We start from the raw sequence: 57,671 nt of genomic DNA, 5'->3' as shown, positions 1-57,671 counted from the left end.
CAGCGAGACCCGGCCGCGCAGCACCGACTCCGGGTCGGCGGCGATCCGGCCGAGCAGCCGGTGGTAGATCCCGGCCATCGCGGCGGTGCAGGCGCGGCTGCGGCGGTCGAGCATCGGCAGCAGCCGCAGGCCCTCCTCGAAGGCGGCCTGGGCGCGGGCGGCCTCGAAGGCCACCAGGCCGGTGAAGTCCGCGCCGACCGGCGGCGCGGACAGGGCGAAGCCCTGCTCGCAGCCGAACCGGACCAGGTCCTCGGCGGGCAGGTAGGTGCGGCCGGTCAGGGCGTCCTCGCGCAGGTCGCGCAGGATGTTGGTGAGCTGCAGCGCCAGGCCCAGGGTGTCCGCGTGGCGCGCCCCGAGCTCCGGGTCGTCGCAGCCGTAGACGCCCAGCGAGAGCCGGCCGATCGCGCCGGCCACGCAGCGGCAGTAGACCTTCAGTTCCTCGTAGGTCTGGTACTCGGCGCCCTTGAGGTCCATCTCGACGCCGTCGATCAGCTCGTCGAAGCCGCCGAGCGGGATCGGGAAGCGGCGGGCCGCGTCGGCCAGGGCGACCTTGATCGGGTCGGTGTCGTCCTCGGCGACCACCCCGGAGCGGACCTCGTCCACCAGTTCCCGGGTGCGCAGCAGCGCCTCGGCCTTGCGGTCGTCCGGGAGGTCGCCGTCGCCGATGTCGTCCACCCGGCGGGCCAGGGCGTACAGGGCCGACATGGCCAGCCGCTTGGGTTCGGGCAGCAGGCGGATGCCGTAGCTGAAGTTGCGCGCCTGCAGTCCGGTGACTGCCTCGCAGTACCGGTACGCCGCCATGACCTGGGCCGACGCCAGTGGTGATGCCGCCACTCGGGCGTTCACCTTCCCTTCGCGAAGATGGCCGCCGCCTTCGCTGCGAGGCGGCGCTTGTCCGGCTTCGCCTGCCGGGCGAGCACGTCGTACCCGGCGTCCTCGACGGCCGCCAGGGCCGCGTAGCCGCCTGCGGTGAATCCCGCCAGGAGCAGTCGAAGCCTCCCCCGAACCGTACCTACCAATGGTGCGCCGCGATCGAGCAGGGTGCGGGCCCGCTCGACCTCGAAGGCGATCAGCTCGCGGACGGCGCCGTCGGCGCAGGGGGCGGCCAGGTCGGCCTCGGTGACGCCGAAGCGGGCCATGTCCTCGGCGGGCAGGTAGATCCGGCCGTGGGCCAGGTCCTCGGCCACGTCCTGGAGGTGTTCGACCACCTGGAGGCCGGTGCAGACGGCGTCCGAGAGCTCGATCCGCTCGGGGGTGGAGACGCCCGCGATGGCCAGCACCAGCCGGCCGACCGGGTCGGCGGAGAGGGTGCAGTAGCCGACCAGGTCGTCGAAGGTGGCGTAGCGGGCGGTGGTCTGGTCCACCCGGTTGGCCTCGATCAGACGGCGGAACGGCTCGGGCGTCAGGCCGCGGCGGTCGACCAGCGGGACGAGCGCGCCCATCAGCGGGTGGCGGGGGCGGTCGGCGCCGGCGCCGGACCCGCCGGCGGCGCGCAGGGCGGTCTCGAAGACCCGGTCGAGGTCCCGCTCCAGTGCGTCGAGCAGGACGAGCCGGAAGGCGGTCTCCTCGGCGGTCGGCGGGCCGGACCGGTCCGTCGGGGTGGCGGGGGGCGCCTGCTCGACCCCGAGCAGGCGGGCGGTGGCGGCCGGGTCGGCCAGGTCGCCGTCGCCGGTGTCGTCGACCAGGCGGGCGAAGCCGTACACCGCCATCAGGTCGTCGCGCCAGGCCGCGGGCAGGAAGAACGGGGCGACGGGGAAGTTCTCCGCGCCCGCCTTGTCCAGCGTCTGTCCTGCGGAACTGTTCACCGGCGTATCTCTGGGCTGGGCCGAAGCCGACACTGCTGTCACTCCCCCGTTCTACACCGCTTGGCACGACCGGCCGGCCTCGGACACGCGTCCGAGCGCGGGCGTCACGCACGGCACACCGCCCCCGGGACCACCAGGCTGACACGCCCGGGCCCGCCGGAGAAGAGCGCCCCGCCCGGGACACCGGGCGCTCACCCCCGCGGCGGCGGGCCGGGCGGGCGCCGGCCCGGGATCCCGGGCCGCGGGAAGGACCAGGGGCCGGCCCCGGAAGCTCCGGGACCGGCCCCTCGTGAGTGTGACGGAGGCTACGGTCGCTCGCCGCGCTCGTAGCGGCTCACGACCTCCTCGGTGGGGCCGTCCATGACCAGCTCGCCGGCCTCGATCCATATGGTCCGCTCGCAGACCTCGCGGATCGAGTTGTTGTCGTGGCTGACCAGGAAGACCGTGCCGGCGGACTTGCGCAGCTCGTCGATCCGGCGCTTGCTGCGCTGCTGGAAGGCCTGGTCGCCGGTGGCGAGGGCCTCGTCGATCAGCAGCACGTCGTGGGTCTTCGCGGCCGCGATCGAGAAGCGCAGCCGGGCGCCCATGCCGGAGGAGTAGGTGCGCATCGGCAGGGAGATGAAGTCGCCCTTGTCGTTGATGCCCGAGAAGTCGACGATGTCCTGGTAGCGCGCCCTCACCTGGGCCGGGGTCATGCCCATCGCCAGGCAGCCGAGGATGACGTTGCGCTCACCGGTGAGCTCGTTCATCAGCGCGGCGTTGACGCCCAGCAGCGAGGGCTGGCCGTTGGTGTAGATGCCGCCCTTCTCGGTCGGCAGCAGGCCGGCGATGGCGGCCAGCATGGTCGACTTGCCGGAGCCGTTGGAGCCGATCAGGCCGATCGCCTCACCCTTGTACGCGGTGAAGCTGACGCCCTTGACCGCGTGCACCTCGCGCACGCCGGCGGCGCGCTTGCGGCTGATGATGCGGCTCAGCGCCGAGGTGGCGCTGCCCTTGCCGGAGCCGGCGCCGTGCACCTTGTAGACGATGTGCACGTCGTCGACGACGACGGTGGGCTCGCGGGCCACGTCCGCGTCCTGGACGAGGTCGCTCTTGCTCAGTTCGAGGTCAGCCACGGCCGTACTCCTCCTCGGCCTTCCAGAAGAAGACGTATCCGACGACGAACATGCCCACGCCCCAGGCGATGCCGTACTCCCACAGGTGCGACGGCAGGGTCTGGTGGACCGGCTGGTGCGGGTTGTAGATGACCGGCGCGAAGGCGTGCCGCAGCAGGTCCATGTAGACCGACGCCGGGTTGGCCGCCATCAGGGTCTGGATGAACTGCGGCCAGTGCGAGATCTTGTCCTGGATGCTGAACATCACGCCGGACAGGAACATCCAGGCGCGCATCACGAACGGGATCAGCTGGGAGATGTCACTGGTCCTGGAACCGATCCGGGCCATCACCAGCGAGATGCCGGTGTTGAAGAGCGTCTGCAGCAGCAGCGCCGGGATGATCAGCAGCCAGGTCCGGCCCGGGGTGATGCCGGCCGCGATCACGGTGATGACGAGGACCACCATCGAGATCAGCAGCTGCTGGAGCTGGATCACGGTGAAGGCGATCGGGAGGCTGGCCCGGGGGAAGTGCAGCGCCCGGATCAGCCCGAGGTTGTCGGAGATCGCCCGGGTGCCGGCCTGCACCGCGTTCTGGGTGAACTGGAAGACGAAGACGCCGATGCACAGCCACGCGATGTACGTGTGGTCCGGGAAGCCCTGCTTGCTCGCCAGGATCACACCGAAGACCAGGTAGAACACCGCGCAGTTGAGCAGCGGGGTCACCACCTGCCACAGCTGGCCGAGCTTGGCGTTGGTGTACTGGGCCACCAGTCGGGCGGTGGCGAAGGCCCAGATGAAGTGGCGCCGGGCCCAGAGCTGCTTGGAGTAGGCGAACAGGCCGGGACGGGCACCGCTCACCGCCAGACCGTACTTGTCCGCCAGCTGCTTGGGGGTCAGGCCCGCGTCCGCCCCCCTGGGGGCCGAGAGGCTGACGGGTTCACTCACTGTCGACACATTCGTCCTTCACGCGGGATCGGTCGGGGCGGCCGGTCGGCGGGGTCCGCCGGTCGCGCACCGATGGGGATCCACTGGGATCTCGGGGGAGCCGGCCGGTGTGTGGGCACCGGCCGCAGCGATCGGTCATCCGATGCGATGCCATCGGATGCGATCAGATGATCGGTGGTCGGCCCAGCCTGGTCAGTCGCCAGACGGTACGCCACCGCATGGGCCGCCGCGGACCGCAGGGTTCGCGCCAACCCGCCCGGAATCCGCCCCACCAGGCCTTCAGCGCCTCCGGGGAGGGGCGGCGGGCCAGGGTCAGCAGGAACCAGGTTCCCAGATAGAGAGGCACCAACAGGGCCGGAAGGTTCCGCCTCGCGAGCCAGACCCGGTTGCGGGCCACGTTGTGGAAGTAGGTCGCATGGCGGGCCGGCGAGGTCGTGGGGTGGTGCAGCACCACGTCCGCCCGGTAGTCGATGGCCCAGCCGGCGTCCAGCGCGCGCCACGCGAGGTCGGTCTCCTCGTGGGCGTAGAAGAACTCGGCGGGCAGCTGCCCGGCCTGCTCGAACACCTTGCAGCGCACCGCGCTCGCGCCGCCGAGGAAGGTGGTCACCCGGGACGAGCGCAGCGGGTCGCTGGCGCGCAGCCGGGGGACGTGCCGGCGCTGGGTGACACCGGTGTCCGGGTCGGCGATCCGGAAGGAGACGATGCCCAGCTCCGGGTCGGCGGTGAAGGCCTCGCGCAGCAGCCGGGCCGAGTCGGTGCGCGGCAGGTTGCCGTCGTCGTCCAGGAAGAGGATGGCGTCGACCTCCGCCCCGTCCCGGCCGAACAGCTCGATGCCGACGTTGCGCCCGCCCGGGATGCCGAGGTTCTCCGGCAGCTCGACGCTGCGCACGCCCTCCGGCAGCGGGGGCAGCTTCGCGCCCTGGCCGACCACGGCCAGCTCGACCGCCCGGCCCTCCTGGGCGCGGACGGCCTCGATCAGCGCGTTGAGCTCGGCGGGCCGGTTGCCCATGGTGATGATCACGGCACCGAGGCGGAAGTCCTCCGCGTTCGCCGCCGCACTCATCGCAGCCTGCTGGACAGGACGATGCTCAGCAGGTGGAGCACGGTCTGGAGCATCGCGATCGCCGCCAGGACGACCACCGCGAGCCGGGTGAACAGGAGTCCGCCGTGCACGGCGTCGGCGACGCCCGCGGCCAGGATCAGCAGCGAGGCCTCGACCGCGCCGACCAGCCGGTGGAACTTCAGGAAGGCGGCCGCCCGGCGGGCCTTGGCCACGGACGCCGAGCGCGGCACCGAGGCGCTGTCCTCGACGGCCGTCAGGCCGCTGCGGGCCCGGGCCACGTCCACCAGGTCGGTCTCGGACTTGATCAGGATCGCGCCGAGCGCGGCCAGGGTGCCGAGGAAGGCCCACTCCCAGTGCGAGCCGCCGCCCTCGCGGTGCAGCAGGTCGGTGGCGCGCAGGCCGAGGCCGGTCAGCAGCGCCGCCTCGGACATGTAGTGGCCGACCCGGTCCAGGTAGACGCCGGTGAGCGAGGTCTGCCGGCGCCAGCGGGCCACCTCGCCGTCCACGCAGTCCAGCAGCAGGTAGACCTGGATCAGCAGGGCGCCCAGGACGGCGCCCGCGATGCCCGGCACGACCAGCGCGGCACCGGCCAGGATGCCGGTGAGCATCATCAGGTACGTCAGGCCGTTGGGCGTGATCGCCGTCATGGTGGAGAGCACGCGGGTGATCCGCAGCGAGATCTTCCGCATGTACAGGCGTCCGGCCCAGTGCTCGGCGCTGCGGCGCTGGAGCATGCCCTCCGGGTGGATCACCGCGCGCAGTTCCTCGATCGAGGGCCGGCGGGTCAGGTCCACCGGGGGCCGCTGGGCGCCCGCGGTGGAGGGGTCAGCTGTTGACGGCTTGGACATAGTCGGCGTACGCGTCCCTGATTGCGGAAGGGGAGAGGTCGAGGTGTTCGAGGATGGTGAAGCGCCCCGGTCGGGTGTTCGGAGCGTAGTGCACCGCTTCGGTGAACTCCGCCTCGGTGAAGCCGATCTGAGCCGCGGTCACCGGCAGTCCGTGGCTCGCCAGGCGCTCCACGATCAGACCGGTCAGCTCACGCTCGCCCCGCAGGAAGCTGGCGAAGGCGGCGCCGAGGCCGACCTGCTCGCCGTGCTGGGCGGACCGCTTGGGGTACAGCACGTCCAGGGCATGCGAGATCTCGTGGCAGGCACCCGACGAGGGCCGGGTGCTGCCCGCGATGTTCATCGCGATGCCGGACAGTACCAGGGCCTCGGCCAGCGCAGTCAGGAGGTCCTGGTCCTGTGTGCTTCCCGGGTGCCGCAGCAGGTTCTCGCCCGCCGAGCGGGCCATCGCCACGGCCAGCCCGTCCACCGGCTCGCCGGTCACCGCGTGCGACAGCTCCCAGTCCGCGCACGCGGAGATGTTGGAGACGACGTCGCCCACGCCGGCCGCCACGAAGCGCTGCGGGGCCTGCCGGATCACGTCCAGGTCGACCACGATGCCGATCGGGCTGGGCACCCCGTAGGAGCCGCGGCCGGCGTCGTTGTCCAGGGTGGAGACCGGCGAGCAGATGCCGTCGTGGGCCAGGTTGGTGGCGACCGCGACCAGCGGCAGGCCGACCCGGGCCGCGGCGTACTTGGCCGCGTCGATGATCTTGCCGCCGCCGAGGCCGACGATCGCGTCGTAGTGCCCGCCGCGCATCGCGTCGGCCAGCCGCACGGCGCTGTCCAGGCTGCCGTCGTCCACGTTGTACCAGTCGGCGCCGGGCAGGGCCGGCTCCAGGCGGCGGCGCATGGCCGAGCCGGAGCCGTTGCTGATCGCGACGGCGATCCGGCCCGAGGCCGACAGCCGCTGGTCCGCCAGGATGCCGCCGAGCGCGTCCAGCGCGCCCGGGCGGATCTCGACGAACAGCGGCGACGGGACCAGTCGGGTCAGTACCGGCACGCGATCTCCCGGGCCTTCGCCAGGTCGTCGTGGTTGTCGACCTCGACCCAGGAGACCTCGCCGATCGGCTGCACGTCGATCCGCAGGCCGCGGTTGACCATCTCCTGGTAGCCGTCCTCGTAGTACAGCTGCGGGTCGCGCTCGTAGGTGGCGCGCAGCGCGTCGGTGAGGTCGGCCGCGGCGGACGGGTTGATCACGGTGACCCCGATGTACTCGCCGGTCGCCTCGGCCGGCTCCATCAGCTTGGTGATGCGGCGCATGCCGGTGGCCGGGTCGACGACGACCTTCATCTCCTCGTCGGCGAGCTTCTTCACCGTGTCGAGGGCGAGCAGGATGCCGGGGGCGGTGCCGGCCTCGGTCAGCCGCTGGTTGCCCTCCAGCATGGTGCGCTGGACGGAGGCCGGGTGGACGGTGTCGCCGTTGGCGAGCAGCAGGCCCTCGGCGAACAGCTCGCGGGCGCACCAGAGCGAGTAGGCGTTGTTCCACTCCTCGGCCTTGTCGTTCTCGACTAGGTGGAGCTTGACGCCGTACTTGCTCTCCAGGGCGTCCTTGCGGTCGTACACCGCCTCCTTGCGGTAGCCCACGACTATCGCGGCCTCGCGCAGTCCGACCTCGGCGAAGTTGCCGAGGGTGAGGTCCAGGACGGTCCGTTCCCCGTCGACCGGCACCAGCGCCTTGGGCAGGGTGTCGGTGTACGGGCGCAGCCGGCGGCCGGCGCCGGCTGCCAGAACGAGGCCGATCATGCGGGTCTCCTGATCCGTCGTGCTGTGCGCGGGGCCGCGCCGGAGGTTCGGCGGCGCCACTGGTTCGCTCGGACCGGTGTTCGGCCGGGCCGGGCGGCGGCGCGCCGGTGCCGGCACAGATCCGGGCACCGTGTCGTATGTGATGGTAGGCGACCAGGGCGACCGGCCAGAACGCGCCCGCAGGCCCGGCGGCGGGAGGGCGCACCGGAGGCGTCGAACGGACCCCGAACGTCCGCCGAACGGTTCTGCGAATTCTGCGACTCTTTCGAGGGGTTCCCGGACCCTTCTGCGGCCGGTTTCCGACTCCTCCGAGCCATGATCCGCCCGGTTGTGCGTGGGACCCCTGCCGAGTGCCACCCATACGGCAGACTGGAGCCCGACGCCGGCGCCGGTGCCCCCGCCGTGTCCGCCGCACTGCACCCGGTGCGTCGGAGGCACCCGATGCTCCCGTTGCTCCCGTTCCCGAAAGAGGCCCCATGCCCCAGAGTCTGCCGACCGACCCGACGCACTTCGCCGCCGAGATCGACACCGGTCTCGACGTGGAGACCGATGTCACGGTCGCCCCCCGGGCCACCGGGTCCGCCCCCGCCGGAGCCGAGATCCTGCTGGAACTGGTCGACGACGAGGGCGTCACCATCGGCACCGGCGAGAAGCTCTGGGCCCACCAGCAGCCGGGCCGGCTGCACCGGGCCTTCTCGGTCTTCCTGTTCGACCGCCAGGGCCGGCTGCTGCTCCAGCGCCGGGCCCTCGGCAAGTACCACTCCCCCGGTGTCTGGTCGAACACCTGCTGCGGCCACCCGTACCCGGACGAGCCGCCGTTCGTCGCCGCCGCCCGGCGCACCGCCGAGGAACTGGGCGTCGCACCGGCGCTGCTCTGCGAGGCGGGCACCGTCCGCTACGACCTCCCGGACGAGACGTCCGGACTGATCGAGCGGGAGTGGAACCACCTGTTCGTGGGACTGGTCACCGCCCCGGTCGAGCCGGACCCTGAGGAGGTGGACGACTTCGCCTTCGTGACCGCGCAGGAGCTGCGGGAGCTGCGGGCGGAGCGGCCGTTCTCGGTCTGGTTCGAGACGGTCTTCGAGGCCGCGCTGCCGGGCATCCGGGAGATCGCCGGGCGGGACTGGTAGTCCGGCTCCGCCGGTTCACCGTCCCGTGCCGTCGGTTCACCGTCCGGCCGCTCCGGTGCCGGGCCCGGCCGGTCAGTGGCCGGACTCCGGGGGGACGGGCAGCGAGGCCCAGATGACCTTGCCGCCCTCCCCCGTGTGTTCGACGTCGCACACCCCGCCGGCCTGCAGGGTGACGCTCTTCACCAGCAGCAGGCCGCGCCCGCCGGTGCGTCCGGTGTCGTTCTCCAGCGCCTTCGGCCGGTACGGGTCGCCGTCCTCGACCGACACCCGCACCCAGGACCGGCGCACCGACAGCTCGGTGACCACCTCGGGCGACAGCTCGGCGGCGTGCGTCACCGCGTTGCTCACCAGCTCCGAGACGATCAGCAGCAGGTCGTCCACCAGCTCCTGGTAGCGCACCCCGGTCATCCCCTGGGCGAGCAGGCGGTCGCGCACCGCGTGCCTGGTGACCGGAACCGAGGCCTCGGTGGCGGGCACCGGGAAGCGCCACACGCCCTCCGCGGGGCCTCCGGAGGCCGGGGCCCCGCCCGGGCCGCCCTGCCGCCCGCCGCGTCTCGGTTCGGCCTTCGCCGCTCCGCTGATCTGCTCCACGTCCAGCCGCCCTTCGTCCGCGACCCGGGAATCAGGCGATCCGCTCATGGCGCCCTCGGTCCACAGAGGCTAGGAGAGCCGTCGTGGCGGCCGTGGCACCGTCGACAAGTTGCCCGTGTCGGACCGGTTCCGGCCGGAACCGACCGCGGGAGGCACGGAAGTCGACCGGTTCCTTCGCGGACGCCACCGGTTCGGTCCGGATTCGAGCGCGTTCACAGGCCGTACCAACCTGTGCGGACGAGGTGCGGAAGGGGTGCGGGCGAGGGAAGCCGGCGCGGGCGCGGGCGCCGTACGGGCCCGCCGCCACGGCCCCCGGGGGTCACCGGGGGCCACGGGGGCGCGGACCGCCCCGACCAGGATGTCCGGTGGCGCGGCCCCGAGGAAGCGCAGGTGAGAAGCACTCCAGAACCCTGGTAATGTTCTCTCTGTCGCCGAGGGGGCGAGGAAAAACCCCCGAAGCACACACCCCGTCCGGGTGGCGGAATGGCAGACGCGCTAGCTTGAGGTGCTAGTGCCCTTTATCGGGCGTGGGGGTTCAAGTCCCCCCTCGGACACAGCCGAATTCCCCGTGGGAGCCGAAAGGCTCCCACGGGGAATTTCGTTTTTCGGGCCGCCCTTTCCCCGGGCCGACTCCGGTCGCCGTCCCGGTCGCCGCCGCCTTCCCGGCCACCGCCCGTGCCAGACGCTGTGGCGCCGGTCTCCTCGCCGGTCCGTACCGGCCCGGAAGCCGGACACGAGATGGCAACAATCGGACGGTTTGAGCTTCCTCTGAGGTATTCGCCCCTTTTCGGAACATAGGCTGCTTTCCGTTTGCCCGAAATAGCGGCTCAAAATCACAAAAACGCCTACACCATCCGATGAACCACGAGCGAGAGGACCGATACGTTGAGTGAGCCCGACTCGTCGACGCCATCACACCAGAACTACCGCCGATCGCTCGGCACGATCAGCCTGACCGCGGTCGGGCTGGGGTCGATCATCGGCTCCGGGTGGCTGTTCGGTGCCGAGCGCGCCGCCAAGCTCGCCGGCCCCGCCTCGATCCTCGCCTGGGTGATCGGTGCCGCGGTGGCGCTGACCATCGCGCTCACCTACAGCGAGCTGGGCTCGATGTTCCCCAAGGCCGGCGGCATGGTCCGGTACGGCCAGTACTCGCACGGCTCGCTGGCCGGCTACCTGGCCGCCTGGGCGAACTGGATCGCCATCGTCTCGGTCATCCCGGGTGAGGCCACCGCCTCCGTGCAGTACATGAGCTCCTGGCACTTCGGCTGGGCGCAGGGGTTGTACGACGGCAAGGAGCTGACCCTCAGCGGCGTGGCGCTCGCCAGCGTGCTGCTGGTCGTCTACTTCGTCCTCAACTGGTTCGCGATCACGCTGTTCGCCAAGACCAACACCGCGATCACCGTCTTCAAGGTCATCGTCCCGACGGTGACCGCCGGTGCGCTGCTCTTCGCGCACTTCGACTCGGCGCACTTCACCGACCACGGCGGCTTCGCGCCGAACGGCTGGAGCGCGGTGTTCACCGCCGTCGCGGTCTCCGGCATCGTCTGGGCCTTCAACGGCTTCCAGTCCCCGCTCAACCTGGCCGGCGAGGCCCGCAACCCCGGCAAGTCGCTGCCGAAGGCCGTCATCGGCTCGATCCTGATCGCCCTGGTGATCTACGTCGCGCTGCAGATCGCCTTCCTCGGCGCCATCCCGAGCGGCGACCTGGCGAACGGCTGGAGCAACCTCTCCTACACCTCGCCGCTGGCCGACCTGGCCATCGCCTGGGGCCTCAACTGGCTGGCGATCCTGCTCTACGCGGACGCGTTCATCTCGCCGTCCGGTACCGGCATGATCTACGCCGCCACCACCTCGCGCATGATCCACGGCGTGCAGGAGAACGGCCACCTGCCGAAGGTCTTCGGCAAGGTCGACGCCAAGACCGGCATCCCGCGCCCGGCGCTGCTGCTCAACCTGGTGGTCGCCTTCCTCTTCCTCGCGGTCTTCCGCGGCTGGGGCTCGCTGGCCGAGATCGTCTCGGTGGCCACCGTGATCTCGTACATCACCGGCCCGGTCGCCGTGATGGCGCTGCGCCGCCTGGCCCCCGACCTGCCCCGGCCGGTCCGCCTGCGCGCCATGCCGGTGATCGCCCCGGTCGCGATGGTCTTCGGCTCCCTGGTGCTCTACTGGGCCCGCTGGCCGCTCACCGGCAAGGTCATCCTGCTGATGGCCGCCGGTCTGCCGATCTGGGCCTGGTACGAGCTGCGCAAGCCGTTCGCCGAGCTGAAGCCGCACCTCAAGGCCGGCGCCTGGATGGTCGCGTACCTGTTCGTGATGGCCGGCGTCTCCTGGGCGGGCAGCGCCGACTTCGGCGGGAACGGCTACCTGCCGGAGGGCTGGGACCTGCTGATCGTCGCCGCGATCGGGCTGGCGTTCTACCGCTGGGGCGTCGCCAGCGCATGGGCCAACCCCTCGCTGGCCGAGGTCCGCAGGGAGATGGCGGAGGCCGAGGGCGCCGAGCCGGTGGACGCCGGGGAGCCCTCGCGGGTCTGAGGTGTGGACGAGCGGGGCCTCATGAGCCCGTGAATCCCGTGGATCCCATGGACCCATGAGCTCACGGGCTCACGAGCTCACGGTGAAGGGCCGGTCGGAGGAATCCGACCGGCCCTTCGGCGTCCGTGGGGAGCGGGCGCGGTGCGTTCCGTTCCCGGTGTACGTCCATTCTGCCGTGGACGGCACCCCCGGGTCACCGTCTTCGGGGATGATCTTCGTCGCGGTTTCCGCCCCTAGCGTGGTGCCGGGCGGGCCTCGGCAGGAGGGCCCGGACACGGAGGAGCGGATCGGCATGGCGGACGTGCAGGAGCAGGACGGCGGGCCCGGATCGGAACGGGGCGAGGGGCCGGGCGGGAAGCCGGCCGACCGACTGGTGGCAGAACTGGCCGAGGAACTGGTCGCGATGATGGCCGAGGACGGCGCGGCCGCCCGGCTGGCGCACAGCCCGGACCTGGCCGAGCAGGCGGCCTGGCGGCGGCTCACCGCCCGGCACGGGGACCGGCTCGCGGAGATCATGGCGGCGCACGGCTGGCCGACCGGGCGCACCGTCGGACCCGAGGCGGCCCGGGCGGCATGGCTGGTGGCGCAGCACGCGGACCGGCAGCTCGACGTCCAGCGGCGGGCGGCGGAGCTGATGGGCGAGGCGGTCGCCCGGGGTGAGGCGAGCGCCCGCGACCTGGCCTTCCTCCAGGACCGACTGGCCGTCAACGAGGGCCGGGAGCAGCGCTACGGGACCCAGATCGGCGCGGTGGTGGACGGCCGGCCGGTGCCGTGGCCGTGCGAGGAGCCGGAGCGGCTGGACGAGCGGCGCGCGGCGGTGGGCATCGAGCCGTTCGACGAGTACACCGCACGGTTCGCCCCGAAGTAACCGCCACGTCCGCCGATCGGGATTGACTCTTGCGCGCGGCCGCCCGTGCCGCGTTGACTGACCCTCGACTAGCGCTGCTAGTTAAACGGTCGAGTGGATGAGGGGACGATCGGGTGCGGCAGTACGCGGAACACGGCGACCAGTACATCGACGGCGAGTGGCGGCCCTCCGGGGACACCGGGTCGATCACCGTGCTGAACCCGGCGACCGAGCAGGTGCTGGCCACCGTGCCGGCCGGCGGCGTGACCGACGTCGACGCGGCGGCGACGGCGGCCCGCCGGGCGGCCCGCGGCTGGGGGGCGACCACCCGCGAGGAGCGGCTGGCGCTGCTGACCCGGCTGCGGGACGGGATCGCCGCCGCGCAGAACGAGATCACCGAGACGGTCGTCGCCGAGCTGGGCTCGCCGGTCGGCTTCGCCGGGGCCGTGCACGCCGGGCTGCCGCTCGCCGTGGCGACCTCCTACCTGAGCCTGCTCGCCGAGCACCCCTTCGAGGAGCGGATCGGCAACTCGGTGGTGCACGCCGAGCCGGTCGGGGTGGTCGCGGCGATCACGCCGTGGAACTACCCGCTGCACCAGATCGTGGCCAAGGCCGTCCCGGCGCTGGCCGCCGGCTGCCCCGTGGTCCTCAAGCCGGCCGAGGACACTCCGCTGGTGGCCCGGCTGTTCGCCCGGCTGGTGCACGAGGCCGGGTTCCCGGCGGGCGCGTTCAACCTGGTCACCGGTACCGGCGCGGTGGCGGGCGCGGCGCTCGTCGGGCACCGGGAGGTGGACCTGGTCTCCTTCACCGGCTCCACCGCCGTCGGCCGGCAGGTCGCCGAGACGGCCGGCCGGGGGCTGAAGCGGGTCTCCCTGGAGCTGGGCGGCAAGTCGGCCAACGTGGTGCTGCCGGGCGCCGACCTGGCCCGCGCGGTCAAGGCGAACGTGGCCAACGTGTTCGCCAACTCGGGCCAGACCTGCAGCGCGCTGACCCGGCTGCTGGTGCACGAGGACCAGTACGACGAGGCGGTCGCCCGGGCCGAGGAGGTCGCCGCCCAGTACCGGCCGGGCGATCCGACCGACCCGCAGACCCGGATCGGCCCCGTGGTCAACGCCCGGCAGCTGGACCGGGTGCGCGGCTACATCGACGGCGCGCTGGCCGAGGGCGCCCGGCTGGTGGTCGGCGGCTCGGAGCCGATCGCCGAACTGCCCACCGGGTACTACGTCCGCCCGACCGTGCTCGCCGACGTCACCCCGGAGATGACGGTGGCCCAGGAGGAGGTCTTCGGCCCGGTCCTGGCGATCCTCCGCTACCGCGACGAGGACCACGCCGCCGAACTCGCCAACGGCACTCCGTACGGCCTGTCCGGCGGCGTATGGGCCCGCGACACCGACACCGCCGCCGCCTTCGCCCGCCGCCTCGACACCGGCCAGGTCGACCTCAACGGCGGCCGCTTCAACCCGCTCGCACCCTTCGGCGGCTACAAGAGCTCGGGCCTCGGCCGGGAGTTGGGACGCCACGGGCTGGAGGAGTTCCTCCAGTACAAGTCCCTGCAGTACTAGAGCGACGGACGGGGACGGCTGACGACTGACGGCTGACAGGTTTCAGCGAACAGATAACAGATTTCAAACTCTGTTATCTGTTCGCTGAATTCTGTTCGCTGTCGGCTGTTCGCTGTCCGGCGCCCGCGGCGCCACACCCCGCCAGTGGCCGGCCGGCCGTCAGGCCAGGTCGACGCCCGGGTAGAGGGGGTACGGGGTGAGCAGGTCGGCGGCGCGCTTGGCGGTGGCGTCGCGGAGGGCGGCGTCCAGGGTGTAGGCGGCCTTGGACGGGGCGCCCTTGGCGGTGGTGGTGGGGTTGGTGGCGCCCAGGACGGTGTGGATCAGGTCGGCGATCTCGTCCATCTCGGCGGTGCCGAGGCCACGGGTGGTGAGGGCCGGGGTGCCGAGGCGGATGCCGGAGGTGTACCAGGCGCCGTTCGGGTCCTGCGGGACGGAGTTGCGGTTGGTGACGATGCCCGAGTCGAGCAGGGCCGCCTCGGCCTGGCGGCCGGTCAGGCCGTAGCCGGAGACGTCGGCGAGGACCAGGTGGTTGTCGGTGCCGCCGGTGACCAGCTTGCCGCCGCGGCGCAGCAGGCCCTCGGCGAGCGCCTGGGCGTTGGCGACGACGGCGCGGGCGTAGGCCTGGAACTCGGGACGGCGGGCCTCGGCGAGGGCGACCGCCTTGGCGGCCATGACGTGCGAGAGCGGGCCGCCGAGCACCAGCGGGCAGCCGCGGTCGACGTGCTCGGCCAGTTCGGACTGGCACAGCACCATGCCGCCGCGCGGGCCGCGCAGGGACTTGTGGGTGGTGGTGGTGACGATGTGGGCGTGCGGGACCGGGTCGTGGTCGCCGGTCAGCACCTTGCCCGCGACCAGGCCGGCGAAGTGCGCCATGTCGACCATGAGGGTCGCGCCGACCTCGTCGGCGATCTCGCGCATCCTGCGGAAGTCCACCAGGCGCGGGTAGGCGGAGTAGCCGGCCACGATGATCAGCGGTCGGAACTCGCGGGCGGTCTCGCGCAGCGCGTCGTAGTCGATCAGGCCGGTGGCCGGGTCGGTGCCGTAGCTGCGCTGCTCGAACATCTTGCCCGAGATGTTGGGCCGGAAGCCGTGGGTGAGGTGGCCGCCGGTGTCCAGGGACATGCCGAGCATCCGCTGGTTGCCGAGTTCCTGGCGCAGCCGCGCCCAGTCCTCCTCGGTGAGGTCGTTGACGTTGCGCACCGCGGCGCGCTCCAGCGCCGGGCTCTCGACCCGCTGGGAGAGGACGGCCCAGAACGCGGTCAGGTTGGCGTCGATGCCGGAGTGCGGCTGGACGTAGGCGTGGTCGGCGCCGAACAGTTCGCGGGCGTGCTCGGCGGCGATGCTCTCGACGGTGTCGACGTTGCGGCAGCCCGCGTAGAAGCGGCGGCCGACGGTGCCCTCGGCGTACTTGTCGCTGAGCCAGTTGCCCATGGTGAGCAGGACGGCCGGGGAGGCGTAGTTCTCGCTGGCGATCAGCTTGAGCGAAGCGCGCTGGTCCGCCAGCTCCTGGCCGATGGCGGCGGCGATCCGCGGCTCGACGCCGGCGACCACGTCGAGGGCGCTGCGGAAGGCGGTGTCGGCCGCGAGGGAGGCGGCGGTGTGGGGCTGCTGGGCCATGGCGGTCTCCTGGTGGGGATGCGGGGGCCCAGGCGCTCGGCGGACGTGCACGTGAGGATTCACGGGGCCGCTTCCCGATGGTTGATTCCATCCCTACGCGCCAGTCGCGGCCCGCCGGAATCGTACCAACACCGGAGGGACTGTGGCGGAGGTCTCAGAATGCGGAACGGCCCGCCCGCCATGTCCGCTTATGTCCGCTCTTCTGCAACGCGGGTGTTTCAGCGAAATGAAGCCGCCACATTTCCCGAAACAGTTCGGCAGGAATTACCCGAACGGCTGCCGGAGGTGATTTGCGGAACCTCGGACGCATCCGATCCAATGACGCTCGAACGGCCGCCGGGAAACCCCCGGAGGCCGCACCGGAAATGCACACCAGCGCACCCTCACCATGGGCGGCGGAGAATTCGGGGGTTACGCCTCATGGCAGTGCTCGACACCGTCCCGGGCAGCGCGGCCGGGCCCGCGCCCGCCGCGAACCCCGGACTGCTGCGGCGGATCCTGCGCGACCGGGTCGGCGCCGCCGCCCTGGCGGTGGTGGTGCTGTTCCTGCTGCTCGCCCTCGGCGCCCCGCTGATCGCCGCGCTGTACGGGAGGAACCCGGTCGACCACTACGGCCAGAACATCCCCGGCCTGCTCAGCGACGGCGGACTGCCGATGCTGCCGAACGGCGGGATCTCCGGGGACTTCTGGTTCGGCCTGGAGCCCGGCCTCGGCCGGGACGTGTTCACCCAGCTGCTGTACGGCATCCGCACCTCGCTGCTGATCGCCTTCGCGGCCGCCGCGGTGACCACCACCCTGGGCGTGCTGGCCGGCGTCGCGGTCGGCTATCTGGGCGGGATCACGGACCGGTTGTTCGGATTCCTCGCGAACGTGCTGCTGGCCTTTCCCACCCTGCTCCTGCTGCTCGCGCTCAGTCCGGTGATCCAGTCCCGGCTGGTCGACCCGGGCACCGCGGAACCGGAGTGGATGCAGTTCCTGGTGCTGGTCGTGGTTTTCTCGGCATTCGGCTGGATTCCGCTCGCGCTTTCCCTGCGGGCCACCGTCCGCTCGCTCCGGGAAAGGGATTTCGTGCAGTCCGCACGGGCCCAGGGCGCGAGCCGGTTCCATGTCGTCGTCCACGAACTCCTGCCGAATGTCCGCTCGCAGCTGCTGGTGCACGCCACCATGGCGGTGCCGACCTTCGTCGCCTCCGAGGCCGCGCTGTCCTTCCTCGGCGTCGGCATCACCGAGCCGGTCCCGGACTGGGGTCGGATGATCGCGCGCGGCTCCGAGGTCTTCCAGGCCGACCCCACCTACATGGTGTTTCCCGGCGTGGCGCTGCTGCTGTTCGTCATCGCCTTCAACCTGCTCGGCGACGCCGTCCGGGACGCGCTGGACCCGCGTGCCGGCACTGCCCGCTGAAACCTTTCACCTTCTCCGCTCCACCACCCGGGCTCGTGCACCAACCCGAGCCCGTCCACCAACCCGAGCCCGCCCCGGCACGACCCGCCGGGACAAGGAGAGATTCGCCATGCGCTGGACCAGACCGTCCCTCGCCGTCGTCGCCACCGCCCTGCTCGCGACCTCCTGCTCGGCCGGCGCGGGCGGCACCACCGGCTCCGGCGGCGCCGCCGGGGCCTCCGCCAAGGAGACCTCCCCGCTGACCGCCGTGCTCGGCAGCGAGCAGGAGAGCGCCGGCCCGGCCCCGGCCGTCCCCGGTGCCCGGGCGGGCGGCACCGTGAACGTGTACAACAGCGTCGAGTTCCGCCACCTCGACCCGCAGAAGGTCTACGCCGGCGCCACCTACAACGCCTCGCTGCTCTGGGGCCGCCAGCTGACCCAGTACCAGGTCGTGGACGGCAAGGCCAAGCTGGTCGGCGACCTGGCCACCGACACCGGCACCCCGGCCGACGGCGGACGCACCTGGACGTACCGGCTCAAGCAGGGCGTCGCCTGGGAGGACGGCCGGCCGATCACCGCCCAGGACGTCAAGTACGGCATCGAGCGCACCTTCGGCAAGGGCTACGAGGTCGGCCCGCCGTACTGGCCCCAGTGGCTCACCGGCGAGGCCAGCTACGAGGCGGCGCGCGCCAAGTACGCGGGCCCGCAGGCCGGCGACCTGGACGCGATCGAGACGCCGGACGAGCGCACCGTCGTCTTCCACTTCCCGCAGCCGCAGGCCGACGTCCCGTACATGGCCGCCGAGTCCTCCTCCTCGCCGGTGCGCCGGGACAAGGACACCGGCACGGACTACGACCGCCTGCCGTTCGCGACCGGGCCGTACCGGATCGTCGAGCACGTCCAGAACACCCGGATGGTGCTGGAGCGCAACCCGGCCTGGAAGCCCGAGACCGACCCGATCCGCAGCCAGTACCCGGAGAAGTTCGTCTTCACGTACGGCAAGGAGTCGCTCAACATCAACCAGGAGATCCTCTCCGGCCGGGACGGCGGCGCCAACGCCACCACCGCCGCCGACACCCTCTCCGCCGAGCTGTACCAGACCACCGACACCGACCCGAAGGCCAGGGAGCTGGTCGTCTCCGGCCGGCAGGGCGCCTTCGTCACCCAGCTGGTGATCAACAACGAGCGGGTGCCGGACGTCCAGGTCCGCACGGCGCTGCACCTGGCCTACCCGCGCCAGCAGGCCCGCCAGGTCCAGGGCGGCGCCCGGACCGGCGAGCTGGCCACCACGCTCAGCTCCCCCGCGCTGATCGACTGGCAGAAGTACGACCTCCACCCGGTCAGGCCCGAGGGCGACCCGGAGGCCGCCAAGGCCGCGCTCGCCAAGGCCGGGCAGGCACCCGGAAGCCTGACCTACGCGTACCGGAACACCCCGACCGGGCAGCGCGTGGCGCAGGTGCTGGTCGAGGGCTTCGGCAGGGCCGGGATCACCGTCGTGCCCAAGCCGGTCGACCCCAAGGCCTTCCTGGACGAGGTGCACCGCGCCGACTCCCCGTACGACCTGTTCGAGGAGACCAGCTCGGTCGACTGGCCGACCCCGTCCACCCTCGTCCCGTTCTCCTTCGACGGCCGGGCCGGCAGCGACCTCAACTCCGCGCGCTACCGCAACCCGGAGGTCGACAAGGAGATCGACCGGATCAACCAGATCGGCGAGCCGCGCGCCAAGGCCAGGGAGCTGTACGCGCTGGAGCAGACCGTGATGAAGGACGTTCCGGTGCTGCCGTTCGCCTACCCGACGGTCAACCAGCTGCGCGGCGGCAACGTCGGCGGGGCGTTCATCCACCCGATCTACGGGACCGTCTCGCTGGCCTGGCTGTACCTGAAGTCCTGAGTGCCGGGGCCGCCCCTCGCTCCCCGTCGGGACGACGGGCGGCCCCTCCCTCCGCGCTCCTCCGCGCTCCTCCGCGCTCCTCCGCCTCCCCCGTCCCGTCGACCCCGGATCGGCCATGCTCTCCTTCGTCCTGCGGCGGACCACCCAGGCCCTCGCGGTCCTGGTCGCGGTCTCCGCCGCCGCCTTCGCCCTCTTCTTCGCCGCGCCCGCCGACCCGGCCCGCGCCGCCTGCGGCCCGCGCTGCGACAGCGGGCAGGTCGCGGCGGTGCGCCAGAGCATGGGCCTGGACCAGCCGCTGCTCACCCAGTACACCGACTACCTGGTCGGGGTCGTCGCCGGGCGGGACATCGGCGACGTCGACGGCTCGACCATCCACTGCGAGGCCCCCTGCCTCGGCTACTCCTACCGGCTGCACCAGCCGGTCAGCGAGGCGCTGGCCGACCACCTGCCCGTCACCCTCTCGCTGACCGCCGGGGCGCTCGCCGTCCTGCTGGTGTTCGGGCTCGGCGCCGGGTTCGTCTCCGCGCTGCGGCACGGGCGGCGGACCGACCGGCTGCTGTCCGGCTTCACCCTGGTCGGCGCCAGCGTGCAGATCTACTTCCTCGGGTACGTCGCGCAGTGGCTGCTGGTGTACTCCACCGGCGTGCTGCCGCTCCCCTCCTACACCTCGCCGGCCGACGACCCGGCCGCCTGGGCGGGCGGGCTGCTGCTCCCCTGGATCGTTCTCGGCTTCGTCAACTCGGCGGTTTTCGCCCGGCTTTCACGCTCGCAGCTGCTGGAGACGATGAACGAGGAGTACGTCCGCACGGCCCGTGGCAAGGGCCTGGGACGGCTGCGCGCCCACCTCAAATACACCTCGCGCGGCGCCGCCGGGCCGCTGGTGCAGCTGATCGGGCTGGAGGCCGGGGTGCTGCTCGGCGGAGCCGTGATCACCGAGACGGTGTTCGGGCTGAACGGGGTCGGGCGTTTCGCCACGGAGGCCGTCGCCGGGCAGGACCTGCCCGCCGTGGTCGGCGCGGTGCTGCTGGCCGCCTGCTTCATGGTGCTGTTCGTCGCGCTGGCCGACCTCGCGGTCGCCTGGCTCGACCCGCGTGTGCGGCTGAGCTGATGGGGAGTCCTTCGATGAAGTCCACTGTGCCGGGAGCGGGTGTGCGGGCCGCGGTAGCCGATACCGCCGATGCACGAGGCGTGACGGCGAAGGCTGACGAGCCGGTGCTGAGCGTCCGCGACCTGACCGTCACCTTCGCCGACCCGCGCGGCGGGGCGCCGGTGACCGCCGTCCGTGGCCTCTCCTTCGACCTCGGGCCGGGTGAAGTCCTCGGCCTGGTCGGCGAGTCGGGCTCCGGCAAGTCGACCGTCGGGCTCGCCGTCCTCGGCCTGCACGACCCGCGCACCACCACCGTCACCGGCTCGATCCGGCTGGACGGGCAGGAGGTGGTCGGCGCCGAGGAGTCCGCGCTGCGCGGGGTGCGGGGCGGACGGGCGGCGCTGGTCTTCCAGGACGCGCTCACCTCGCTCAGCCCCTTCCACGGCGTGGGCGCCCAGCTCGCCGAGATGTACCGGCTGCACCACCCGGGCGCGGGCCGGGCCGAGGCCGGCCGGCGGGCGGCCGAGATGCTCGACCGGGTCGGCATCCCCGCGGCCCGGACCCGCGACTACCCGCACCAGTTCTCCGGCGGCATGCGCCAGCGCGTGATGATCGCGATGACGCTGATGAACGACCCGCGGCTGCTCGTCGCGGACGAGCCGACCACCGCCCTGGACGCCCGTGTCCAGCGGCAGGTCCTCGACCTGCTCGGCGAGTTGCAGCGCGAGCACGGGACGGCGGTGCTGCTGGTCAGCCACGACCTGGGCGTGGTCGCCGGGACGACGGACCGCACGCTGGTGCTGCGCGGCGGGGTCGGGATCGAGTCCGCGCCGACCGCCGAGCTGCTGTCCGCGCCGCGCGAGCCGTACACCCGGGCGCTGGTGGGCGCGGCGCTCCGGCTGGACTCGGTACCGGGGGCCGCCCTGCCGACGGTCGACGAGCCGGCGCCGTCGCGGACGTTCCGGCCGCGGACGGTCGAGCGTCCCGAGCGGTGGCTGGTCGAGGTGGACGAGCTGTCCGTGCACTTCCCCGGGCGCGGCCGCTTCCCCGGTCTGCGGGCGGAACCGGTCCGGGCGGTCGAGGGCCTCGGCCTGCGGATCGCACCCGGCGAGACGCTGGGGCTGGTCGGCGAGTCCGGCTCCGGCAAGTCCACCACCGCACGGGTCCTGGCCGGGCTGCAACGGCCCACCGGCGGAACGGTGTTGTACGACGGCCAGGACGTCACCCGGCCGGACCGGGAGCTGCGGAAGCGGCTCAGCCGGGAGATCCAGCTGGTCTTCCAGGACCCGTACGCCTCGCTCAACCCGCGCCGGACCATCGCCCGCACCCTGGACACCCCGCTGCGCCTGCACACCACGCTGGGCCCGGCCGAACGGCGGGAGCGCGCCGCCGAACTGCTGGAGCAGGTCGGGCTGGAGGCCGGGCACCTGGACCGCTACCCGCACGAGTTCTCCGGCGGGCAGCGCCAGCGGATCGGCATCGCCCGGGCGCTGGCCCCGCAGCCGCGCCTGATCATCGCCGACGAGCCGGTCTCCGCGCTCGACGTGTCGGTGCAGGCCCAGGTGCTCAACCTGCTGATGGAGCTGCGCGAACGGCTCGGCGTCGCCTTCCTGTTCGTCTCCCACGACCTCGCGGTGGTCCGGCACTTCTGCGACCGGGTGGCGGTGATGCACCGGGGCCGGCTGGTCGAGTCCACCGACCGGGACCAGCCGTTCGAGGCGCCGCACACCGAGTACACGAGGGAGCTGCTGGCGGCGGTGCGTTGAATGGCGCGGCCGGGTGACGCGGCCGGTGGCGCGGCGGGCCCCGCGGGAGTGAAACAGCAGGTCGTTCGCCGTTCGTTCGGCTGCGCCGGTCGGGTTCGAGGCGCTAGCGTGCAGGCGATGTGACGTAGGAGACCCGGGCAAGGAATCACCAACCGAGGGGGAACATTTGTCGGACGACCTGCTCATCGCAAAGATCAACCACGGCTTCGATCACCTCGACGCCGACGGCGACGGCCTGCTCACCGAGCGGGACCACGTCCTGATGGGCCTCTCGGTGGCCCGATCGCTCGGCCACCAGGAGGGCTCCGACGCCGAGGCCCTGATCGTCCGCGCCTACCTGACGACCTGGCACGACCTGCACCTCACCCGGCTGCCCGCCGGCACCCAGGCGATCACCCGTGAGCAGTTCGTCGGCTCGACCGGCTCGCTCGCCGACGACCCGAAGGCCGCACACGAGATCCTCGGCGCGCTCGCCGAAGCCTTCCTCGCCGTCGCCGACGCCGACCGCAGCGGGACGGTGGACGCCGGCGAGTTCTTCGTCTTCCAGCGCGGCCACTTCGCCGGCCTCTCCCGCGACGACGCCGACGAGGCCTTCCGTCACCTGGACACCGACGGCGACGGCGTGCTCTCCGCGGCCGAGTTCACCAGCGCGATCATCGAGTTCTGGACCAGCCGCGACCCGGACGCGCCCGGCAACTGGTGGACGGGCAAGCCGCCGCACAGCTTCTGAGCCGTACGTCCGGCGGCCCGCCCAACGTGCGTTGGGCGGGCCGCGGCGTGCTGCCGGCCGCAGCGCGCTCATCTACGAGCGGACGGCCCCTTCGCCGGGCCGGCCGCGCCCCCGGCGCGGGACGAGCGGCCCGGACGCCGGCTGACACTCACCACCAGGCAGACGCCCGCCACCACGATCGCGCCGCCCGCGAGGGTCGGGCCGGTCAGCGGCTCGGCCAGGATCAGCCAGCCCAGCAGCACCGCGACCACCGGATTCACGTACGCGTAGGTGGCCACCAGGGTCAGCGGGGCGGCGCGCAGCAGCCAGGCGTACGCGGTGAAGGCGAGCAGCGAGCCGAACAGCACCAGGTAGGCGAGGGCCAGCCAGGACCGGCCGGAGATCGCCCCGAGGTCCAGACCGTGCTGCTCGCCGCGGCCCAGCCCGACCAGCAGGTTGCCGAGGCCGCCGGCCAGCATCTGGTAGGCGCTCGCGGCGAGCACGTTGCCGGGCATCGGGATCTTCTTGCTCACGAAGGAGCCGGTCGCCCAGAGCAGGGTGGCGCCGATGATCAGGATCACGCCGCCCGGCTCGATCGACCCGCCGATCGCGGGGGCCGACAGGACGCCGAGGCCGACCAGTCCGAGCAGCACCCCGGCCAGCTCGGCCGGCTTCGGGCGGTCGCCGCCGAACGCCGTCAGCACCACCATCCACAGCGGGACCGCGGCCACCAGCAGGGCGGCCAGGCCTGAGGGGACGGAGGTCTCGCCCAGGACCACCATGCCGTTGCCGCCGGTCAGCAGCAGCAGGCCGACCAGGGCGGAGGAGGCCAGCTGCCGCCGGGTCACCTTCAGACCGGCCGGGCCCTGGCGCACCAGGAGGAAGCCGGCCAGCAGCAGGCCGGCGGTGATGAAGCGGGCGCTCGCGGAGAGGAAGGAGGGCATCGTCTCCACGGCGATCCGGATCGCCAGGTAGGTCGAGCCCCAGACGACGTAGACCACGAGGAGGGCCAGCCAGACCGCGCCGCCGAGGCGGGAGGTGGGGAGGGCGTCGGCGAGCGGGGGCGGGGTGGCGGCCGCCTTGGCCCTGGCCTTGCCCGCGGCTTCCGCTCCGGCTCGGGCCCCGGCTCCGGCTCCGGCTTTGCCTCCGGGTGTGAGGGTGGGGGCGGGAGTCGGGGCGGGAGTGTCAGGGGCTGAGCCGGGGATCTCGGCCGGTTGGGAGGGTGAAGCGGGCGATGTCATGTGTGTCCCCCTTGGACGGTGCTGGCCGAACATCCGACATGACAGCGCATGGACGGCCCGGCGCGCCAGTCGGTATCAGGAATCGGACCGCAGGACGTACGGTGGGCGCTCCCCAGCGAGGAGGTCGAACCCTTGTCCGCACCCGAGGAGGCCCTGCCGTTCTTCGTGTACGGCACGCTGCGCAGCGGCGGCCGCAATCACGCCGTCCACCTGGCCGGGCGCTGCGCCGACGTCCGGCCGGCGGTGCTGGAGGGTGCGGCGCTGCACGAGGGGCCCGGCTTCCCGTACGCGGTGCCGGACCCGGCGCCGGGGCGCCGGGTCCTGGGCGAGCTCGTCACCGTACGCCCGGGCGCGTACGCCGGAGCCCTGGAGGCCCTGGACCGGCTGGAGGACTGCCGAGCGGACGGGACCGGGCTGTACGTGCGGCGGCGGGCGGCGGTGCGGACGGCGGCGGACGAGTTGCGGGAGGCCTGGGTCTACTTCGCCGGGCCGAGGGCCGAGGCGCGGTTGCGGGAGCGGCCGGCGCTGATCGAGTCAGGGAACTGGGCAGGTGAGGCCGCCAGGTAGGCTGCCCCGCTAGTTGGATTTTCCTACCCATTGGTCTGTTCGAATGACGAGGAGCCACCCGGTGCCCGAGCTGCCACCCCCGATCACCGTCGTCGGGATCGGGGCCGACGGCTGGCCCGGCCTCGCCGCCGGCTCCCGGGCCGCGCTGCGGGAGGCCGAGGTCGTCGTCGGCGGCCCCCGCCAGCTGGACCTGCTCCCCGACGAGGAGGTCACCGCCGAGCGGGTCCCCTGGCCGTCCCCGCTGCGCCCGGCCGTCCGCGGACTGCTCGCCGCCCACGCCGGCCGCCGCACCGTCGTCCTGGCCAGCGGCGACCCGATGTTCTACGGCATCGGCCGCACCCTCGCCGAGACCGTCGGTGCCGAGCGCCTGCGCGTCCTGCCGCACCCCTCCTCCGTCTCCTACGCCTGCGCCCGGCTCGGCTGGCCGCTGGAGGCCACCGAGGTGGTCAGCCTGGTCGGCCGGCCACTGGACACCCTCTCGCTCGCCCTCCACCCCGGCCGCCGCCTGCTGGTGCTCAGCGCCGACGCGGCCACCCCCGCCGCCGTCGCCGCGCTGCTCACCGCCCGCGGCTACGGCACCGCCCGCCTGCGGGTGCTCGAACAGCTCGGCGCCCCCGCCGAACGCCACCTGGACGGCCCCGCCGACGGCTGGCCGCACCCGTCCGGCGACCCGCTGAACGTCATCGCCGTCGAACTCGGCGACGGCCCCCGCACCTCCCTCGTCCCCGGCCTGCCCGACACCGCGTACGAGAGCGACGGCCAGCTCACCAAGCGCCACGTCCGCGCCGCGACCCTCGCCACGCTGGCCCCCTCCCCCGGCGAACTGCTCTGGGACGTCGGCGGCGGGTCCGGGTCGATCGCCATCGAGTGGCTGCGCGCCCACCGGGACTGCCGGGCCGTCAGCGTCGAGCGCGACCCGGTGCGGGCCGAGCGGATTACCCGCAACGCGGCCGCCCTCGGCGTGCCCCGGCTCCGCGTGGTGACCGGCCCCGCCCCCGCCGCGCTCGCCGAACTCCCCACTCCCGACGCCGTGTTCATCGGCGGCGGCCTCACCGCGCCCGGCCTGCTGGACGGTTGCTGGGCCGCGCTGCGCCCCGGCGGCCGGATCGTCGCCAACACCGTGACGCTGGAGTCCGAGGCGCTGCTCACCGAGTGGTACCGGCGCCACGGCGGGGAGCTGGTCAAACTCGCCGTCGCCCACGCCGTCCCGGTGGGCGGCTTCACCGGGTGGCGCCAGGCCATGCCCGTCACCCAGTGGTCCGCCGTCAAGCCCGACGGCGGCACGCCCGACGGCGGCGGCACCCGAACTCCCGCCGGCGTCAAGCCCGTCGGCGGCACGCACGTCGGCGGCACGCCCTACGCCGTCCAGTCCGAGACCCCCCAGGAGAACGCCTCGTGACCGTCCACTTCATCGGAGCCGGCCCGGGCGCCGCCGACCTGATCACCCTGCGCGGCCAGCGCATCCTGGCCCGCGCCGAGGTCTGCCTGTACGCGGGCAGCCTGGTCCCGCGCGAGCTGCTGGACGAGTGCCCGCCCGGCGCCCGGCTGATCGACACCGCGCAGCTCAACCTGGACCAGATCACCGCCGAGCTGGTCGCCGCGCACGAGGCCGGTCAGGACGTGGCCCGGCTGCACTCCGGCGACCCGTCCGTCTTCTCCGCCGTCGCCGAGCAGATGCGCCGCCTGGACGCGGCCGGCGTGCCGTACGAGGTGGTGCCCGGCGTACCCGCCTTCGCCGCCGCCGCGGCCGCGCTGAAGCGGGAGTTGACCGTCCCGACCGTCGGCCAGACCGTCATCCTCACCAGGATCGCCAAGCGCGCCACCCCGATGCCCGAGGGCGAGGACCTCGCCACCCTCGGCCGCAGCGGCGCCCTGCTGGTGCTGCACCTGGCCGCCGGGTACGTGGACGACGTGGTCGAGCAGTTGCTCCCGCACTACGGCGCCGACTGCCCGGCCGCCGTGGTCGCGATGGCCAGCCGCCCCGACGAGCTGGTGCTGCGCGGCACCGTCGGCGACATCGCCGAGCAGGTCAAGGCGGCGGGTGTGGTCCGCACCGCCGTCATCCTCGTCGGCCGCACGCTGGCCGCCGAGCAGTTCCGCGACAGCCACCTCTACTCGGCGGACCGCGAGCGCCCGCACGAGCCCTGCGGGGCGTGATGCGGCACGTCCTGATCCTCGGCGGGACCACCGAGGGGCGGGCGCTGGCCGCCGAACTCGTCCCGACCGCCCACCGGGTCACCAGTTCGCTGGCCGGCCGGGTCGCCCGACCCCGGCTGCCCGCCGGGGAGGTGCGGATCGGCGGCTTCGGCGGGCCGGAGGGCTTGGCCGACTGGCTGCGCGCGGAAGGCGTGGACGCGGTGGTGGACGCCACCCACCCGTTCGCCGCCGGCATCTCGCGGAACGCCGCCCTCGCGGCCGCCGCCACCGGGGTCCCCCTGCTGGTGCTGCGCCGCCCCGGCTTCACCCGGGTGGACGGGGACCGCTGGCTCCCCGTCCCCTCGCTCGCCGCGGCCGCCGACCTGCTGCCCCGGCGCGGGGAGCGGGTCCTCCTCACCACCGGCCGGCAGAGCGTCGCCGCCTTCGCCCACCTGGACGGCGTCCACTTCGTCGCCCGCTCGGTGGACCCGCCCGAGCCTCCGCTCCCGCCTTCCTTCGAAGTCCTCCTGGACCGCGGCCCGTTCACGGTCGAGGGCGAGGAGGCACTGCTGCGCAGGTACGGGATCGACATCGTGGTCACCAAGGACAGCGGCGGCGCCGCGACCGCCCCCAAGCTGACCGCCGCCCGCGCACTCCGCCTGCCCGTCATCATCGTGGAGCGCCCGCCGGCCCCGGACGGCGTACCGGTCGTACCCGATGTCCCGGGCGCGCTTCGCTGGCTGGAGCGACTGCGGTAGGCAGGTCTTTCCCCCGACGTCGCGGGGAGGAGCGTACGGCCCGAACCGGGCGCCGACGGACGACCGTTGACACCGTCCGTCCGTCCGGCCTGCGCCCGGCCGGGTACCGGGGAAAGAGCGGGCGGACCTGCCGACGACCGGGCAGGATGGCCCGATGACCGATGACCAGCGAACCCAGACCCCCCGTACCGCCGACGAACGCGCCACCCTGGCGGGCTTCCTGGACTACCAGCGCGACACCCTCGCGATGAAGTGCGCGGGGCTCACCACGGAGCAGCTCCGCGCTCGGGTGCTGGAACCCTCCGGACTCTCCCTGCTCGGGCTGGTCCGCCACCTCGCCGAGGTGGAGCGCGGCTGGTTCCGCAACGTCCTCAACGGCGAGGACGTGCGCGGCTTCTGGGGCCGCCTCCCGGACGGCTCCTTCGCCGAGTTCGACGTCGAGTCCGCCGACCCGGACGAGGCCTTCGCGATCTGGCGCCGCGAGTGCGACCACGCGAGGGAACTCGTGGCCGCCGCGGAGTCGTTGGACGTCCTGGGCCACCACGGCGAGGAGGTCTTCTCGCTCCGCTGGATCCTCACCCACATGATCGAGGAGTACGCCCGCCACAACGGCCACGCCGACCTGCTCCGCGAGCACCTCGACGGCACCACCGGCGAGTAGCGGCGGCGAGTCGCACCGGACGACACCGGACCGGGCGGACCGGACGGACCGGGCCGAGACGAGGCCGGAACGCCATCGGCAGCGAGGGAGCGAGCAGGACGTGCGGACGCGCCGGAAGGAACCCGAGACCCCCGGGCCGTCCGACCCCTGGAACGAGATCGTCCCCGGGCTCTGGATGGGCGGGCACTACTTCACCCCGCCCGGCGGCGAGCTGGAACTCGCGATCGTCGACACCGGGTTCGACCTGGTGGTCAGCCTGTTCACGCTCCCCGGGCACGGCCCGGCACCGGGGGTGGAGCACGTCGTCCGGGAGGTGCCCGACGCCCCGCTCTCCCCCGGTCAGCTGCTCGCCGTCCAGGAGGCGGCCGAACTCACCGTGGCCGCCGTCCGGCAGGGGCGGCGGACGCTGGTGCGCTGCCACTCCGGGTACAACCGCTCGGGTCTGGTGGTGGCCCAGGCGCTGGTCGGGCTCGGGTACGGCAGCGGCGAGGCGGTCCGGCTGGTCCGGGAGCGGCGTTCGCCCTGGGCACTGAACAACCCGGTGTTCGTGGACTACCTGGACACCGGGTTGGACGTCGCCGTGCTGCTGACCGGCCTCAACGGGTGAGGCGGGCCAGCAGCATGACGGTGCATCAGATGTCGCGGAAGGTCTCGATCTGGGCGCCGATCGAGTTGAGGCGCTCGGCCAGGTCCTCGTAACCGCGGTTGATGACGTAGACGTTGCGCAGGACGGAGGTGCCCTGGGCGGCGAGCATGGCGAGCAGGATGACCACGGCGGGGCGCAGGGCCGGCGGGCACATCATCTCGGCGGCGCGCCAGCGGGTGGGACCCTGGACCAGCACGCGGTGCGGGTCGAGGAGCTTGACGTCGGCGCCGAGGCGGGTCAGCTCGGTCAGGTAGATCGCGCGGTTGTCGTACACCCAGTCGTGGATCATCGTGGTCCCGTGCGCGGCCGCGGCGATGGCGGCGAAGAACGGCACGTTGTCGATGTTGATGCCGGGGAACGGCATCGGGTGGATGGTGTCGATCGGCGCGGTCAGCTTGGAGGGGCGCACGGTGAGGTCGACCAGCCGGGTGTGGCCGTTGTGGGCCGGGTACTCGGGGGTGCGGTCGTAGTCGAGGCCCATGCCCTCCAGCACCGCGAGCTCGATCTCCAGGAACTCGATCGGCACCCGGCGGATGGTCAGCTCGGAGGAGGTGACGACGGCGGCGGCCAGCAGGCTCATCGCCTCCACCGGGTCCTCGGCCGGGGTGTAGTCGACGTCGCAGGTGATCTCCGGGACGCCGTGCACGGTGAGGGTGGTGGTGCCGATGCCCTCGATCCTCACGCCCAGCTTCTCCAGGAAGAAGCAGAGGTCCTGGACCATGTAGTTGGGCGAGGCGTTGCGGATGACGCTGACGCCGTCGTGCCGGGCGGCGGCCAGCAGGGCGTTCTCGGTGACGGTGTCCCCGCGCTCGGTCAGCACGATCGGCCGGTCCAGCGGGGTGCCCGGCTCGACCGAGGCGTGGTAGGCGCCGCCGGTGGTGGCGACCTCCAGACCGAAGCGGCGCAGCGCGGTCAGGTGCGGCTGCACGGTGCGGGTGCCGAGGTCGCAGCCACCCGCGTACGGGATGGCGAAGCGCTGGGCGCGGTGCATCAGCGGGCCGAGGAACATCAGCACGCTGCGGGTGCGGCGGGCCGCCTCGACGTCCATCGCCGCGAGGTCCAGCTCGACCGGCGGGGTGAGTTCGAGGTCGCGGCCCTCGTTGATCCAGCGGCTCTTGACGCCGATGCTGGTGAGCACCTCGAGGATGCGGTAGACCTCCTCGATCCGGGCGACGCTGCGGATCGTGGTGCGTCCGGTGGTCAGCAGCGAGGCGCAGAGGATCGCCACGCAGGCGTTCTTGCTGCTGCGGACGTCGATCGCGCCGGAGAGCCGGGTGCCGCCGGCGACGCGCAGGTGCATCGGGCCGGAGTACCCGAGGGAGACGATCTCGCTGTCGAGGGCTTCCCCGATGCGGGCGATCATCTCAAGGCTGACGTTCTGCTTGCCCTGTTCGATGCGGTTGACCGCGCTCTGGCTGGTTCCGAGGGCCTCTCCGAGCTGCGCCTGGGACCAGCCGCGGTGCTGGCGCGCGGTACGGATGAGGGTGCCGATACGGGTGAGATAGTCGCCTGTCACTCGCCAGACGATATCTCATGGTTGAGATGACGACAGAACGGAGGCCCGGCGTGGTGCTCTATTTGTCCGATTCTCACCCCGTATGGACGTCAGTTCTCCACATCACCAGGTGATGTTGTCACGCCGTCGTGACACTCGTGACAATGTCACGGCCCCAGCGGCTCCGCCCGGCCGACGACCGTGCCCGCCCGGTCGATGCAGATGACGTCCACCGCGACCGGCGAGCCCAGCAGCACGCCGAGCGCCGTCGCCCGGGCCGCCTCGGCGACCAGGTCCCCGAGCGGCACTCCGGCCGCCCGGCACAACTGCACCGCCTCCAGTGCGGTGTTGGCGCCCGCGACCGCTTCGACCAGCGCCTCGTCCGCACCGCCCCGCCGGGCCAGTCCGGCCAGGTACCCCTTGTCCACCTGGGAGCGCGCCGAGTGGAGGTCGAGGTGGCCGGCCGCGAGCTTGGACAGCTTGGCGAAGCCGCCGGCGATGGTCAGCCGGGGCACCGGGTGGCGCTTGAGGTACTTGAGCACGGCGCCGGCGAAGTCGCCCATGTCCAGCAGCGCGTCCTCGGGCAGCCCGTGCTCCGCGACCGCGACCTTCTCCGAGGTCGAACCGGTGCAACCGGCCACGTGGGTGCGCCCCGCCGCCCGGGCCACGTCCACCCCGCGGCGGATCGAGTCGATCCAGGCCGAGCAGGAGTAGGGGACGACCACCCCGGTCGTGCCGAGGATGGACAGACCGCCGAGGATGCCGAGCCGGGGGTTCCAGGTGGAACGGGCGATCTCCTCGCCGTGGTCGACCGAGATCTCGACCACCACGTCCCCGCTGCCCCCGTGCGCGGCAGCCACCTCGGCGACGGCGTCCCGGATCATCTGCCGGGGCACCGGGTTGATCGCGGGCTCGCCGACGGGCAACGGCAGACCGGCCTTGGTGACCGTCCCCACCCCGGGCCCTGCCCGGAACACCACCCCCGTGCCGGGCTCGCCGGGCCGCACGGTCGAGCGGATCAGCGCGCCGTGGGTGACGTCGGGGTCGTCGCCCGCGTCCTTGACCACCCCGGCCATGGCGGCAGCCGGCCGGGGCTCCGTGCCGGTCGGGTCCACGACATGAGCCGGGTCCGCAGCGTGGCTCGACTCCCCGGCCCCGGTCGGCGCCTCGGCCCCGGCCGGCTCCCCGGCCCCGGTCAGCTCCTCGGCGGCGAGGGCGAAGGCGGGCTGCTGGCCCTTGGGCAGGGTGATGACCACCGGGTCCGGGAACTCCCCGGTGAGCAGCGCGGTGTACGCGGCCTTGGTGGCGGCGGTGGCGCAGGCGCCCGTCGTCCAGCCGGGCCGCAGGCCGCTGCTCTTCAGCTGGCCGGCCCGGCCTCCCGCTCCCGCCTCGGCTCCCGCTGCGGCCACCTGCGCCCCGTTTCCGACGGCGTCCCGCGCCGTCCTGCTCCGCTCCGGCGGCCGGACCGGCCGCCGTTCGCCGATTTTCCCCCACCCGGCCCGGCGGAGCCCGACCGGGGTAGCGGCGGCCGCGTCGGGCGCGGGTCGGCGGATCCCGTGGCGCGAGGTGCGAAGGGCCGCCGCCCCGTGTTCCCGAAGAGTTCTCCGCACGGGCCTCGCCCACCATGCCTACCAGTGAGTAATCTGGCGGTCCGCCAGAAAGCGGGTTCATGACACACGTGGGCCCGGCCGGGGAGACTGCCCCGCCGGGCCATCAGTATGTGGGGGTTTTTGTGGCAGGGATGAGTCGGCGTACGTTCCTCACGGGTACGTCGGTGGCCGCGGCCTGGTCGGCCTTGTCGCTGGGCGGCGCGCAGTTCGCCTCGGCCGCGGCGCGCGACCAGGCGCTGGCGACGACGGCCGCGCGGGCGGTCCGGATCGGCGGGACCACGCTGGAGCAGGTGGCCACGCCGGTCGGCACCGACGGCTACAAGCGGCTGACGGCCGGACCGGGCTGGCCGCTGGTGGTGCGCGGCGACCTGGCGTCGGCAACCGCCGGGCGGGACGACCGCCGGACCGGCCTCGCCAGCTTCGTCCAGTTCAGCGACCTGCACCTGGTGGACACCGAGTCCCCGGTGCGCTTCGAGTACCTGGCCAAGCTCAACGGCAGCGCCTACCGGCCGCAGGAGGCCCTGAACGCCCGCGGTGTCTCGGCCCTCGTCGAGCGGGTCAACTCGCTCGCCGGCGGCCCCTACACCGGGATGCCGTTCAGCATGGTGATGGCCACCGGTGACAACACCGACAACCACGAGCTCGCCGAACTCGACTGGTACCTCAAGGTCATGGGCGGCGGCCGGCTGGCCCAGAACACCGGTGACCCCAGCCGCTACGAGGGCGTGCAGAACTCCGGCAACGCCGCCTACTGGAACCCCGAACTCGCCTACAACGACGGCTACAAGGCGAAGGGCTTCCCACAGATACCCGGTTTCCTGTCCGCCGCCGGACGCCCCTTCGACGCGCCGGGCCTGCGCACGCCCTGGTACACGACGGTCGGCAACCACGACGACAGCATCGAGGGCTCGCTGCCGGACTTCGGACTGCTGAACGACCTGTACACCGGCCAGTACAAGCTGGAGGGCTGCGACGACGCCACGGCCGCCCAGCTGGCGGATTCGCTGCGCCGCGACCCGGCGGGCGCCGTGCTGCTGCTGGCGAAGCTGCTCGCCGACGGCGACCTGGTGCGCACGGTCACCCCGGACGAGCGCCGCCGGCCGTTCACACTCAAGGAGTTCGCCAAGGCCCACCTGGACCCGGCGGTCACCGGAGCCGGCCCGTACGGGCACGGCTTCACCTCGGACATGGTGAACAGCGGCAAGCTCTACTACACCTTCCGCATCTCGGAGAAGGTGGTCGGCATCAGCCTGGACACCACCAACCAGGCCGGGTTCGCCGACGGTTCGCTGGGCACCGCGCAACTGCGCTGGCTGGAGCAGCAGTTGAAGGCGCACAGCGGGCACTGGTACGACGCCGACGGGCGCCGGGTGACGGGCGGGAGCACGGACGAGCTGATCCTCGTCTTCAGCCACCACACCAGCGGCACGATGGGCAACCTGCTGCCGGACCCGCGCAACATCTTCGAGGGACGGCACGACGGCAACGAGCTGGTGGCACTGCTCCAGCGCTACCCGAACGTGGTCGCATGGGTGAACGGGCACACCCACATGAACAAGATCACGCCGCACGGGCACACGGTGCCGGAGCGGGCGTTCTGGGAGATCAACACCGCCTCGCACATCGACTACCCGCAGCACGGGCGGATCATCGAGATCGCGGACAACGGAGACGGCACGCTCTCGCTGTTCACCACGCTGATCGAGTCTTCGGCGCCGTACGGGACGGACTTCGGCGGCACCTCGGACGCCAACCTCGCGGCGCTCTACCGAGAGCTGTCGTACAACGACCCGAACGGCCGCCCGACGGCGCTGCTGGGCACGGGCGGGGACCACAACACGGAGCTGCTGATCGCCAAGCCGACCCGGTAGCGGGAGGCGGGAGCGGGCTGACGGCTGACGGCTGACGGCTGACGGCTGACGGCTGACAGCTGACCGATAACAGCGGACGGCTAACAGATAACAGATGACAGCGAACAGATGATGAAATCTGTTCGCTGTCATCTGTCGCCCGTCACTCGCCCGTCACTCCTCCGGATACCGCCGCGGCGTCCAGACGACCTCCACGCCGCCGCCCCGCTCGACCGCCCGGGTCTGCGAGGAGCCGATCAGCAGGATGGTCCGCATGTCGACCAGTGCCGGGTCCAGCTCGCCCAGCCGGACGATCCGCACCCGCTCGGTCGGGCCGCCGACGTCGCGGGCCATCACCACCGGGGTCTCCGGCGCCCGGTACTCCAGCAGCAGGTCCCGGGCGAGCCCGACCTGGGTGGTCCGGGACTTCGAGCCCGGGTTGTACAGCGCGAGCACCAGGTCCGCCTCGGCCGCGGCGCGCAGCCGCTTCGCCACCACGTCCCAGGGCTTGAGCCGGTCCGAGAGCGACACCGTCGCGTAGTCGTGGCCGAGCGGGGCGCCGGCCCGGGAGGCGGCCGCGTGGGCGGCGGTCATCCCCGGGAGCACCCGCACCGGGACGTCCCGGTACGCCTCCTCGCAGGCGACCTCCAGCACCGCGGTGGCCATCGCGAAAACCCCCGGGTCGCCCGAGGAGACCACCGCGACGCGGTGCCCGCGCCGGGCGAGGTCCAGGGCGAACTCGGCGCGCTCCGACTCCACCTTGTTGTCCGAGCCGTGCCGCTGCTGCCCCGGCCGCTCCGGTACCCGGTCCAGGTAGGTGGTGTAGCCGACCAGGTCGGTGGCCTCGGCCAGTGCGCCGCGCGCCTCGGCGGTCAGCCAGAGCGGCCCGGCCGGCCCGGTGCCGACCACGGTCACGCTGCCGACGCCGTCCGACAGCCGGACCTCGGGCTCCAGCGGCGCGACCTTGCTCGGCAGCACCGCGACCGAGAAGTACGGCACCGTGTCGCCGTCGACCTCGGCGAGCGGCGCGACCCGCTCGCCCGCCATGAAGGCCCGCTCCACGTACTGCGCGTCCGCCAGCCGCCCCGCCCGCTCCAGGGCCCGGCGGACGGTCGGGAAGGTGCGCCCCAGCTTCATGATCACGGCCGAGTCGGCGGCCGCGATCCGCGCCGTCAGCTCCTCCTCTGGCAGCGTCCCGGGGATGACGGTGAGCGTCTCCTCGGCCTCGGTCAGCGGCTGCCCGAGTCGGGCGGCGGCCGCGCTGAGCGAGGTCACGCCCGGCACCACCTCGGTCGGGTAGCGGTGCGCGAGCCGCTTGTGCATGTGCTGGTAGGAGCCGTAGAAGAGCGGGTCGCCCTCGGCGAGGACCACCACGTCGCGCCCGGCGTCCAGGTGGGCGGCCAGCCGGGCGGCGGCCTCCGCGTAGAAGTCGTCCAGCGCGCCCCGGTAGCCGCCGGGGTGGTCGGTGGTCTCGACGGTGAGCGGGTAGACCAGCTTCTCCTCGACCTGACCGCCCGTCAGGTACCGCTCGGCGATCGAGCGCGCGATGGACCGGCCGTGCCGGGCGCTGTGGTAGGCCACCACGTCGGCCTTGCCGATGAGTTCGGCGGCGCGGACGGTCACCAGCGACGGGTCGCCCGGGCCGATCCCGACCCCGTACAGCCGGCCCGTGGTGTTCTGACGGTCCGTCACTCTTCCTCGCTCGCAATCGCGTTGATGGCGGCGGCGGCGATCGCGCTGCCGCCGCGCCGGCCGCGCACCACCAGGTGCTCCAGGCCGGACGGGTGCTCGGCCAGGGCCTGCTTGGACTCGGCGGCGCCGATGAAGCCGACCGGGACGCCGATCACCGCGGCCGGTCGCGGAGCGCCCGCCTCGATCATCTCCAGCAGCCGGAACAGCGAGGTCGGCGCGTTGCCGACGGCGACCACCGCGCCCTCCAGCCGGGGCAGCCACAGCTCCATGGCCGCGGCGCTGCGGGTGTTGCCCATCGCCCGGGCGAGTTCGGGCACCGACGGGTCGGTCAGGGTGCAGATCACCTCGTTGTCGGCGGGCAGCCGCTTGCGGGTGACACCGCTCGCGACCATGTTGACGTCGCAGAGGATCGGCGCACCGGCGCGCAGCGCGGCGCGCGCGGAGGCGACCACGCCGGGCGAGTACACCAGGTCCTCGACCAGGTCGACCATCCCGCAGGCGTGGATCATCCGCACCGCGACCTGGGAGACGTCCGCCGGGAGGGCGGCCAGATCGGCCTCCGCGCGGATGGTGGCAAAGGACTGGCGGTAGATGGACGCGCCGTCCTTCTCGTACTCGATCACTTCGTGGTCCTCCTGGCCTCGGCGACCGCCTCGGCCATCTCCTCGTTCGTCACGTCGACGCTCGCCGCATTGACGTCCGTCGCATCGGCGGCGGTCACGGTGGCCGTCGCTCCGGCCCCCGTCCCACCGACCGGCTCGTTCACCGCGCCGTTCACCGCGCCGTTCACCGTCACCCGGTAGCCGCGCCCGGTGGCGAGCACGTCCACCCACCGCCCGGCCGGGTGGCCGCAGCGCCGTTCACAGCCCGACCAGTGGACGGGCAGCACGCCGCCGGGAGCGGCACCAGGACCGGACCGCGCGGCGACACCGGCTGCGCCGGCGTCCAGCGCCCGGGCCGCGTCCGTGCGGACGTCGGCCAGCGACTTGGCGCAGCCCGGCAGCCCGGTGCAGGCGGTGGCCCGCTCCCAGGCCGAGCCCGGCTCGGTACGGAAGCCGGCCGCGGCGAGCGCGGGCAGCCGGTCGGCCGGAGCGCCGGGCAGCACCGCCCCGCGCCAGGGGGTCAGCCGCAGTTCACCGGCCGAGGCGGCGACCAGCGTCCGCCACTGCCCGGCGCTCGCCCGGCCGAAGCGCAGTCCCACCGAGAGCCCGCCCGGCAGTGCGCCGACCGCGGGCGCGGTACCGGCGAAGTCGGGCAGCGGCACCGAGCCGGCCGGCAGCAGTTCGGGGACCTCGCGCAGGTGCCAGGCCTTGCGCCCGTTCGTCCGCAGCGCCGCCAGGAAGGAGCGCGCCGCGTCCAGTACGGCCGTGACCTCCCGTCCGGCCTCGACCGGGTGCCCGTGGCCGTCCCGTCCGAGGCGCAGCAGCCGGGTGCCGTCCGGGCCTGCGATCAATGTCACATCGGCGTCGAGCGCGGCGACGTCGCCCCGCCCGTCGTCCAGCGCGAACAGGAACTTGCCGGAGAGGCCGGCCGCCCAGTCGCTCGCACAGAGCCGCGCGTCCAACTCCCGCACCCAGGCCTGCACATCGGCGCCGCCGGGGGCGCCGGCCGGGTCCAGTCCGGCGGTCGGCGAGGCGACGATGTTGCGGACCCGCTCATGGGTGTCCGAGGGCAGCAGTCCGACGGCGCGCAGCCGGTCGGCGAGCTCGGCCGCGCAGTGCGGGGCCAGGCCGCGCAGCTGGACGTTGCCGCGCGAGGTGGTCTCCAGCTCGCCGTCGCCGAGGGCCTCGGCCGCCTCGGCCAGCGCGAGCGCCTGACGACCAGTCAGCAGCCCGCCGGGCAGGCGGATTCGGGCCAGGGCGCCGTCGTCGGCCGTGTGCAGACGAAGCGCTCCGGGACAGGCGTCCGCACGCCCCCGGTCGGGCACCTCCCGGTCGGGTCCTGCGGCGCCCGGCGCGGTGGCGTCGGGTGTCGGTGGCATGGCGGCGAGCATACAGATGATCCGATCGCTTGCCTCCGTCCGCTGCATCACACCCCCGGTCCCGCCTCCCGCCACGGATGCCACCTCGGGTGCCGGACGCCGCCCCGGGTGCCCGACGTCCGGAAGCTCACTCTCCCCCAGCTCAGCCGTACCCCGTACGATGCTGGCGGGCGGTCCCCGCGGACCGTCCGTACGCCAGCGACGGCGCAGGGGAGGAAACCGGTGCGAACCCGGTGCGGTCCCGCCACTGTGACCGCGGTTCACCGGTAGACCGGTCGGCCGCGGGAGCCAGGAACTCCTGCCGTCCTCCACCGGCCCGGGGCGCGGACCCCGAGGAAGGCAGAAATGTTCCAGCGCTGTCGCATGCCCGCGCCCGCGTCCCCGGCCGCCATCACGGCCGTTCAGGCCACCACCACGGCCGTCCGGGCCGCCGTCACGACCACCCCGGTCGACTCCACGGCCGCCCCGGCCACCACGGCGCCCGTCCCGGCCCAGATCCCGGCCACCCTGGCCACCGACAAGGCCGGGAGGGCCTTCACATGATCCTGCTGCTGTCGACGTCCGACACCGACCTGCTCAGCGCCCGGGCCTCCGAGGGCCCGGTGCGCTACCGGCTCGGCAACCCGGCCCGGCTCACCCCCGAGGACCTGCCCGCGCTGCTGGAGGGCACCGAACTCGTCGTGGTCCGCCTGCTCGGCGGCCGCCGCGCCTGGCAGGAGGGCCTGGACGCGCTGCTGGCCGGCCCCCGCCCTGTGGTGGTGCTGACGGGTGAGCAGGCCCCCGACGCCCAGCTGATGGAGCTGTCCACCGTCCCGGCCGGCATCGCCGCCGAGGCTCACGCCTACCTGGCCCACGGCGGTGCGGCCAACCTGGCCGAGCTGGGCTCCTTCCTCTCCGACACGGTGCTGCTGACCGGCCACGGCTTCGCCCCGCCGGCCTCCGCCCCGGCCTGGGGCCCGCTGGAGCGCGAAGCCCGTACGAACGAGGGCCCGACCGTCGCGGTGCTCTACTACCGCGCCCACCACATGAGCGGCAACACGGCCTTCGTAGAGACCCTCTGCCGGGCCGTCGAGGACCAGGGCGCCCAGGCCAGGGCCTACTACTGCGCCTCGCTGCGCGGCGCCGAGCCCGAGCTGCTGGCCGCGCTCGGCGAGGCCGACGCGATCGTCACCACCGTGCTCGCCGCCGGCGGCACCCGCCCGGCCGACGCCCAGGCCGGCGGGGACGAGGAGGCCTGGGACGCGGGCGCGCTGGCCGCGCTCGACCGCCCGATCCTCCAAGCGCTCTGCCTCACCTGGTCGCGCGCCCAGTGGGAGAGCAGCGACGACGGCCTGTCCCCGCTGGACACCGCCACCCAGATCGCGGTGCCGGAGTTCGACGGCCGCCTGATCACCGTCCCGTTCTCCTTCAAGGAACTGGACGAGGACGGCCTCACCGTCTACGCCGCCGACCCGGAGCGCGCCGCCCGCGTCGCCGGCACCGCCGTCAAGCACGCCCGGCTGCGGCACGTCCCGGCCGCCGAGCGCCGCCTCGCCCTGGTGCTGTCCGCCTACCCGACCAAGCACGCCCGGGTCGGCAACGCCGTCGGCCTGGACACCCCGGCCAGCGCGGTGCGGCTTCTGGAGCGGCTGCGCGCGGAGGGCATGGACCTGGGGGAGGACCTCCCCTCCTTCCACGACGAGGACGGCGGCCACGAGGGCGACGCGCTGATCCACGCCCTGATCGCGGCCGGCGGCTACGACCAGGACTGGCTCACCGAGGACCAGTTGGCCCGCAACCCGGTGCGCATCCCCGCCGCCGACTACCGCCGCTGGTACGCCACCCTCCCGCAGGGCCTGCGCGAGCGGGTCGAGGAGCACTGGGGCCCGGCCCCGGGCGAGCTGTACGTCGACCGTTCTCAGAACCCGGACGGCGACATCGTGCTGGCCGCGATCCGCTCCGGGAACCTGCTGGTGCTGATCCAGCCGCCGCGCGGCTTCGGCGAGAACCCGGTCGCCATCTACCACGACCCCGACCTGCCGCCGAGCCACCACTACCTGGCCGCCTACCGCTGGATCGAGGCCGCCCAGGAGGACGGCGGCTTCGGTGCCCACGCGGTGATCCACCTCGGCAAGCACGGCAACCTGGAGTGGCTGCCCGGCAAGACCGCCGCACTGTCCGCCGAGTGCGGCCCGGACGCCGTCCTCGGCGACCTGCCGCTGGTCTACCCCTTCCTGGTCAACGACCCGGGCGAGGGCACCCAGGCCAAGCGCCGCGCCCACGCCACCCTCGTCGACCACCTCGTCCCGCCGATGGCCCGCGCCGACTCCTACGGCGACATCGCGCGCCTGGAGCAGCTGCTGGACGAGCACTCCAACATCGCCGCGATGGACCCGGCCAAGCTGCCGGCGATCCGCGCCCAGATCTGGACCCTGATCCAGGCCGCCAAGCTCGACCACGACCTCGGCCTGGACGAGCGCCCCGAGGACGACGGCTTCGACGACTTCCTGCTGCACGTCGACGGCTGGCTCTGCGAGGTCAAGGACGCCCAGATCCGCGACGGTCTGCACGTCCTCGGCCAGGCGCCGGCCGGCACCGACCGGGTCAACATCGTGCTCGCCATCCTGCGCGCCCGGCAGATCTGGGGCGGCGTCAGCGCCCTGCCCGGCCTGCGCGAGGCGCTCGGCCTGGACGAGGCCGCGCTGACCCTGGGCGCCACCGACGCGGCCGAGGCCAAGGCCCGCGCCCTGGTCGAGGCCATGGAGGCGGAGGACTGGGCGCCCGAGGCGGTCGAGAAGGTCACCACCGGGCTGCCCGAGGCCGTCCAGGAGCCGGTCCGCGAGGTGCTGGCCTTCGCCGCCACCCAGGTGGTGCCGCGACTGGCCGCCACCACCGACGAACTGGACGCCGTGCTGCACGCGCTCCAGGGCGGCTTCGTCCCGGCCGGCCCGTCCGGCTCGCCGCTGCGCGGCCTGGTCAACGTACTGCCGACCGGCCGCAACTTCTACTCCGTCGACCCGAAGGCCGTCCCCAGCAAGCTCGCCTGGGAGACCGGCCAGGCGCTCGCCGCCTCGCTGGTCGAGCGCTACCGCGCGGACAACGACGGCGCCTACCCGCCCTCGGTCGGGCTCTCGCTCTGGGGCACCAGCGCGATGCGCACCGCCGGCGACGACATCGCCGAGGCCTTCGCCCTGCTCGGCGTCCGCCCGGTCTGGGACGACGCCTCGCGCCGGGTCACCGGCCTGGAGCCGATCCCGCTGGACGAGCTGGGCCGCCCGCGCATCGACGTCACGCTGCGCATCTCCGGCTTCTTCCGGGACGCCTTCCCGCACGTGGTCGCCCTGCTGGACGACGCGGTGCGCCTGGCCACCGCCCAGGAGGAGTCCGCCGAGTCGAACTACGTGCGCGCCCACGTCCAGGCCGACCTCGCGGTGCACGGCGACGAGCGCAAGGCCACCGTCCGCGTCTTCGGCTCCCGCCCGGGCACCTACGGAGCGGGCCTGCTCCAGCTGATCGACAGCCGGGACTGGCGCACCGACGCCGACCTGGCCGAGGTGTACACGGTCTGGGGCGGCTACGCGTACGGCCGCGGGCTGGACGGCCGCCCGGCGCGCGAGGAGATGGAGACCGCGTACAAGCGGATCACCGTCGCCGCGAAGAACACCGACACCCGCGAGCACGACATCGCCGACTCGGACGACTACTTCCAGTACCACGGCGGCATGGTGGCCACCGTGCGCGCCCTCACCGGCAAGGCGCCGACCGCCTACATCGGCGACTCGACCCGCCCGGAGACGGTCCGCACCCGCACCCTGACCGAGGAGGCCGCCCGGGTCTTCCGCGCCCGGGTAGTCAACCCGCGCTGGATCGAGGCGATGCGCCGCCACGGCTACAAGGGCGCCTTCGAGATGGCCGCGACGGTCGACTACCTGTTCGGCTACGACGCCACCACCGGCGTGGTCGCGGACTGGATGTACGAGAAGCTGACCCAGGAGTACGTCCTCGACCCGGTCAACCGGGAGTTCCTCGCGGGCGCGAACCCGTGGGCGCTGCACGGCATCAGCGAGCGGCTGCTGGAGGCGGCGAGCCGCGGGCTGTGGGAGCAGCCGGACCCGGAACTGATCGAGCAGTTGCAGGCCGCGTTCCTGGAGACCGAGGGGGACCTGGAGGGCAACGAGGGCTGAGGTGGTGCGGGGCGGGCCGGCTGCGCCGCCGGCCCGCCCCGGTTCACTTCCGGCTTGCTCCGGTTCCCGACGGCGTGTCCGGTTCCCGACGGCGTGTCCGGTTTTCGCCGGCGGCCTGGTCCGGTTTCGCCGGCGGCGTGCCCCGGGATCGGTCCGGGATCGGTCCGGGATCGCCCCGGGTTCGTAGCCGGGTCGCCAGTTCGATCGGGGCCACTGGTTCCACACGTGGTGTTCCCGTCACCCGTTCGGCCGAGCAGCGCACTGGTGGTGTACGCCCTTCCAGCGGACAATACGGGTCATGTCGCGTCGCTCCGCTCCCACCAGCCCGGTCCTGAGCACGCCTGCCGACGAGGAACGGGAACCGCATCCGCCGCACCGGTACCGCGCGCGGATCGGTGCGCTGGCGGCCGGAACGGTTCCGGTGCTCGCGTTCCCCGCGCCCGGGCAGGCCTGGCTGGCCTGGATCGCGCTCGTCCCAGGACTGGTGCTGATGCAGCGGGCGCCGTCGGGCCGGGAGGCGGCGGTGCGCGGCTGGTGGTTCGGCGCGGGGTTCATCCTGACCGCGATGTACTGGCTGGTCCCGTCCATCGGGCCGGGGCTACCAGTGCTCGCGGTGCTGTTCGGGGCGTTCCAGGCCGGCGTCGGGTACACCGTGCACCGGCTGCTGCGCCCTCAGCTGACCGCCCGTCGGGCACTGCTCGCGCTGCTGGTCGTGCCGGCGGTCTGGGTGACCACCGAGTACGCGCGGTCCTGGCCAGCGCTCGGCGGGCCGTGGGCGCTGCTCGGGGCCACCCAGTGGCAGCACCCGGCGATCCTCGGGCTGGCCTCGGCCGGCGGGATCTGGCTGGTCAGCGCGGCGGTGGCGGCGGTGAACACCGGGGTGCTGATCGCGCTGACCGGGGTGCACTGGCGGCCGCGGGCCGTCGCCGCCGGGTCCGTCGTGCTGGTGCTGGCCGCCGGCCCGCTGCTGTTCGCGCTGCGCGAGGCGCCCGCCGGGGGCGGCGCGGTGACCGTGGCGCTGGTCCAGCCCGGCATCGTGGAGGACCCGCAGGCCCGGTTCGAGGCGAGCGCGCGGATCACGGCCGGACTGGTCGGGCAGCCCGTGGACCTGGTCGTCTGGGGCGAGAGCAGCAGCACCGCCGACCTGGACCGCGACCCGGCCGCGCTGGACACCCTGCGCCGACTCGCCGCGACCACCGGTGCCGAGGTCGTCGCCGGGGAGGACGCGCGCAAGGCGGACGGGCGGATCTCCAAGGACGCGGTGCTCGTCTCCCCCACCGGCGTGGTGGACCGCTACCGCAAGATCCGGCTGGTGCCGTTCGGCGAGTACATCCCGCTGCGGCCGGTGCTCGGCTGGATCGCCGGGGTCAGCCGGGCCGCGGGCGAGAACCGGGCGCCCGGCAGGTCCTTCCACGTCCTGCCCGCCACCGACCGGGCGGGCGCGCCGCTGCCCGTCGGGGCGCTGATCTGCTTCGAGTCGGCCTTCCCCGACATGGCCCGCACCGCCGCCCGGGACGGCGCCCGGGCGCTGGTCTACCAGTCGTCGACCTCGACCTTCCAGCGCACCTGGGCCCCCGAGCAGCACGCCTCGCTGGCGGCGATCCGGGCCGCCGAGACCGGCCGGCCGGCCGTGCAGGCCTCGCTGACCGGGGTCTCGGCCGCCTTCGACGCCCAGGGCCGGGAACTCGCCCGGCTCAGCACCGACGGCACCGGTGCGGCGACCGTCCGGCTGCCGCTCACCGCGCCCGGGACCCTGACCTGGTACGACCGGATCGGCGACGTGGTGCCGCTGGGGGCTCTGCTGGTGACGGCGGGCGCGGCGGGGGCCGCCGCGGCCGGGTGGCGCCGCTCGCGCGTCGTCCGGCGTTCCGGTCAGCCCTCGGTGCCCGCGGTGTAGACGCCGAACGCGGCGCCCTGCGGGTCGCGCAGCACGGCGATCCGCCGGCCGCCCGGCAGACCGGTCGCGGGCATCAGCACGTCCCCGCCGAGCGCCGCCGCCCGGCTGACGGTGTTGTCGACGTCGGCGGCCGCGAAGTACGGCAGCCAGTGCGGCGGCACCTGGGGCGGGAAGCGGTCGTCCATCGTCAGCAAGCCGCCGAAGTCCCTTCCGTCCAGGCCCCATTGGGGGTAGTGCTCGGACGGAGCGACGGACCAGCCGAAGACCTCCGGGTAGAAGTCGAGCGCGCCGGACCGGTCGCGGGTGAGCAGTTCCACCCAGCCGAGCGCGCCGGGCTCGTTGAACACCCCGGCGCCCCGGAAGGCGCGGGCCTGCCAGAGGATGAACACCGCGCCGGAGCGGTCGGCGGCCACCGAGAAGCGGCCGAGGTCGAAGACGTCGGTGGGGTCCTTCAGGATCCGGCCGCCCGCCGCCTTGATCCTCCCGGCGGTGGCGTCGGCGTCGGCGACCGCGATGCAGACCGTCCAGGCGACCGGCTGCTGCGGGGCGTAGCGCGGGGTGATGGCGGCGGCCGGGGCGCCGTGGACCAGCATCTGGGTGTAGTCGCCGTCCCCGGGACGGGCCGTGTCGTCCGCCTGCCAGCCGAAGAGCTCGGTGTAGAACGCCCGGGCGGCGGCCGGATCGGAGGTGCCCAGCTCGGTCCAGCAGGGGGCGTTGGTGGTGACGGAGGTCTGCTTCATGACGTCTGTCCTCGCAGCTTGCTCGGGAACTCCCGGGTTTTCGGCGCCTCGGCCCCCGCACCTCCTGCCCCAGCATGCGGGGCGGGGCGGAGCTTGGCGGGTGGGGGTGGGCCGAACGGGGGTGGGGGCGCAAACAGATGACAGCTGACAGATTTCGAAATCTGTCAGCTGTCATCTGTTATCTGTTCGCTGTTCCCTGTCAGCTCTCGGTTGTCAGCTGTCGGTTGTCAGCTGTCGTTGTCGGTTGTCGTCCGTCAGCCGTCAGCCGTCAGCCGTCAGCCGTCAGCCGTCAGCCGTCAGCCGTCAGCCCGTCGTCGACCGCCGCCCGTCAGCTGCGGAGCGCCCGTGCCACCGGGATCCACAGCTCCGCCTCGGCATCGGCCGTTCCCGGGACGAAGCGGGTCTGGAGGATCTCCGGGCCCGGCCGGGCCTCGTACGGGTTGGACGGGAACCACTGGCTGGCCACGTCCCCCCACATCTCCTGCAGGGCCTGGGGGAACGGCCCGGTGTTGGTGAACACCGCCCAGGTGCCGGCCGGGACGTCGAGCACGTCCAGGTCCGACGGGACGGCGACGCCCTCGCGCGCCACGACCGCATGCCAGTAGTCGAGTTCGGACCCCTCCTCGCGGTTGGGCGAGAAGTCGTCGCTCACCGACACGATCCCGGCCGGGTCGTCCCCGGACAGCGCCGCGATCCGCTCGACCTGCTCCTTACCGAGCCCCTTGATGAAGTCGGCGATCCCCTGGTTGATCCCCAGGTAGACCAGGGTGACCCGGGCCTTCTTGCCGACGATCCGGAAGTCCGGCCTCTCGACGATCCGGTATTCCATACTGCTACTTCCCTCCACGACGAGTCGGAAGGACATCCGGGGCTGGGAGACGAGCACCGCACCGTCGCGCCGGGCATCCCCCGGTCCGACCCCGTGCATGGCCCGGAACGCCCGGGCGAACGCCTCCCCCGAGGAATACCCGTACCGGACCGCGATGTCGAGCAACGTCCGCTCGCCGTCCAGGACTTCGGCCCCGGCGACGGTGAGCCGCCGGCGCCGGACGTACTCCGACAGCGGCATCCCGGCGAGCATCGAGAACAGCCGCCGGAAGTGGTACTCCGACGTCATCGCGATCCGCGCCAACTCGGCCACGTCGACCTCGCGGTCCAGCCCGTTCTCGATCCGGTCCATCGCCCGGTTCAGGTGCTCCAGCACGCCAACCCCGTCCTTCCCTTACTGACTTCACCGTAGAAAGGACCCACCCTGCCGCACCCGACAATCGGTGCCCGCTCCGGTCGGGTCCCGATCGCCGGGCGACGGCCGCCGGGTGACGGCCGCCGGCGGGTCAGCGGCTCAGATCAGGCCCTGGGCGAGCATCGCGTCCGCGACCAGCTCGAAGCCGGCGATGTTCGCGCCGACCACGTAGTTGCCCGGGTGGCCGTAGCGCTCGGCGGTGGTGAAGCAGGACTCGTGGATGTGCTTCATGATCCCGGCCAGCCGCTCCTCGGTGTGCTCGAAGGTCCAGGAGTCGCGCGAGGCGTTCTGCTGCATCTCGAGCGCGCTGGTCGCGACGCCGCCCGCGTTCGCCGCCTTGCCCGGCCCGAAGGCCACCCCGGCCTCCTGGAACACCCGCACCGCCTCGGGGGTGGTGGGCATGTTCGCGCCCTCGGCGACGGCCAGCACCCCGTTGCGCACCAGGGCCAGCGCGTCCGCTCCGGTCAGCTCGTTCTGGGTGGCACAGGGCAGTGCGACGTCACAGGGCACGCTCCACACGCCCGGGCCCTCGACGAACCGGACGTGGCTGCCGCGCAGTCGGGCGTAGTCGGAGACCCGGCCGCGCCGGGCCTCCTTGACCTCCTTGAGCAGGTCGAGGTCGATGCCCTTCTCGTCCACCACGTAGCCGGAGGAGTCGGAGCAGGTGAGCACGGTCGCGCCCAGCTGCTGCGCCTTCTCGATCGCGTAGACCGCGACGTTGCCGGCCCCGGAGACGACCACCCGGCGCCCGTCCAGGCTCTCGCCGCGGCTCTGCAGCATCTCGGAGGTGAACAGCACGCAGCCGTAGCCGGTGGCCTCGGTACGGACCTGCGCGCCGCCCCAGCCGAGGCCCTTCCCGGTGAGCACGCCGCTCTCGTACCGGTTGGTGATCCGCTTGTACTGGCCGAAGAGGTAGCCGATCTCCCGGCCGCCGACGCCGATGTCCCCGGCCGGTACGTCGGTGTACTCGCCGAGGTGGCGGTACAGCTCGGTCATGAAGGACTGGCAGAACCTCATGACCTCTGCGGCCGAACGGCCCTTGGGGTCGAAGTCGGAGCCGCCCTTGCCGCCGCCGATGGGCAGACCGGTGAGCGCGTTCTTGAAGATCTGCTCGAAACCGAGGAACTTGACGATCCCGAGGTTCACCGAGGGGTGGAAGCGCAGCCCGCCCTTGTACGGGCCGAGCGCGCTGCTGAACTCCACCCGGAAGCCGCGGTTGACGTGGATGTCGCCGGAGTCGTCCGTCCACGGCACCCGGAACATCAACTGCCGCTCGGGCTCGCAGATCCGCTCGATGATCCGGGCGTCGAGGAGTTCGGGGCGGTGGGCGAGCACCGGTGCCAGGGTCTCCAGCACCTCGTGGACGGCCTGGTGGAACTCCTCCTCGCCCCGGTTGCGGCGGACCACGTCCGCGTAGAGCGCCTCGATCGCCCGCTGCTCGGCCTCGAAGGAGGAGGAGCGGGGGGTGGTGGGGGTCGTCGGCATCTGGTGGACCCTTCCGTGGTCGTCGATGGGCGTGCGCGGTGTCCCGGCGGACCTGAGGGACGTGCCCAGGAAACGGGGCAAGTCTCGCAATGTCCACACCGCGGGTCCCACACCATCCACATGCTGGAAGAGCCGATGGGAACAGACGGGGCTGACGGGGTGTTGTGCGCCTCCGTGGTCGAGTCCGGTCCCACCCGGTCTCTAGTTGTTCAAATTGGAACTACCTAGTACGGTCGACCTCCGATCCACCCCCGATCCACGGAGGCCCGCCCATGCCGCAGCCCGGCTCCGCCACGGTGCGCTCGCGTGTGCGCATCCCGCTGACCTTTCCCGACGGCTACCGCGCCGAGGCGGAGGTCTTCACCTTCCACGGCCTCGCCGACGGAGCCGAACACCTGGCGCTCGCACTCGGCGCCGCCCCCGAGGGCGGGACACCGCTGGTGCGGCTGCACTCCGAGTGTCTGACCGGCGACGTCTTCGGCTCGGACCGCTGCGACTGCGGGCCGCAGCTGCGTGAGTCGGTGGAGCGGATCAGCGAGGCCGGCGGGTACCTGCTCTACCTGCGGCAGGAGGGCCGCGGCATCGGGCTCTACAACAAGCTGGACGCCTACGCCCTCCAGGACTCCGGCCTGGACACGTACGACGCCAACACCGCGCTCGGACTGCCCGAGGACGGCCGGGACTACACCGCGGCCGCCCAGATGCTCACCGCGCTCGGCGCGACCGGCATCGATCTGCTGAGCAACAACCCGGACAAGGCGGCACAGTTGGCCGAACTGGGGATCGTCGTACGGCACCGGGTGCCGACGGGGGTGCACCTGTCGGCGAGCAACGTCCGCTACCTGCGGGCGAAGGTGGAGCGGACGGGGCACTCGATCGAGCTCTCCCGACTGGTCGGCTGAACCGGCGGGCGGACGTCAACGGACGGACGGCAACGGGCGGCAGCGGGCGCCAACGGACGGCGAACAGCTGACAGCTGACAGATTTTGAAATCTGTCAGCTGTCATCTGTCATCTGTTCGCCGTCGTCTGTCAGCTGTCGTCCGTCCGCAGCCCAGCCGTCAGCCCACGTCCGTCACCTGCGCCCCGCCCGCCCGCCGACCGTCCGCAGCCCCGCGTACGCCGCCAGCGGCAGCGCCACCAACAGCGCGGCCCAGAACGCCCCGTGCCCCCACAGCCCGGCGACCGCCCGGAACGGCCCCTCCAGCACCGGAATCCGCAGCGCCTCGACCGGGCCCAGCGGCCCGGGCCAGGCCCCCAGGAACAGAGTGGCCGGGACCCAGAGCGCGAACAGCCCCCGCGCGGTGGCCGGCGTCCCGAGGGTGCTCACCAGCGACACCACCGCCAGCAGCAGGACGAACCCCGCCTGGTAGGCCGCACCGGTCTGTCCCGTCCCCCAGGAGTCGGGCGTCCGGTGCACCCCGGTGGCCGCCAGCCGGACCTCGACCGCCGCCCACAGCAGCAGCACCAGCACCGCCGTCGTCCCGAGCGCGAACCGCATTCGGTCGCGCGTGCCCGCGCCGCCCGTCCGCCACCCGCCGGGCGGCGCGCCCACCACCCGCCCGGCGGCGGTGGCGGCCCCGGACGCCCGCGCCGCGCTCCGCGCGTCCAGCCGCCGCCAGGCCGCCCGGACCCGCTCACGCGCCTCCTGAGCGGGCTTCAGCAGCCGGTTCGAGGCCCGCTCGACCAGGACGAGCGAGACCACGACCGCGACCACGGCCGCGATGCCCGCCCAGCTCCCCATCCCGCCCTCGAACACGACCACCCGTTCGGCCACCGACTGCGGTGTCTCCAGCGCCGTCATCGGCGGCCCGAGCCGCAGGTAGCCGATGGCGACGGCCCCGGCCGCGGTCACCAGCGCCGTGCCGACGCCCACCCGGGCGGGGAAGAAGGCGATCACGGCGGCCGCGACGAGCCCCGCGCCGAGTTGGCCGACCACCTGCCGGGCGGCGTGGTCGCCGGCCGTCCGCAGCGGGCCGCCGAACACGCCGGAGGGCGAGAGGTCGAGCTTCTGTCCCGCCTCGATCGGATAGCGCAGCACCGCCCCCGCCCAGAGCAGCAGCCCGAAGGCGAGGAGCAGCAGCACGACCGCCCCGGCCCGGCGCGGCAGCGCGGTGCGGGCGTACGGCCACCAGGCCGCCAGCCGCCCCCGCCAGTCCACCGGCGGCCGCCGGCGCCGGTTGCGCCACAGCCGGGCCACCCGCCCCTCCTGCCGCACCCCGGCACCGGCACCGGCACCGGCCTCCGGCTCGGGCCGCTCGGGCCGTCCCCGGCCGCGCCGCCGCAGTGCCTCCGCCGCGACCAGGGCCGCCCGCCCGCCCGGCTGCGCCGGGTCGGCGCCCACCGCCCGGCGGCGCAGCGCGGACCAGCGGCGCCGTACGACGTCCCGGGGCGTGGCCGCCGCCGGGTCGGGCGCCGGTTTGCGGGCCACCGTCCGTACCGCGGTACGGGCGCCCGCGCCCGCCACCAGCGCGCCGTCCACCACCGTGGCGGCCACCACGGCCGCCAGCTCCGAGACCCGCTCGGGCAGCGGCAGCCGGTGCAGTGCGGCGGGCAGCGGCGAGAGCCGGCCGAGCAGCCGCACGCGCTCCTCGGGCCGGATGCTCAGCCAGACCGCCTGCCGGTGCGCCTCCTCGCGCTCCTCCGGGCTGAGCCCGTCTCCACCGCGCCGGCCGCCGCCGACGGTGCGGGCCAGCCGGTCCACCTCGGCCAGCACCTCCGGCAGTCCGGCCAGCGCGAGCAGCCGCGAGCAGTGCTCGCCCGCGCACTCGGGGTGGAAGCAGTCGTAGCGGGCGGCCACGGCCGGCGCCCCGCCCCGGACCAGTTCGTCGATGAACTCGGCACCGTCCGGTTCGGTGACGACGCGCTCCAGCCCGGGGGTGTCGATCGGACGGTCGCGGTAGTGCGGGACGGCGCCCGGAACGAAGGCGGCGCCCAGCGCGAGCACCGCGACCGCCGCCACGGGCTCGCGCCGGGAGCCGGGCGCCCGGGCCACCTCGGAGAGGTAGTGCAGGTCGAAGACGGTGTCCTCGACCTCGTCCCGCAGCCAGTCCCGCACCCGTTCCGCTCCCCCGGTGGAGAGCCAGCGCGCCGCCGCACCGGAGTTCTTGAGCAGCGCCTCGGTGAGCCGGACCGGGTCGGTGAACGGGTTGCCGAGGAAGGTGACCGGCCGGTGCGCCCGGGTGTGCGCCTGCGGCCGTCGGCGGATCACCTCGGGGGTGCCGCCGGCCAGCCAGCTGCGGACCTGCGGGGCGGTCCAGCGGTCCTCCGGTTTCTTGGTGAACAGGCCCTGGAGCAGCAGCAGTTGGCGCGGGTCCCGGACGGCGCTGAGGTCCACCTCCTCACCCATGACCAGTTCCAGCTCCAGTTCCTGGTCGGCCGGGCGCTCACCGTCCGCGCCGACGAACCGGGGGCGGCCGACGAACAGCTCGTACAGCACGTTGCCGAGTCCCCACCAGGGCCCCGCCTGGTGGTTCTTGCCGGCCAGCTGCTCGGGGGCCATATAGGCGACGGTGACCATCATCGCGGAGCTGAACCGGCGACTGTCGGTGAGCCGGTCGACACCGCCGAAGTCGGCGATCACGAACTCCCCGGACCCGCTGCCGGGGCGCACCAGGATGTTGGCGGGCTTGAAGTCCAACGGGTTGCGCTTGATCCGCCGCTGCCAGAAGTCGAGCAGGGCGACGAGCTCGTAGACGATCTGCTCGGTGGTCCGCCGGTCGTCGTGTCCGCCCGCCCGCCACAGCCCGGCGACGTGCGCGGCGAGGGTGACCGGCAGGTACTCCATGGCCACCCAGTCGACGTGGGCGCCGTGGTGGCGGACCCGGCCGAAGTCGATCAGGTGGGGGACGTGCCGGCGGAAGCCGTCGTTGCGCAGGTGGACGAGCAGGTCGTGGTCCATCGGCTGGCCGGCGACGGCCACCTTGACGGCCGCGTCGCCGCCACCGTCGGTGCGCCGGACGTACCAGACGGTGCCCTCGGAGCCGGCCCCGGCCCGGCTCAGCGGGATGAAGCGGCTGCGCAGGGCGTCCGGGAAGGCGTCCTCGAACGGGCCTTCGGCGCCGAGCACGTCGCCGTACCCGCCGCCCTCGGTGCCGCCCGGCCCGCCGTTCGCCACGCCGTCCCGCACCCCGCCGCCCGCCGCGCCGTCCCGCACTTCGCCGGAGCCGCCGCCCGGAGCGGGGCCGCCGGGTCCGATGCCGTCCAGCCAGGAGGGCGAGTCGGCCACTGACCCCGAGCGGGGCCGGACGACCTCGGTCACCGCCTCCGAGTCGACGCCGCCCGAACCTCCCAGCCCACCAGGCCCGCCCGGTCGGCCCGGTCCGCCAGGGCTCCCCGGTCGGCCCGGCCGGAGTTCCGTCGGCGCGTGCGGGTCGTGCCGCGGCTCGGCGTACGGCGTGCGGCGGGTAGCCGCCTCGGGATCGAACCGCGGCTCGGCGCCGGACATCCGGCGCGTCGCGGCCTCCGGGTCGAAGCGCGGCGGGGCGGCGGGCGCCCGGCGGGTGGCGGCCCGCGGGTCCACCCGGGTCGGCGGGTCCACCGGGAGCGGGCCCGCTCCGAGCCGGGAGGGCCGGTCCGGGCCGGCGTCGGAGCCGTGCCGGCGCCCCCGCGACCACCGTTCCGCCCTGCTCCGCGGCGGATTCCCCGGCTCGGCCCCGGCGGCCGACCGGGGCCCCGGCCCGCGCCGATCGCCCTCGGCCGGGACCGCGTCCTCCGTCGTGCCCATGCGACGCTCCCCTCCCCCGCAGCCCGGACCGGCGCGGGCCGTGACCGTGGGCGCACCGATGCCGGGGTGGATTGTGACGCGTCATCATCCCGCACGGCGGGCACGGGTGTCGGGCGCTTTTCCGGATCAGGACCGACCCATCGCAGGACCGATACGGAAGCGTGTCCGCAGCCGGGAACCGGGGCGCCGTCGGGGCCGTCACCGGAGCCGTCTGCGCCCAGGCCGGACCGCCATCGGCCGGACCCCGACCGTCCTCAGCGCTCCTCGATCGGGCGCCCCAACGGCTCCTCCAGGATCCGCCGGGCGATCTCGCCGGGCCGCACCGGGCGCCCGAAGTGCCAGCCCTGCGCCCAGTCGCAGCCCATGGTCCGCAGCCGCTCGGCGTCCCGGTGGGTCTCCACGCCCTCGGCGGTGACGGTCAGTCCGAGGGTATGCGCCATCGAGACCAGCCCGCTGACGATCCGCCACCCGGTGGACTCGTCCTTCCCCGGCTCGTGCAGGTCGCCGACGAAGGAGCCGGCGATCTTCAGCCCGGAGACCGGCAGGTCCCGCAGGTAGGCGAGGTTGGACCAGCCGGTGCCGAAGTCGTCCACGGCCAGCGACACCCCGAGGTCGACCAGCCCGTGCAGGGTGCGCAGCGCCTCGTCCTCGGGCCCGACCACGGTCGACTCGGTGATCTCCAGCTGCAACCTGGCGGGGTCCAGCCCGGTGGTGTCGAGGATCCGGCCGAGGTCGGTGACCAGGGCGGCGCTGCGGGCCTGCCGGACCGCCAGGTTGACGTTGAGCTGCGGGGCGGCGTCGCCGTACCGCTTGATCCAGTCCGCGGCCTGGCCGCAGGCCTGCTCCAGCACCCAGCGGCCGAGCGGCATGATCAGCCCGGTCTCCTCGGCGGTGGTGACGAACTCGTCCGGTCCGAGCACGCCGAGCTGCGGGTGGCGCCAGCGCACCAGCGCCTCCACGGCGGCCAGCCGGCCGTCCGCGAGGCGGTAGAGCGGCTGGTAGTCGATGAAGAACTCGCCGCGGTCGAGGGCCGCGGGCATCCGTACCGACACCGCGTAACGGCTGACCGCCCGGGCGTTCTCCTTGGGGTCGAACAGCGTCCAGCGGCCGCGGCCGGCCTCCTTCGCGCGGTACAGCGTGAGGTCGGCGGCCCGGACGGCGGCGCCCGGGGTGGTGGTGGACACCCGCCGCTCCAGCACGCCGACGCTGGCGCCGACGGCGAGCTTGTGGTCGCCGATCAGCACCGGCCCGGCCAGCGCCTTGAGCACGGTCTTCGCGGCGGCCACCGCCTCCTGCTCGCCCCGGCACTTCTCCAGCAGGACGACGAACTCGTCGCCGCCGAGCCGGGCCACCAGGTGGCCGAGCGGGCTGAGGGCGGCCTTCAGCCGGGCGCCGACGGCGGACAGCAGCTGGTCGCCCATGTCGTGGCCGAGGCTGTCGTTGACCACCTTGAAGCCGTCGAGGTCGACGTAGCAGAGGCCGAAGCGGGCGCCCGGCTCGGGATCCTCGAACAGCTTCTCCAGCCGCTCGAAGAAGGCCGCGCGGTTGGGCAGACCGGTCAGCGGGTCGTGGGTGGCCTGGTGGCGCAGCCGCTCCTGGAGCCGGTAGCGGTCGGTGACGTCCTCCAGCATCGCGACCTGGTACTGCGGGGAGCCGTCGTCGTCGCGGATCAGCGAGACGGTCAGGTGGGTCCAGACCACCTCGCCGTCCTGGCGGTAGTACGGCTTGTCGAACTGGAAGTAGTCCCGCTTGCCGCTGATCAGCTCCTCGTACGCCTCCCACACGCCCGGAGTGTCCTCGGGGTGCACGAGGTCGCCGACCCGGCGGCCGATCATGTCCTCCGGGCCCGCGCCGAAGAGCTCCTGGAGGGCCTTGTTGACCGCCATGATGTTGCCGTCGGTGTCGCCGATGCCGATGCCGATCGCGGCGCTCTCGAACAGTGCCCGGAAGCGGGCCTCGGAGGCGCGCAGCGCCCGCTCGGCCTCCTTGCGGGCCGCGTCGGCGGCGGTGCGGATCGCCTCCTGCTCGGACAGCGTGCGCTCGCGCAGGGCGGCCGCCCAGCCGGCCGCGAAGGCGCCGGTCAGGGCGGGGCCTCGGTCGTCGTGGACGGGCTGCGCCTGGAGCAGTTCGACCGCCCGGGACAGCAGCACCGGGTCGGTGAAGTGCGCGTCGACCAGTTCGGCGCCGGCCTGCGCGGCCAGCCGCGGCTCGAACGGGTCGTCCTTCTGGGCACGGTGCAGCAGCGCGGCGGTGCGCGCGACCAGCCGGCCGAGCAGCCCGGGGTGGACGGCGATGCCGTGGTCGGCGGAGAGCAGTTGGGCCCACGCCTCGTGGAACCACTCCGCGTCGCCGCGCACCGGGGTGCTACTCATCTGCTGAACCTGGTTCCTCTGGTGTGCGCGCCGGTTCGTCCGCCCCCGGCGCCGCGCCACCGGGGGCCGTCGCGCGGGGCGTACGGCCGTCGGCGCCTCGTCCGTCGCGTCCGCTCAAGGGCGGAACCCCACGCCCGCCACCCCGGTCATCCGCTCGGGGTGCTCGCCGACGGTTCCGGGCTGGTCCGGGCGCCACTGCGGCAGGTAGACCACGCCGGGCTCGACCAGCTCGAAGCCGGAGAACATCGCGGTGATCTGCTCGTGGGTGCGCATGGTCAGCGGGGTCGGCGTCCGCTTGTAGAGCTTCTGGTGGTCCTCCGCCTGGTCCGGGCGGCCCTCCAGGGAGGCGTGCGAGAGCACCAGCGCGCTGCCGGGCGGGAGGGCGTCGCGGATCACGCCGATCAGCTTCCACGGGTCCTCTTCGTCGCTGACGAAGTGGGCGACGGCGACCAGCAGCACGGCCACCGGCTCGCCGGCCGCCAGCAGCTCGACGACCTCGGGGCGGGCCAGCAGGTCGGCGACGTCGCGAAGGTCGGCCTGGACGACGGCGCAGTCCTGGTCGTCCTCCAGCAGCAGGCGGCTGTGCGCGACGGCGACCGGGTCGCGGTCGACGTACACGACCTTCGCCTCGGGGCGGATCGCACGCGCGATCTCGTGCACCGCTCCGAAGGTCGGGATGCCGGAGCCGATGTCCAGGAAGCGGGTGACGCCCTGCTCGGCGAGGAAGGTGACGGCGCGGCGCAGGAAGGCCCGGTTGGAGCGCATGATCTGCGGCAGCTCCGGCCACAGGGCGATCGCCTTGCGGGCCATCTCCCGGTCGACCTCGAAGTTGTGCGAGCCCCCCAGGTAGTAGTCGTAGACCCGCGCGGCGTTCGGTTTGTCCAGGTCCGTACCCTCCGGTACCCAGCTCGGTCGCCGCATGCCCGTGACTCCTTCACTCCGGTTCTGGGGGTGCAGCGCCCTGGGGATGCTGCCGTGACTGATGAGACTACAAGCACACAAGATCCTCCTCCGCACCCCGAACGGGTGCAAGCGGAGTGCGCCCTTCCTGGCGGCAAGGTGTTCGCGGAACGTTCACCTCCAGGCCGGGCCCGCGCCGCGGACCAACTCGGCAACGGTCCAACGGCGTTCGCCCCCAGGCCCGACCGGGGCCGGACTAGGCTGGGGCCGTGGACCCCAACCACTACCGATTCCGGGACGTCTGGCGGCTCGCGGCTCCGACATCCGTCGTGTACGCAGCACTGGAGGACGTGCGGAGCTATCCGTTGTGGTGGCCGGAGGTGCGCGAGGTGCGGCCGACCGGCGAGGACGCCGGGGACGTGGTGCTGCGGGCGCTGCTGCCGTACCGGCTGGTGGTCGGCCTGGCGCCGAGCCGGCGCGACCCGGCCGCCGGAGTGCTGGAGGTGACCATGCGGGGTGACCTGAGCGGGTGGACGCGGTGCACCGTGACGCCGGACGGGCCGCGCGGCGCGGGCAGCCGGGTGCTGTTCGAGGAGGACGCCCGGCCCGGCAGGCCCCTACTGCGCCGGCTCGCCCTGCCGCTGCACCCGCTGTTCCGGGCCAACCACGCGGTGATGATGCGCCGGGGGCGGCGGGGGCTCGCGGCGTACCTGGCGGGGCGGGGCGACGAAGTCGGCGGGGGCTCGGACGGCAGGCGACAGGTGACGGCGGACAGATAACAGATGACAGACGACAGCTTTCAGCGAACAGCTGACAGATTTCAAACTCTGTCAGCTGTTCCCGGCTCCCCCGCGCCCGCCGCCGCCCCTGACTTCGGCTTCGACGCCCCCTTCGACCGCACCGGCACCGGCAGCAGCAAGTGGGCCCGCGCGGGCACGCCCGGGGTGATCCCGATGGGCCTCGCCGACATGGACCTGCCCGGCCCGCCCGCCGTCGCCGAGGCGCTGGAGCGGCGCGCCCGCCACCGCGCGTACGGCTACACCGCGTGCGACCCGGCCGGCCGCACGCTGGTGGCCGACTGGTACCGCATCCGACACGGCGCCGTGGTGGACCCGGACTGGGTCCTGCTGCTGCCCTGCGGCCCGCGCACCGCACTGCGCGTGCTGCTGGAGACCGTCCGGCCGCAGGCCCCCGTCCTCTTCCCCGCCCCCGAGTGGGGCGGCTTCGCCCAGCTCTGCCGCGCCGCCGGCCTCCCGTACCGCGAACTGCCGCTGCCCCTGGGCCCGGACGGCTACCGGCTCCCGCGCGGCCCGCTCCCTCGGCCCGCCGGCGCCGTCCTGCTGAGCAACCCGCACAACCCCTCCGGCACGGTGTGGCCGGCCGGCGCGGTGCGCGGGCTCGCCGCCTGGGCGGCCGAGAGCGGCGCGCTGCTGGTCTCCGACGAGGTGCACGGCGACCTCACCCACCCCGGCCGCGCCCACCCCGTCGCCGTCACCACCGCCGACCCCGCGCACCGGCACCTCGTCGTCACCCTCAACTCCGTCGGCAAGACCTTCAACTGCTCCGGAATTCCCAGCAGTTTCGCCCTCGTCCCGGATTCCGCACTGCGCTCCCGGTTCGCCGAGGCGCTGGCCGGCTACGGCCTCTGGGAGGGCGGCCTGCTGGAGCAGACCGTGCAGCGGGCCGCGCTGCGCGAGGGCGGTCCCTGGCTGGACGCGCTGCTCGCCCATCTGTCCGCCGCCCGCACCCGATTGACCGACCGGCTCGGCCCGGCCGTCCGCGGTGCCCCGCGGGCCTCCTACCTGCTCTGGCTGGACACCGCCGCCCTCGGCCTGCCGCCCGCCGACGCCCGCCGGGCACTGCTGGAGCGCTGCGGCCTGGAGGCCTCCGACGGCGCCGACTTCGGCCCCGGCGGCGAGGGGTCGCTGCGCCTGAACTACGCCCTGCCGGGGCCGGTGCTGGCGACCGTCCTGGAGCGGCTCGAGCGCCTGTGACCCCGGCACATGCCCCGGTCGGCGCCGGCCCGCACCCCGCCCGCCGGGCGCCCGGCAAACCCCGTCTTCACCCGTTCGCCACACCCCTGACCTGCGAAGACGGACGTTCACGCGATTTTTGCGGGGCGCCCCCGCATGCTCCGTAGCAAACTGGGCAAGGTAGACCGGGCCGCAATCGTGATCCCGAGGATGGTGAGTCCGGTGATACCGGTATCCCGCACCACTCCGCCCGACCGGCAGAGCACGCCACCGCCCCCGTCGGGGGTGACCCCGTTGACCGAATCGGGGGCGCGCAGCCACGTGTCGGGCGTCTGCTTCAAGATCGGACCGCCCCGCCTGGTGGGAGTGGAGGTCGAGTGGTTCGTCCATGACGATCGATGTCCCTCCCGGCCCGTACGGCCCGAACTGCTCCACGCCGCACTGGAGTCGCTGCCCCTCGGCGGCCCGGACGGCACTTCGCTCCCCTCCGGTTCGCGCCTCACGCTCGAACCCGGCGGACAGGTCGAGCTCAGCTCCCCGCCCGCCGCCGGCCTCCTGGCCTGCGTCGAGGACACCCGACGCGATCTGACCGCCCTGCGGGCCGCCTTCGCGGCGCAGGGCCTGCGACTCACCGGCGCCGGGACGGACCCACTGGCCCGCCCCCGACGGATGGTGCTGGACCACCCCCGGTACCGCGCGATGGAGCGCTTCTTCGACTCCGCCGGGCCCTGGGGCCGGATCATGATGACCGGTACCGCGTCGGTGCAGGTGTGCCTGGACGCCGGTGAAGCGCGCGGCCCGCACGCGGTGGAGCGACGCTGGCGACTGGCCCACCGGCTGGGCCCGGTACTGGTCGCGGCCTTCGCCAACTCGCCGATCCTGGACG

Annotated in this window: 45 protein-coding genes, 1 tRNA gene and 2 riboswitches (2 of these 48 cut by a window edge); of the genes, 24 read left to right on the top strand and 22 right to left on the bottom strand. The window is 73.5% G+C overall.

The window, feature by feature from the left end; genetic code table 11:
* The 8 genes from hpnD to ACZ7RU_RS23650 form a co-directional block, all read right to left on the bottom strand.
* Positions 1–801, bottom strand: the 5' portion of a protein-coding gene (gene hpnD, locus ACZ7RU_RS23685) for a presqualene diphosphate synthase HpnD (protein WP_470342979.1). 57 nt of this gene lie to the left of the window's left edge; only the first 801 of its 858 coding nucleotides appear in the window; it begins with the start codon at positions 799–801; its stop codon lies off the left edge, out of view.
* Between the two features lie 41 nt (positions 802–842).
* The gene (hpnC, locus tag ACZ7RU_RS23680; protein ID WP_470342927.1) at positions 843–1,805 is read right to left on the bottom strand and encodes a squalene synthase HpnC; all 963 of its coding nucleotides are present in this window, start codon (positions 1,803–1,805) and stop codon (positions 843–845) included.
* Between the two features lie 305 nt (positions 1,806–2,110).
* Entirely contained in the window at positions 2,111–2,920 is an 810-nt protein-coding gene (locus ACZ7RU_RS23675; protein WP_470342926.1) for an ABC transporter ATP-binding protein, read from the bottom strand.
* Positions 2,913–3,854, bottom strand: coding sequence for an ABC transporter permease (locus tag ACZ7RU_RS23670; protein WP_470342925.1), 942 nt, complete (start codon positions 3,852–3,854; stop codon positions 2,913–2,915). Before ACZ7RU_RS23670 ends, ACZ7RU_RS23675 begins: the two co-directional genes overlap by 8 nt.
* A gap of 154 nt (positions 3,855–4,008) precedes the next feature.
* Positions 4,009–4,908, bottom strand: coding sequence for a glycosyltransferase family 2 protein (locus tag ACZ7RU_RS23665; RefSeq protein WP_470342924.1), 900 nt, complete (start codon positions 4,906–4,908; stop codon positions 4,009–4,011).
* Positions 4,905–5,642 carry a CDP-alcohol phosphatidyltransferase family protein gene (locus ACZ7RU_RS23660; protein WP_470342978.1) on the bottom strand — a complete coding sequence of 246 codons (738 nt, stop codon included), beginning with the start codon at positions 5,640–5,642 and terminating at the stop codon, positions 4,905–4,907. Before ACZ7RU_RS23660 ends, ACZ7RU_RS23665 begins: the two co-directional genes overlap by 4 nt.
* 91 nt (positions 5,643–5,733) lie before the next feature.
* Positions 5,734–6,795: an iron-containing alcohol dehydrogenase family protein gene (locus tag ACZ7RU_RS23655; RefSeq protein WP_470342923.1), complete on the bottom strand. Its 1,062-nt coding sequence runs from the start codon at positions 6,793–6,795 to the stop codon at positions 5,734–5,736.
* Entirely contained in the window at positions 6,783–7,538 is a 756-nt protein-coding gene (locus ACZ7RU_RS23650) for a phosphocholine cytidylyltransferase family protein (protein ID WP_470342922.1), read from the bottom strand. The genes ACZ7RU_RS23655 and ACZ7RU_RS23650 overlap by 13 nt, the downstream gene beginning before the upstream one ends.
* A 476-nt stretch (positions 7,539–8,014) precedes the next feature.
* Here ACZ7RU_RS23650 and idi point away from each other — a divergent pair, with 476 nt between their 5' ends.
* Positions 8,015–8,668 (top strand): isopentenyl-diphosphate Delta-isomerase, encoded by a 654-nt coding sequence (gene idi / locus ACZ7RU_RS23645; RefSeq protein ID WP_470342921.1) that lies wholly within the window; start codon positions 8,015–8,017, stop codon positions 8,666–8,668.
* Positions 8,669–8,740: 72 nt separating this feature from the next.
* Here the strand turns inward: idi and ACZ7RU_RS23640 are convergent, their stop codons facing one another.
* Positions 8,741–9,307, bottom strand: a complete 567-nt coding sequence (locus ACZ7RU_RS23640) for an ATP-binding protein (protein ID WP_470342920.1) — start codon at positions 9,305–9,307, stop codon at positions 8,741–8,743.
* Positions 9,308–9,728: 421 nt separating this feature from the next.
* Here ACZ7RU_RS23640 and ACZ7RU_RS23635 point away from each other — a divergent pair.
* From ACZ7RU_RS23635 to ACZ7RU_RS23620, 4 genes are all read left to right on the top strand, one after another.
* Positions 9,729–9,813 (top strand) — tRNA-Leu (locus ACZ7RU_RS23635).
* 331 nt (positions 9,814–10,144) lie between these two features.
* The gene (locus ACZ7RU_RS23630; RefSeq protein WP_470342919.1) at positions 10,145–11,791 is read left to right on the top strand and encodes an APC family permease; all 1,647 of its coding nucleotides are present in this window, start codon (positions 10,145–10,147) and stop codon (positions 11,789–11,791) included.
* Positions 11,792–12,194: 403 nt separating this feature from the next.
* A complete protein-coding gene (locus ACZ7RU_RS23625) occupies positions 12,195–12,659 on the top strand; it encodes a DUF6624 domain-containing protein (RefSeq protein ID WP_470342977.1) in 465 nt (154 codons plus the stop codon).
* A 113-nt stretch (positions 12,660–12,772) separates the two neighbouring features.
* Positions 12,773–14,200 carry an aldehyde dehydrogenase family protein gene (locus ACZ7RU_RS23620; protein WP_470342918.1) on the top strand — a complete coding sequence of 476 codons (1,428 nt, stop codon included), beginning with the start codon at positions 12,773–12,775 and terminating at the stop codon, positions 14,198–14,200.
* Between the two features lie 159 nt (positions 14,201–14,359).
* Here the strand turns inward: ACZ7RU_RS23620 and ACZ7RU_RS23615 are convergent, their stop codons facing one another.
* Positions 14,360–15,817 carry a glycine hydroxymethyltransferase gene (locus ACZ7RU_RS23615; RefSeq protein WP_470342917.1) on the bottom strand — a complete coding sequence of 486 codons (1,458 nt, stop codon included), beginning with the start codon at positions 15,815–15,817 and terminating at the stop codon, positions 14,360–14,362.
* 19 nt (positions 15,818–15,836) lie between these two features.
* A riboswitch (ZMP/ZTP riboswitch) is annotated at positions 15,837–15,935 on the bottom strand.
* 302 nt (positions 15,936–16,237) lie between these two features.
* Between ACZ7RU_RS23615 and ACZ7RU_RS23610 the strand changes: the two genes are divergently transcribed.
* The 5 genes from ACZ7RU_RS23610 (at position 16,238) to ACZ7RU_RS23590 (ending at position 22,671) form a co-directional block, all read left to right on the top strand.
* Positions 16,238–17,218 carry an ABC transporter permease gene (locus ACZ7RU_RS23610; RefSeq protein WP_470342916.1) on the top strand — a complete coding sequence of 327 codons (981 nt, stop codon included), beginning with the start codon at positions 16,238–16,240 and terminating at the stop codon, positions 17,216–17,218.
* A gap of 109 nt (positions 17,219–17,327) precedes the next feature.
* The gene (locus tag ACZ7RU_RS23605) at positions 17,328–19,088 is read left to right on the top strand and encodes an ABC transporter substrate-binding protein (protein ID WP_470342915.1); all 1,761 of its coding nucleotides are present in this window, start codon (positions 17,328–17,330) and stop codon (positions 19,086–19,088) included.
* A gap of 115 nt (positions 19,089–19,203) precedes the next feature.
* Positions 19,204–20,196, top strand: coding sequence for an ABC transporter permease (locus ACZ7RU_RS23600; RefSeq protein ID WP_470342914.1), 993 nt, complete (start codon positions 19,204–19,206; stop codon positions 20,194–20,196).
* A gap of 80 nt (positions 20,197–20,276) precedes the next feature.
* On the top strand, positions 20,277–21,941 hold the full coding sequence (locus ACZ7RU_RS23595; RefSeq protein ID WP_470342913.1) for a dipeptide ABC transporter ATP-binding protein: 1,665 nt from the start codon (positions 20,277–20,279) through the stop codon (positions 21,939–21,941).
* A 166-nt stretch (positions 21,942–22,107) separates the two neighbouring features.
* The gene (locus tag ACZ7RU_RS23590; protein WP_470342912.1) at positions 22,108–22,671 is read left to right on the top strand and encodes an EF-hand domain-containing protein; all 564 of its coding nucleotides are present in this window, start codon (positions 22,108–22,110) and stop codon (positions 22,669–22,671) included.
* A 68-nt stretch (positions 22,672–22,739) separates the two neighbouring features.
* On the opposite strand, the gene ACZ7RU_RS23585 is transcribed toward ACZ7RU_RS23590, so the two are convergent.
* Entirely contained in the window at positions 22,740–23,891 is a 1,152-nt protein-coding gene (locus tag ACZ7RU_RS23585; protein WP_470342911.1) for an EamA family transporter, read from the bottom strand.
* Positions 23,892–24,023: 132 nt separating this feature from the next.
* Between ACZ7RU_RS23585 and ACZ7RU_RS23580 the strand changes: the two genes are divergently transcribed.
* From ACZ7RU_RS23580 to ACZ7RU_RS23555, 6 genes are all read left to right on the top strand, one after another.
* Complete coding sequence (locus tag ACZ7RU_RS23580) at positions 24,024–24,458, top strand: gamma-glutamylcyclotransferase family protein (RefSeq protein WP_470342910.1); 435 nt, start codon at positions 24,024–24,026, stop codon at positions 24,456–24,458.
* 43 nt (positions 24,459–24,501) lie between these two features.
* On the top strand, positions 24,502–25,857 hold the full coding sequence (gene cbiE, locus ACZ7RU_RS23575) for a precorrin-6y C5,15-methyltransferase (decarboxylating) subunit CbiE (RefSeq protein WP_470342909.1): 1,356 nt from the start codon (positions 24,502–24,504) through the stop codon (positions 25,855–25,857).
* Entirely contained in the window at positions 25,854–26,615 is a 762-nt protein-coding gene (cobM, locus tag ACZ7RU_RS23570; RefSeq protein ID WP_387756682.1) for a precorrin-4 C(11)-methyltransferase, read from the top strand. Before cbiE ends, cobM begins: the two co-directional genes overlap by 4 nt.
* Positions 26,615–27,352 (top strand): cobalt-precorrin-6A reductase, encoded by a 738-nt coding sequence (locus ACZ7RU_RS23565; RefSeq protein ID WP_470342976.1) that lies wholly within the window; start codon positions 26,615–26,617, stop codon positions 27,350–27,352. The genes cobM and ACZ7RU_RS23565 overlap by 1 nt, the downstream gene beginning before the upstream one ends.
* 154 nt (positions 27,353–27,506) lie before the next feature.
* Positions 27,507–28,013: a DinB family protein gene (locus ACZ7RU_RS23560; protein ID WP_470342908.1), complete on the top strand. Its 507-nt coding sequence runs from the start codon at positions 27,507–27,509 to the stop codon at positions 28,011–28,013.
* 100 nt (positions 28,014–28,113) lie between these two features.
* Positions 28,114–28,620, top strand: coding sequence for a protein-tyrosine phosphatase family protein (locus ACZ7RU_RS23555; RefSeq protein WP_470342907.1), 507 nt, complete (start codon positions 28,114–28,116; stop codon positions 28,618–28,620).
* A gap of 25 nt (positions 28,621–28,645) precedes the next feature.
* Here the strand turns inward: ACZ7RU_RS23555 and ACZ7RU_RS23550 are convergent, their stop codons facing one another.
* Positions 28,646–30,175 (bottom strand): UDP-N-acetylglucosamine 1-carboxyvinyltransferase, encoded by a 1,530-nt coding sequence (locus tag ACZ7RU_RS23550; protein ID WP_470342906.1) that lies wholly within the window; start codon positions 30,173–30,175, stop codon positions 28,646–28,648.
* Positions 30,176–30,321: 146 nt separating this feature from the next.
* A complete protein-coding gene (locus tag ACZ7RU_RS23545) occupies positions 30,322–31,563 on the bottom strand; it encodes a cobalt-precorrin-5B (C(1))-methyltransferase (protein WP_470342905.1) in 1,242 nt (413 codons plus the stop codon).
* A 332-nt stretch (positions 31,564–31,895) separates the two neighbouring features.
* On the opposite strand from ACZ7RU_RS23545, the gene ACZ7RU_RS23540 reads away from it, so the two are divergent.
* On the top strand, positions 31,896–33,635 hold the full coding sequence (locus ACZ7RU_RS23540) for a TIGR03767 family metallophosphoesterase (protein ID WP_470342904.1): 1,740 nt from the start codon (positions 31,896–31,898) through the stop codon (positions 33,633–33,635).
* A 153-nt stretch (positions 33,636–33,788) separates the two neighbouring features.
* On the opposite strand, the gene ACZ7RU_RS23535 is transcribed toward ACZ7RU_RS23540, so the two are convergent.
* From ACZ7RU_RS23535 to ACZ7RU_RS23525, 3 genes are read right to left on the bottom strand one after another with little or no spacing between them, the layout of a single operon-like run.
* A complete protein-coding gene (locus ACZ7RU_RS23535; protein WP_470342903.1) occupies positions 33,789–35,306 on the bottom strand; it encodes a precorrin-2 C(20)-methyltransferase in 1,518 nt (505 codons plus the stop codon).
* Positions 35,303–35,929 carry a precorrin-8X methylmutase gene (locus tag ACZ7RU_RS23530; RefSeq protein WP_387756688.1) on the bottom strand — a complete coding sequence of 209 codons (627 nt, stop codon included), beginning with the start codon at positions 35,927–35,929 and terminating at the stop codon, positions 35,303–35,305. The genes ACZ7RU_RS23535 and ACZ7RU_RS23530 overlap by 4 nt, the downstream gene beginning before the upstream one ends.
* Positions 35,926–37,299 carry a hypothetical protein gene (locus ACZ7RU_RS23525; protein WP_470342902.1) on the bottom strand — a complete coding sequence of 458 codons (1,374 nt, stop codon included), beginning with the start codon at positions 37,297–37,299 and terminating at the stop codon, positions 35,926–35,928. Before ACZ7RU_RS23525 ends, ACZ7RU_RS23530 begins: the two co-directional genes overlap by 4 nt.
* 200 nt (positions 37,300–37,499) lie before the next feature.
* A riboswitch (cobalamin riboswitch) is annotated at positions 37,500–37,585 on the top strand.
* A 47-nt stretch (positions 37,586–37,632) separates the two neighbouring features.
* Here ACZ7RU_RS23525 and ACZ7RU_RS23520 point away from each other — a divergent pair.
* From ACZ7RU_RS23520 to lnt, 3 genes are all read left to right on the top strand, one after another.
* The gene (locus tag ACZ7RU_RS23520; protein ID WP_470342901.1) at positions 37,633–37,830 is read left to right on the top strand and encodes a hypothetical protein; all 198 of its coding nucleotides are present in this window, start codon (positions 37,633–37,635) and stop codon (positions 37,828–37,830) included.
* Positions 37,827–41,450, top strand: a complete 3,624-nt coding sequence (cobN, locus tag ACZ7RU_RS23515) for a cobaltochelatase subunit CobN (protein WP_470342900.1) — start codon at positions 37,827–37,829, stop codon at positions 41,448–41,450. The genes ACZ7RU_RS23520 and cobN overlap by 4 nt, the downstream gene beginning before the upstream one ends.
* A 298-nt stretch (positions 41,451–41,748) precedes the next feature.
* Positions 41,749–43,347, top strand: a complete 1,599-nt coding sequence (lnt, locus tag ACZ7RU_RS23510; protein ID WP_470342899.1) for an apolipoprotein N-acyltransferase — start codon at positions 41,749–41,751, stop codon at positions 43,345–43,347.
* Here lnt and ACZ7RU_RS23505 read toward each other — a convergent pair.
* From ACZ7RU_RS23505 to gdhA, 3 genes are all read right to left on the bottom strand, one after another.
* Entirely contained in the window at positions 43,323–44,087 is a 765-nt protein-coding gene (locus ACZ7RU_RS23505; RefSeq protein ID WP_470342898.1) for a VOC family protein, read from the bottom strand. The genes lnt and ACZ7RU_RS23505 overlap by 25 nt on opposite strands.
* 328 nt (positions 44,088–44,415) lie before the next feature.
* Complete coding sequence (locus ACZ7RU_RS23500; protein WP_470342897.1) at positions 44,416–45,291, bottom strand: AraC family transcriptional regulator; 876 nt, start codon at positions 45,289–45,291, stop codon at positions 44,416–44,418.
* A gap of 138 nt (positions 45,292–45,429) precedes the next feature.
* Positions 45,430–46,815 (bottom strand): NADP-specific glutamate dehydrogenase, encoded by a 1,386-nt coding sequence (gene gdhA, locus ACZ7RU_RS23495; protein ID WP_470342896.1) that lies wholly within the window; start codon positions 46,813–46,815, stop codon positions 45,430–45,432.
* A gap of 272 nt (positions 46,816–47,087) precedes the next feature.
* Here gdhA and ACZ7RU_RS23490 point away from each other — a divergent pair, with 272 nt between their 5' ends.
* Positions 47,088–47,717, top strand: coding sequence for a GTP cyclohydrolase II (locus ACZ7RU_RS23490; RefSeq protein WP_470342895.1), 630 nt, complete (start codon positions 47,088–47,090; stop codon positions 47,715–47,717).
* A gap of 172 nt (positions 47,718–47,889) precedes the next feature.
* Here ACZ7RU_RS23490 and ACZ7RU_RS23485 read toward each other — a convergent pair whose 3' ends face one another.
* The 3 genes from ACZ7RU_RS23485 to ACZ7RU_RS23475 all read right to left on the bottom strand — a co-directional run bounded on the left by ACZ7RU_RS23485 (position 47,890) and on the right by ACZ7RU_RS23475 (position 54,833).
* Entirely contained in the window at positions 47,890–51,075 is a 3,186-nt protein-coding gene (locus tag ACZ7RU_RS23485) for a protein kinase domain-containing protein (RefSeq protein ID WP_470342894.1), read from the bottom strand.
* A 719-nt stretch (positions 51,076–51,794) separates the two neighbouring features.
* A complete protein-coding gene (locus ACZ7RU_RS23480; RefSeq protein WP_470342893.1) occupies positions 51,795–53,912 on the bottom strand; it encodes a putative bifunctional diguanylate cyclase/phosphodiesterase in 2,118 nt (705 codons plus the stop codon).
* A 114-nt stretch (positions 53,913–54,026) separates the two neighbouring features.
* A complete protein-coding gene (locus tag ACZ7RU_RS23475; protein WP_470342892.1) occupies positions 54,027–54,833 on the bottom strand; it encodes an SAM-dependent methyltransferase in 807 nt (268 codons plus the stop codon).
* Positions 54,834–55,081: 248 nt separating this feature from the next.
* Between ACZ7RU_RS23475 and ACZ7RU_RS23470 the strand changes: the two genes are divergently transcribed.
* From ACZ7RU_RS23470 to egtA, 3 genes are all read left to right on the top strand, one after another.
* Positions 55,082–55,591, top strand: coding sequence for an SRPBCC family protein (locus ACZ7RU_RS23470; RefSeq protein WP_470342891.1), 510 nt, complete (start codon positions 55,082–55,084; stop codon positions 55,589–55,591).
* Positions 55,592–55,594: 3 nt separating this feature from the next.
* A complete protein-coding gene (locus ACZ7RU_RS23465) occupies positions 55,595–56,806 on the top strand; it encodes a MalY/PatB family protein (RefSeq protein WP_470342890.1) in 1,212 nt (403 codons plus the stop codon).
* 264 nt (positions 56,807–57,070) lie between these two features.
* A protein-coding gene (egtA, locus tag ACZ7RU_RS23460) for an ergothioneine biosynthesis glutamate--cysteine ligase EgtA (RefSeq protein ID WP_470342975.1) crosses the window boundary here: on the top strand, positions 57,071–57,671 show its beginning. It continues 707 nt past the right edge of the window; the window shows 601 of its 1,308 coding nt (coding positions 1–601); its start codon is at positions 57,071–57,073; the stop codon falls past the right edge of the window.

Source organism: Kitasatospora sp. NPDC114501, from assembly GCF_055633695.1.
Note: the sequence above shows the minus strand (reverse complement) of the source record. Positions and strands in the feature narration are given on the sequence as shown.

What these genes read in the sequence shown, in the direction of transcription:
- ACZ7RU_RS23605 (WP_470342915.1), top strand. Translation starts at nt 17,328, where the DNA reads ATGCGCTGGACCAGACCGTCCCTCGCCGTCGTCGCCACCGCCCTGCTC.
- ACZ7RU_RS23465 (WP_470342890.1), top strand. Translation starts at nt 55,595, where the DNA reads ATGACAGACGACAGCTTTCAGCGAACAGCTGACAGATTTCAAACTCTG.
- ACZ7RU_RS23640 (WP_470342920.1), bottom strand. Translation starts at nt 9,307, where the DNA reads ATGAGCGGATCGCCTGATTCCCGGGTCGCGGACGAAGGGCGGCTGGAC.
- ACZ7RU_RS23520 (WP_470342901.1), top strand. Translation starts at nt 37,633, where the DNA reads ATGTTCCAGCGCTGTCGCATGCCCGCGCCCGCGTCCCCGGCCGCCATC.
- ACZ7RU_RS23625 (WP_470342977.1), top strand. Translation starts at nt 12,195, where the DNA reads ATGATGGCCGAGGACGGCGCGGCCGCCCGGCTGGCGCACAGCCCGGAC.
- ACZ7RU_RS23540 (WP_470342904.1), top strand. Translation starts at nt 31,896, where the DNA reads ATGAGTCGGCGTACGTTCCTCACGGGTACGTCGGTGGCCGCGGCCTGG.
- ACZ7RU_RS23665 (WP_470342924.1), bottom strand. Translation starts at nt 4,908, where the DNA reads ATGAGTGCGGCGGCGAACGCGGAGGACTTCCGCCTCGGTGCCGTGATC.
- idi (WP_470342921.1), top strand. Translation starts at nt 8,015, where the DNA reads ATGCCCCAGAGTCTGCCGACCGACCCGACGCACTTCGCCGCCGAGATC.
- lnt (WP_470342899.1), top strand. Translation starts at nt 41,749, where the DNA reads ATGTCGCGTCGCTCCGCTCCCACCAGCCCGGTCCTGAGCACGCCTGCC.
- ACZ7RU_RS23585 (WP_470342911.1), bottom strand. Translation starts at nt 23,891, where the DNA reads ATGACATCGCCCGCTTCACCCTCCCAACCGGCCGAGATCCCCGGCTCA.
- ACZ7RU_RS23650 (WP_470342922.1), bottom strand. Translation starts at nt 7,538, where the DNA reads ATGATCGGCCTCGTTCTGGCAGCCGGCGCCGGCCGCCGGCTGCGCCCG.
- ACZ7RU_RS23490 (WP_470342895.1), top strand. Translation starts at nt 47,088, where the DNA reads ATGCCGCAGCCCGGCTCCGCCACGGTGCGCTCGCGTGTGCGCATCCCG.
- ACZ7RU_RS23560 (WP_470342908.1), top strand. Translation starts at nt 27,507, where the DNA reads ATGACCGATGACCAGCGAACCCAGACCCCCCGTACCGCCGACGAACGC.
- ACZ7RU_RS23525 (WP_470342902.1), bottom strand. Translation starts at nt 37,299, where the DNA reads ATGCTCGCCGCCATGCCACCGACACCCGACGCCACCGCGCCGGGCGCC.
- ACZ7RU_RS23475 (WP_470342892.1), bottom strand. Translation starts at nt 54,833, where the DNA reads ATGCGGCGACCGAGCTGGGTACCGGAGGGTACGGACCTGGACAAACCG.
- ACZ7RU_RS23615 (WP_470342917.1), bottom strand. Translation starts at nt 15,817, where the DNA reads ATGGCCCAGCAGCCCCACACCGCCGCCTCCCTCGCGGCCGACACCGCC.
- ACZ7RU_RS23565 (WP_470342976.1), top strand. Translation starts at nt 26,615, where the DNA reads ATGCGGCACGTCCTGATCCTCGGCGGGACCACCGAGGGGCGGGCGCTG.
- gdhA (WP_470342896.1), bottom strand. Translation starts at nt 46,815, where the DNA reads ATGCCGACGACCCCCACCACCCCCCGCTCCTCCTCCTTCGAGGCCGAG.
- cobN (WP_470342900.1), top strand. Translation starts at nt 37,827, where the DNA reads ATGATCCTGCTGCTGTCGACGTCCGACACCGACCTGCTCAGCGCCCGG.
- ACZ7RU_RS23505 (WP_470342898.1), bottom strand. Translation starts at nt 44,087, where the DNA reads ATGAAGCAGACCTCCGTCACCACCAACGCCCCCTGCTGGACCGAGCTG.
- ACZ7RU_RS23600 (WP_470342914.1), top strand. Translation starts at nt 19,204, where the DNA reads ATGCTCTCCTTCGTCCTGCGGCGGACCACCCAGGCCCTCGCGGTCCTG.
- ACZ7RU_RS23480 (WP_470342893.1), bottom strand. Translation starts at nt 53,912, where the DNA reads ATGAGTAGCACCCCGGTGCGCGGCGACGCGGAGTGGTTCCACGAGGCG.
- ACZ7RU_RS23660 (WP_470342978.1), bottom strand. Translation starts at nt 5,642, where the DNA reads ATGCTCCAGCGCCGCAGCGCCGAGCACTGGGCCGGACGCCTGTACATG.
- cbiE (WP_470342909.1), top strand. Translation starts at nt 24,502, where the DNA reads ATGACGAGGAGCCACCCGGTGCCCGAGCTGCCACCCCCGATCACCGTC.
- ACZ7RU_RS23610 (WP_470342916.1), top strand. Translation starts at nt 16,238, where the DNA reads ATGGCAGTGCTCGACACCGTCCCGGGCAGCGCGGCCGGGCCCGCGCCC.